Genomic DNA, 53,876 nt, shown 5'->3' on the forward strand with positions numbered 1-53,876 from the left:
TCTTCCGGCAGCACACCGGCCTGCGCCATGATCCGGTGCCCAGCGGCGATGGCCGGATCACTCTGCGCCTCACCCGACCGATCCGGCAATGGTTTGCCTTCACCCTCGAGCCCCTGCAACTGGCCCTCGGCCTGTGCCTTTTTGATCTGGCGTTCGATCAGTTTTCCAAGCGATCCGAGCATGGTCAAACTATATCCCAAGCCGAGTGAGCACCGCTAGCGAATTCGCTTCGTGACCAGATACGCAATGCCACCAGCCAGCAAACCCCAGACTGCCGCGCCCAGACCAAAGACCGAGATACCTGAAGCGGTGATGGCAAATGTCAAAATAGCGGCTTCCCTCTCCGCTGGAACATCAAGAGCTGCGTGGGTGGCGTTGGCAAGCACTCCGATCAACGCAATCCCTGTCAAGGTGCCCATCAGCAGCGGATCAGCATGTACGGCAAACCCGGTGATGGCCACCGCGAATACACCAAACAGGCAATAGAATACGCCTGCCATCACTGCCGACCAATACCGTTGGGTCGGGTCTGGGTGGCTGTCTTCGTTGGAACACATGGCGGCGGTGATCGCTGCAAGGCAGGTGGCCGGCGCCCCGAACGGGGCCGACAGGATGCTGGACGAACCGACCGAAGAGAACAACCTGCCGGGGGCGGGTGTGTAGCCAAAGCTGCGCATCACCGCGATACCGGGGATGTTCTGCGTGGCCATGGTGACAATGAACAGCGGCAGGCCAATACCGACGGCAGAGGCCAGCGAGAAGGTTGGCATTGTCCAGACCGGTGCGGCGACAAGATGGGTTGGCGTGACGGGCGTGTCGCCCGCATTCAGAACCACAACAATTGCTGCGGCTACAACCGCTGCCGGAACCGCAAACAAGCGGTTCACCCGCCCTGCAATGAACCAAGTCAGGATCACCGGCAAAGCCTGCCAGGGCAGTTCAACAGCGGCCTTGAAGGGCAAGATGCACAGGGGCAACAGAACACCACCCAGCATTGCCTGCGCCAATGTTGTCGGGATGGCCGCCGCCAGCCGTCCCAAAGGTCGCCACAGCCCGGCCAGCACGGTCAGCGCTCCCGCGCACAGGAACGCGCCGACCGCGTCAGAAAACCCTGCTGCAGGCATCGCGGACACGGCCAACAGCGCAACGCCCGGAGTGGACCACGCAACGCTGATGGGTTGCCGGTACCACAAGCTGAGACCGATGGCCGTCACTCCCATGGCAATGGCCGCCATCATCAGGCCCGACGCGGAGTCCTGCGCCGAGGCCCCCATGGCCGCCAGTCCCTGCAACACGATAGGGAAAGAGCTGAAGAACCCGACAATGGCGACCACCAGCCCGGTTGAGATGGTTTGGATCGGGGGGAATGTGCGTGCCATCTGAGACCTCGGGGTTATATCCGCCTTTGCTAGCAAGGGCTTGCGAGTGGGGGCAAGGGCTGTGTGTGCAAAAGTAAACCCCACCGTGGCATACGCGGCGGGGTTTGGGATTTGAGTATTTTTGAAAAGATGAATATTAGGCGATTTCGGCCAGGCGGGCCAGCGCCTCGTTCAGCTTTTCTTCTTCCTCTTCGCGGGCGGCGAGATTGGCCTTGGCTTCGGCAACAACTTCCTCCGGGGCCGAGGCCACGAATTTCGGGTTGTTCAGACGTCCACGCAGACCGCCCAGTTCTTTAGCCAACTTGCCCTTGGCTTTTTCCAGCCGTTCCTTTTCAGCACCGATGTCGATGATATCCGCCAGTGGCAGTCCGAAAGTGGCGCCCGGTGCGGCAATGGAAATCGTTCCTTTGGGTAGGTCGTCGACCTTGGTCAGGCTGTCGATCCGTGCGAGACGCTTGATCAGCGCCTCGTTGCGGTCCCACGCTGCCTGTCCGTGGGCGTCGATCTCGGTCACCAACATCGGCACATAGAGCCCTGCGGGAACCCGCATCTGCGCACGGGCCGAGCGAGTATTTTCAATCACCGAAATTACCCAGTTCATCTCACGATCCGCATCGGCGTCGATCAGGTCGGCGGCGGCGTAAGTCGGCCAGTCGGCGTGGACGACCATCTTGGCGCGGTTGCCGGTTAGACCCCACAGTTCTTCGGTGATGAAAGGCATAATCGGGTGCAGCAGGACCATGCACTGATCCAGAACCCAGCGCATTGTGGCGCGGGTTTCGGCTTGCGCCTCGGCGTCATCGCCTTGCAACAAAGGTTTAGAGAGTTCCACATACCAGTCGCAGACCTTGCCCCAGACAAAGGCATAGAGCCCATTGGCCGCGTCGTTGAAGCGGTAGCTTTCCAGCGCCGCGTCGACCTCGGCCCGCACACGGGCGGTTTCGCCGATGATCCAGCGGTTGACGGCGGCTTTGGGTTTCAAGTCGGCTACGTCCAGTTGCGGCACGGCGTCGGTGAAGACCTCGTTCATCTCGGCAAAGCGGACGGCGTTCCACAGTTTGGTGCCAAAGTTGCGATAGCCGGTGATGCGCTCGCGGGACAGTTTCAGCACGCCGCCAATCGCCGCCATCGAGGCGTTGGTGAAACGCAGCGCGTCAGCGCCGAATTCGTCGACGATCTCCAACGGGTCGATGACGTTGCCGGTGGTTTTGGACATCTTCTTGCCCTTCTCGTCACGGACGAGCTGGTGCAGGTAGACGGTGTGGAACGGGATCTGATCGACCACGGCCAGCTGCATCATCATCATCCGAGCGACCCAGAAGAACAAGATATCGAAGCCGGTGATCAGCACATCCGTGGGGAAGTAGCGCTCCAGTTCCTCGGTCTGCTCGGGCCAGCCCAGGGTGCCGATGGGCCATAGGCCGGAAGAGAACCAGGTGTCGAGGACGTCGGGGTCGCGCCACACCGGATAGACAAGCTTGGTCGGGTCTTGGTCGACAGCGTATTGAGCAAGGCTTTCAGCGAACTGATGGATCGCTTCCTGTTTGTCTGCGACTTCGATAACGGTCGCGTGGCTCAACGGGCTGGGGATGTTGGCATTGTCGTCGAGGAATTTTTCCGTGACGGCCTCAAGGCTCGCTGCGCATTCCATGACATTGCCACGGTGCAGCATGCCGCCTTCGTTCAGCAAGCGGCCCAACTCGACCAGATCAAGATCGCCGTCGTTCTCGTCGTCTTTGAACCCTTCTGCGGACAAGTCGATCCCATACCAAACCGGAATCTGGTGCCCCCACCATAGCTGACGCGAGATGCACCAAGGCTCGATGTTTTCCAACCAGTGGTAATAAGTCTTCTCGCCTGACTCGGGGATGATCTTGACCGTGCCGTCTTTGACCGCGTCCAGCGCGGGGCCGACAACCTTTTCGGCGTCGACGAACCACTGGTCGGTGAACATCGGCTCTATGACAACTTTCGAGCGGTCGCCGAAGGGCTGCATGATTGGTTTGCTCTCGACCAGCGGGACCAGCTTGTCGGCACCTTCATGCTCGGGCTTCAGCGCGGTCGAACCCAGACGTGCGTCATCGGCACGGCACATGACGGCCAGTCCATCGGCGGTGATTTCTTCGACCACTTTCGCGCGCGCCTCGAACCGGTCGAGGCCACGCAGGTGATCAGGGACAAGGTTGATTGCGTCAATTTCGTTCTCGGTAAATTTGCGCCCTCGCGCGTATTCCTGTGCTTTCCCTGCTTCGTCTGCGTAAGGGGCGCCATCGGCCCGCATCGCGCCTTTGGTGTCCATCAGACGGTACATCGGAATGCCGCCGCGCTTGGCAACCATGTTGTCGTTGAAGTCATGCGCACCGGTGATCTTCACCGCGCCCGAGCCGAAATCAGGATCAGGGTAGTCGTCGGTGATGATCGGGATCTGACGGCGATGTTCTTTCGGACCGACCGGGATTTCGCAGAGTTTCCCAACGATTGGCGCGTAACGCTCATCCGACGGGTGAACTGCAACCGCGCCGTCCCCCAGCATGGTCTCAGGGCGCGTTGTGGCGATTGAGATGTAGTCGCGCTTTTCCTCAAAGACGATATTCCCGTCCTCATCCTTCTCGACGTAGGTATAGGTCTCGCCACCAGCCAGCGGGTATTTGAAGTGCCACATATGACCCGCGACCTCGATATTCTCGACTTCAAGGTCCGAGATCGCGGTCTCGAAATGCGGGTCCCAGTTGACCAGTCGCTTGCCGCGATAGATCAGGCCCTTTTCGTACATGTCGACGAAGACCTTGATGACTGCATCATGGAAATTGGCGGAGTTCTCGTGCCCCGTGCGTGGATCGCCCGCCGCACCGGCCATAGTGAAGGCATTGCGCGACCAATCGCAGGATGAGCCGAGACGCTTCAACTGCTCGATGATCGTGCCGCCGTATTCGCCTTTCCACTCCCAGACTTTCTCAAGGAACTTCTCACGGCCCAACTCGCGCCTTCCGGGCTGTTGGGTCGCAGCCAGCATCTTTTCCACCTGCATCTGGGTGGCGATACCGGCGTGGTCCTGACCCGGTTGCCACAGTGTGTCGAAGCCACGCATACGGTGCCAGCGGATCAGAATGTCCTGCAGCGTGTTGTTGAAGGCGTGGCCCACGTGTAGCGCGCCCGTCACGTTGGGCGGCGGAATCATGATGGTAAAGCTTTCGTCGCGCGATTTGTTTGCGCCTGCCTTGAAGGCTCCGGCCTGTTCCCAGGTCTCGTAAATGCGGGCCTCAGCCTCGGCCGCGTTGAATGTCTTTTCCATCGCCATGGGGTGCGTCCTGCGTCATCAATCTTGGGTCAGCGCCTGCAATAACGAATGCGCAGGGGAAGGGGAAGGGTCTGCGGGTACTCTGGACAACGAACCGGTGCAGCCTAAAGTCGCCCCTACAGGCCGAGGCAGGAGCATCCAATGGACAAGTTCGGAAAAAGTCAGCCGGTCAAACGGACCGAGGATCAGCGGTTTCTAACCGGGAAGGGGCAGTACATCGACGATGCTGTGCCCGGCGACGCCCTGTTTGCGGCGTTTTTTCGCAGCCAGGTTGCGCATGGGCGGATCACCGCGCTGGATCTGGATGCCGCGCGTGAGGCGAATGGCGTGCGGCTGGTCATGGCGCTGGACGAACTGACTGAGGCCGGGATCGACACGGTTTTAAACGCGGCGCTTGTGTCGAACCGGGACGGCTCGAAAGCGGCGGCGCCGGATCGCCACATGCTGGCTAAGGACCGCGTGCGTTTTGTCGGTGAGCCGGTCGCGGTGGTCATCGCCGAAACGCAGATACAGGCCCGTGATGCGGCCGAGTTGATCTGGATGGAAACCGAGGATCTGCCCGCCAAGCTTGACCTGGAGATGGGAGGCGAACCGCTGCACATCGAAGCTCCTGACAACCGTGCCTTTGACTGGGGCATGGGGGATGAGGCAGCGACCGAGGCGGCCTTTCAGGACGCCGCGCACAGAGTGCAACTGAACGTTGCGGATAACCGGGTGATCGTTACATCGATTGAGCCGCGCGGCTGTCAGGCTGCTTGGTCCGACGGGCGGCTGCACTTTGCCTATAGCGGGCAGGGCGTCTGGGCGATGCGCGGGCAATTGGCGCAGAAGCTGAAGCTGGAACCTGAATTCATTAGGGTCACCACGCCCGACGTGGGCGGTGGGTTTGGCATGAAGGTGATGCCGTATCCCGAGTATTTCTGTGTCGCCGTCGCCGCGATGAAACTGGGCCAACCCGTTCACTGGATGTCGGACCGATCTGAGGCGATGCTGTCTGATCACCATGGGCGCGACCTGACTTCGCTGGCTGAGCTGGCTTTTGATGAAGACCACCGAATTACCGCGTACCGCGTGCATAGCAAGGTCAATCTTGGGGCCTATAACAGCCATTTCGGTCAGGCAATCCAGACAAATCTGTTCAGCAAAGTTCTGATGGGGGCCTATGATGTGCAGACCTCTTATCTGCGGGTCGAAGGGTTCTTTACCAACACAACGCAGGTGGACGCTTATCGCGGCGCTGGTCGGCCCGAGGCTATCTATGTGCTTGAACGGGCTATGGACCGCGCCGCGCGTGAATTGGGCGTCGATCCGTGGGAGTTGCGGCGCAAAAACTTCATCCGGCCTGAAGCTTTTCCTTACAAAACGACGACTGGTGAGGTCTATGACGTCGGCGATTTCGACATGGTCCTGAGCCGCGCGAGTGAACAGGCATTAGGTTTTGCTGCCCGTAAGGCGGCTGATGCCGAACGCGGCCTGATCCGGGGGCAGGGCATCTGTTACTATATCGAAAGTATCTTGGGCGACCCTTCCGAGAACGCAAAGATCGCATTCTTCGAGGATGGCACCGTGAACCTCTATGTGGGGACGCAATCAAACGGCCAGGGCCATGAGACGGCCTATACCCAGTTTTTGTCGGATCAGATCGGTGTTCCGTTGGATCAGATCAATGTCATCCAGGGGGACAGCGATCAGTTACCTGCCGGAGGAGGGACAGGAGGATCGCGGTCCGTTACAGTCCAAAACACGGCCACCCTGGCCACAATCGACGTCATGATCGCCGCATTCGCGCCTTATCTGGCCGATAAGATGGGCGTCGAGGAGGCTGACGTGAATTTTGATCACGAAACATTCCGCGCGCCAGGGTCTAACCTGACGCCTACATTGATCGAAGCGGCCGAGATGGCCCGCGCCGATGGCCGAACCGATCTTCTGCAACATGAGGCGCGCATTACGCTGGACGCACGCAGTTATCCGAATGGCGCACATGTTGCCGAAATCGTTATTGATTGTTTCACCGGCGAAACATGGGTCGACCGCTACACCGTAGTCGACGATTTCGGCAATCTTATCAACCCGATGTTGGCCGAGGGGCAGGTGCATGGCGGTGTGGCGCAGGGCATTGGTCAAGCCCTGTCCGAGCGTGTTGAGCATGATGCGCAGGGGCAACTGCTCACGGCTTCGTTGATGGACTACGCCTTGCCCCGTGCGTCTGAGATACCCATGATAAAGTTTACCTCGGCGCCGGTTCCGTCAACTTCGAACCCAATGGGTATGAAAGGATGCGGAGAGGCCGGTACCGTGGGCGCGCTGGCCGCTGTGGCGAACGCGGTGCAGGACGCGCTTTGGGAACATGGGGTACGGCAGGCGGATATGCCATTCACACCCCTAAGAGTTTGGGAATTGCTGACGCATGGTTCTGTCACGGCTAAGTAAAAAGATACTTGGATGGCTCGGACGGCCTTTGCGGTCCGAACATTCGGCCGAGGCGCTGCACCGTGAACCTATTAGTCATGTCATTATCCTTGATGGCACCATGTCGACGTTGGAGCCTGGGTTTGAAACTCATGCGGGTCAGACCTACCATCTGTGCCGCGAGATGGGCGGCAAGGTCTCAGTCTTTTACGAATCCGGTGTGCAGTGGGAAAGCTGGAAAACCTCTCTGGACGTGATGATGGGGCGCGGCATCAACCGGCAAATCCGGCGGGCCTATGGCTATCTGGCGTCACGCTACAAACCTGGTGATAAGATATTTTTCATCGGCTATTCGCGCGGCGCTTACGGCGTGCGCAGCCTTGCGGGCGTGATCGACATGATCGGTCTGCTCAAGGCCGAACACGCGACCGAGCGCAACATCAAGCAGGCCTATCGCCACTATGAATGTACGCCTAGCGGCGAGGCAGCCTGTGAGTTCCGCCAAAAATTCTGTCATGACGAGCTCGCAATTGAAATGATCGGTGTCTGGGACACCGTCAAGGCGTTGGGCCTGCGTCTTCCGCTGCTATGGCGCTGGGCCGAGGATAAGCACGCATTTCACAACCATGAACTTGGCCCCGCCACCCGGCATGGCTATCACGCAATGGCGCTGGACGAGACGCGCGAGGTGTACGAGCCGGTTCTGTGGAAATGTACGCCCGAATTCAAGGGGCATGTGGAACAGGTCTGGTTCCGTGGCACACATGGCGACGTGGGCGGGCAATTGAACGGGTTTGAAGAGGCGCGTCCCCTCAGCAATATTTCCCTGATCTGGATGCTGGACAAGGCCGAGCAGCATGGATTGCCGCTGCCCGAAGGCTGGCGCGACCGGTTCCCAACTTCAACTACTGCAACTTCGGTCGGGACCTGGCGGGGGTGGGGCAAGGTTTTCCTGCTGCGCAAGCATCGCAAAGTCGGGATGGACCAGTCCGAGCAACTGCATGTCTCGGTCGCCCCCGATGAACTGCCGGGTTGGGTGCCGATGCCGGATTCGTCCTCGCACCCGGCGCAATAGGTCAATCGAACAGAGTTTGGGATTGGTCTGTTGAATGGGCGCGGAACGCTGCTGTGACATCCGCGTGAATATTTCGTGCCAAAGATAGTGCAGGTATTTTGTCCGGGGGAAAGAAGGCCGCGTCGCTGGTCTCGGCACCCGGCTGCGGGGCGTCCGTGCCATCCTCATCGCACAGGAAGAAAAGTTTATAAAAATCTCGCGAATCCGGCGGGTAGGGATGCCGTGCCTTGTGGCGCAGAGCATAGAGGTGTCTGGCACGGACCTGCAGCCCAGCCTCTTCCCAGACTTCACGTTCCATATTTTCCGCTGGAGAGCTGCCAATGTCCGCAAAACCACCCGGCATGGCCCACAGCCCGTCCAGTCGTTCGCGGACCAGCAGAATGTGGCCATCACGGATTACAGCGCCGCGAATGTCGATGCTGGGCGTGGCATAACCACCAGCATGATCCGAGATCAGCCCCTCGATCCGCGATAGGGGCACCCGGCCCAAATCGGCCAGCATGGCGCGGGCCATGGCTGCGATCTCGTCATAGCGTTCGCGATCAAATGGGTCTTTGGTGAAATGCTGGCCGGTTTCGGCCAGCGCCAACAAGCGTTTTGCCCGTTTCAGCCAGGCATCCTCCAGTGCAGTCGGATCCTGGCGCATCTTCCTTACCGCCGACGGTCGCGGCGCGAGCTCATCGGCTGAAATGCCACGCCCACATGCGCCTCACAATAAGGTTTGCCGGCTTCCACAGGCAGGCCGCAGAACCAAAAATCCTCAGTCGCAGGGTCGCCGACAGGCCATTTGCAGGTCTTCTCGGTCAGTTCCATCAACGTCAATTTCTTAGCCTTCTTCTCGATCTCATTGACCTTGGCCAAAGCCTCGGGGCTGATTTCGTTGGCCGAAGGCTGCGGTGGCAGCGGCTGACCAGCCGGAATGATCTGGCGGCGGGCAGGCACAGCGGGCTTGGCCTCGGCCGCAGGTGCGGGGGCCGGGCGGGCCGGTTCGGTTTTCGGTGTCGGTTTCGGCTTGGCCTCGGCCTTGGGCGCGGGGGTCGGTTTTTCCTTGGGCTCGGCCTTGGCCGGGGATGCACCGGTGGCACGGTTCGACAGGCCCAGACGGTGCACCTTGCCGATTACGGCGTTGCGGGTCACCCCACCCAGTTCCTTGGCGATCTGGCTGGCCGACTGGCCTTCGCCCCACATTTTCTTCAGCAGCTCTACACGCTCGTCAGTCCAGGACATCATTTGCCTTTCAAAAGCGGAAAGCGGCCCCGGATTCGGGCCGCCTTGGGAAATCGTCTCAGCCCCCTATTCTAATCACTGCGCCCCGAGTTACAAGCAGTCTTCGAATCAGGTTGAGGTCAGATGATGCGGATACCCCTTGAGCAGAACGAACACCGTTTCGGAGCGGTTAACTGGATGGGTCTTTTTACGTTGGCTCAGCGCGAAACATTGCGTTTTCTGGCGGTCTGGACCCAGACCCTGTTGGCGCCGCTGGTGACCGCAGGTCTGTTTCTGCTGATCTTCAACATCGCTATTGGCCCCAGCCGACCCGACGTGATGGGGGTGCCGTTCCTGACATTTCTGGCGCCGGGTATCATGATGATGACCGTGATTCAGAATGCTTTTGCCAACACCTCGTCTTCGATGGTGATTGCCAAGGTACAGGGCAACATTGTTGATACGTTGATGCCACCACTGTCTCCGTTGGAAATTCTATTGGGCTATCTGGCGGGAGGCATCGTGCGTGGTGTTCTGATCGCCTGTGTGGTTGCCGTTGCGCTGGCGCTGGTGCTGGGGCTGGTGCCGCGGAACCCGTTGATTGCGCTGCTGTTTGTTGTTCTCGGCGGTGCTTTCATGGGGGCGTTGGGCCTGTTTGCGGGAATATTTGCCAACAAGTTCGATCAAATGGCGGCGATTACCAATTTCATCGTCACGCCGCTGGCCTTCCTGTCGGGTACATTCTATTCGGTCGAGGCATTGCCACCTGTTCTCAACCGCCTCAGCCACGTGAACCCGGTATTCTACCTGATTGATGGGTTGCGAAATGGCATGATCGGGGTGTCTGACAGCTCACCCGCACTGGGTTTCGCGGTTTGCAGTGGCGCAACGTTGATTGTCTGCGCCATTACCTGGCAGATGCTGCGAAAGGGATACAGGCTGAAAGCATGACGGTGCAGGTTTTGGATCCCGCAATCCCAAAAAAAACGCCGAGCTAGGCGGTTCTGACGCGTGCCTCGCGCCAGACAAGGATTAGTCCGCCCGTCAGAATGATTGCAGAACCGATTTGGCTAACCACATCCGGGATAACGCCAAACACCGCAAAGTCATAGAGGGCGGCAAAGATCAGTGTGGCATAGCTGATTGGCGCCACAAAGGATGCATCCGCGCGCGCCATCCCGTTGACGAAACAGGCTTGGGCACAGGCCATCAGCACCCCGATTGCCACCAGCGCGATCCATTGTTCGGGCGTTGGCATCTGGAACACAAAGCTGACGGCGAGCGAGGCGATGGTCAGCCCCATCGCGTTGTTAATCAACAGAATCTGGATGGGAATTTCACGGCCCGAAAGCTTTTTGATAAAGATCAGCTCCATCCCGATCACAGCCGCCGCCGTCAGGGCAAGCAACGCCGCAGGTTGGAAGCTGGCCGGTGTCGGACGCAGCAGGATCAATGCACCGGTCAGAGCAACAGCAGCGGCCAGCCAGCGCCACGGCCCAACGCCCTCTTTCAACAGCGGGATGGCCAGGACCATGCCGAAGACGGGGTTCAAAAAGGAAATCGCAGTGGCATCCGAGATCGGGATGAACGCGACCGAGGCGAACATCAGCGTAATCCCCACCCAGCCAAAGCTTGTCCGCCCAATATGCAACACCCAATGCGGGCGGCTTAACCGTGGGCGCAACACGCCCACCGCGCTGACGATCACCAGAAACGCGAACAGGAACCGCCCGTGGCTGATCTGCATCGGATGCAACGCCGGGCCTAAGGTATCCGTCCCCAACGCTTTGGCCAGAAGTGTAGTGGCGGCCAGAAAGGCGCTGGCGGTGACGATCAGCAAAGCCGCAAGGGCAGGGTTCTGGCGCGCGGGTGTCATGACCCAGCGGTGCGTCACTGCGCCCTAAATGGCAAGCGATAAAAGCTGATTTTCAAAGTGAAGTTTCTGATTTTGGAAATTCGGGGTTTTCAGAAGTCAAACACCCGGCTATACGGCCCCGCATGATCAAACACGCACATATCCTGCGACTCCGACGCCGAAGCATTACTGCGTAACCGGCCTGTTTGATCCATTGCGCGCTGTAAATCCGCGCAAATCCCACCAAATCTGTTGACGAATCCGGCCTTCGTGTATCACTCACGGGGCTTAACCTAACGAAAAGGATGATCCGATGATCCCGTCCGTTCTGCCGACCTATAATCGCGCGCCCCTGACTTTCGTGAAGGGCGAAGGCGCCTGGCTGACCGAGGCGGATGGCCGACGTTTCCTTGACCTAGGTGCCGGGATTGCGGTGAACGCGCTTGGCCACGCACATCCGGCGCTGGTCAACGCGCTGACTGAACAAGCGCACGCACTTTGGCATGTCTCGAACCTGTACAACATCCCGCAGCAGCAAGCGTTGGCGGATAAGTTGGTTGAACATACCTTCGCCGATACGGTTTTCTTCACAAACTCGGGCACGGAATCCTGTGAGCTGGCCGTGAAAATGGCCCGCAAGTATTTCTATGACAAGGGGCAACCCGAACGGGTCGAGATCATTACCTTTGACGGCTCGTTCCATGGCCGGTCGTCGGCTGGTATCGCGGCGGCTGGATCTGAAAAGATGACCAAGGGCTTTGGCCCGCTGTTGCCCGGGTTCGTGCATGTCACATTCGGCGATCTTGACGGCGTTACCAATGCGATCACGGACAAGACCGCCGCGATCCTGATCGAACCGATTCAAGGTGAGGGCGGCATTCGTCCGGTGCCCGACGCGGAACTCAAAGCCCTACGTCAGATATGCGACGACAATGGCCTGTTGTTGATTTTGGATGAGGTGCAATGCGGCGTTGGCCGCACCGGCAAGCTGTTTGCCCACGAATGGGCGGGTATTACCCCCGATATTATGATGGTTGCCAAAGGCATCGGCGGCGGCTTCCCCTTGGGCGCGGTGCTGGCCACCGAAAACGCGGCCAGCGGTATGACCGTGGGTACCCATGGCTCGACTTATGGGGGCAACCCGCTGGGTTGCGCCGTGGGTTGCGCGGTAATCGATCAGGTGGCAACGCCTGCTTTCCTTGAAGGCGTGAACCGCAAGGCGGGGATGCTGCGCCAGAAGCTCGAAGGCCTGATCGCCGATCACCCCGACGTGTTCGAAGAGGTGCGCGGTACGGGCCTGATGCTGGGCTTGAAATGCAAGGCGACCAATACCGATGTGGTTAACGCGGGCTATGACAATGAGGTCATCACCGTTCCCGCCGCCGACAATGTCATCCGCTTGTTGCCGCCCCTGACGCTGACCGAGGATGACATTGCTCAGGCCATGATCCGCCTCGACAAGGCTGCCGCACAAGTCGAAGCCAGCCTCGAATCCGCGTAATCCTCATCTTTTTCTAAATACTCCGGGGGGCCGGGGGCAGCGCCCCCGGCGACCGACAGCCAAAAGCGAAACGATATGAACCATTTCCTCGATATCCACAAAACCGATGCAGGCGATCTGCGGACGATGATCGATCAGGCCGGCGAAATGAAACAGGCCCGTCTGGGTCGCCCCAAAGCCGCGCAGGATGATGATCAGCCGCTCAAGGACCGCATGGTCGCACTGATCTTTGAAAAACCCTCGACCCGAACGCGCGTGTCCTTCGATGTGGGCGTACGGCAGATGGGCGGGCAGACCATGGTGTTGTCGGGTAAGGACATGCAACTGGGCCACGGCGAAACCATCGCCGACACGGCCCGTGTCCTTTCGCGTTATGTCGACATGATCATGATCCGGACGTTCGATGAAACCATCCTGACCGAGATGGCTGAATATTCCGACGTGCCGGTGATCAACGGCCTGACCGACCGTACGCATCCCTGCCAGATCATGGCTGACGTGCTGACTTTTGAAGAACATCGCGGGCCGATCAAAGGAAAAAAAGTGGTCTGGACCGGAGACGGCAACAACGTCTGCGCCTCGTTCCTGCATGCGGCGGGCCAGTTTGGATTCGATCTGACCTTCACCGGTCCCGCTCAGTTCGACCCTGAGGAAGAATTCATGGGGTTCGCCCGTCAGAAGGGTTCGAAAATCGTGGTCGAGCGTGACCCTTACAAAGCGGTGGAAGATGCCGATCTGATCGTGGCCGATACTTGGGTCTCGATGCACGATTCCCAATCGGCCAAAGAGCGTCGTCACAACCTGCTGCGCCCCTATCAGGTGAATACCGAGTTGATGTCTCATGCCAAGCCGGATGCGCTGTTCATGCATTGCCTGCCTGCGCACCGCGAGGAAGAGGCGACATCCGAGGTCATGGACGGACCGAACTCGGTAATCTTTGACGAAGCTGAAAACCGTCTGCATGCCCAAAAGGCGGTCATGCGCTGGTGTCTGGGCGTTTAACTGCGCCGCCGGATATCCCACACACGCAATCTGGCGAGCGTTCGGACGCTCGCCAACAGAACCAGAACGCAGAGGGCGGTTTTGGTCATGACCTCCATCGTCCCTTCAATCAGCATCGCATGCACGACACTGCCGACAATGGTTATGGCGGCTAACCCTGTGTGACCCAGCCTCCAGATACGGTACCGCGGGGCCAGACGCTGCCGAAAGATGCCCAGACAGGCGGCAGCGAAGGCGGCCCACATCGCAACGACGCCCCAGGCTGAAAACGGGGTGGGTGAGACGAGCAGCAACGCATCCACAACATCCGGGGGGCTGGTGATCCACAAGCCGCCCACATGCACCACAAGGGCGATGATCAGAGTGATGCCAACCCGTCGATGCCAGCGCCGGCTGGCCAAAGGCAGTAATCCAGCCAAGTCGCGCCCGGCCAGCAAGGGTTGCAGCAACAACAGCCCCATACTCAGCACTCCGGCAAACCCGGCCACGATGTAGACTGGATCGCGCCACGCCAATAAGGGGCTATGCGCCGCCGCAATCAGCGGCACAGCTATGGCGGCGATCACAGCCGCCCAGATCAAAAGGCTGCGGATCACGTAAATCAGGCGGGTTGCAGGACGAAATGCGCGGCAAGGGTCTGGTCTTTTGAACTTCCCATGATCGGGCGCAGGAATACCGTCTCAAACTCGCCGCTGTCATAGGCCAGATGCCCGTGCGGCTGGCCAAAGGCGGGCACGATCTGCGGCATCTCCAACCGGAACTCACCATTGGCGTCGGTCAGTGTAGCACCATGGCTTTGCGGATCCCGCTCATGCCCTTCGGTTGTGTGAGCCCAGATCTGGATACGTTGGCCGGGCAGAGGGGCACCGTCCCCAGCCCGCCGCACAGTGCCGGTCATCCAGAACCCACCGCCGCCGATCCGCTCGACGATGGGTGCGCCGGGGCGGTAGTTGTTCGACCCACCGCGCATGGACCGTGTCGGGGCCAGCCCGGCGGCGCGTGCGGGCATCAGTAAGCCCGAACCGCCAGTGACCAGAGCAGCCCCGCCCAGCGCCATTACGGATCTACGAGACAAGTGTGAATTCGTCATGTCGGGACCTCCTGCAAGGTAACATCCATAGCAACTTGAGCGCGCCACAGCGCAAAGATAGCACGGTTCAGATCAATTCCGAGGCGATCTTCACCACTCTGTGATCACCCCAAGCCCCGGCGAATTTCTTTGACCCTGTGCGGGTTGCGGTGCCATCGTCGGTATGACGATGCGAAAGGCTGAAAAATGGACATGACACAATCGGTTTCGCCCGACGAAATTGCGGCCTTCAAGCGGGACGGTGCCGTTGTGCTGCGCTCGAAGTTCTCGGAACATTGGTTGGACTTGTTGCGCGAAGGTATCAGTGCGGACCTTGCCAACCCGACCGACAATTTCACTCGTCACACCAAGGACCCAGACGCCCCTGCTTATTTCGAGGATTTCTGGGCGTGGAACAAGATTCCGCAATTTAGGGATTTCGTGCATCACTCGCCGTGCGCCCCGCTGGCTGCGGGTTTACTGGATGCCCCGTCGATCAACCTTGTGATGGATAACTGGTTCCTGCGTGAGGCCGGATCGACCTCGCGCCCACCCTTTCATCAGGACCTGTCCTATTTTGATTTCGAAGGCACCATGTGCGTCCTGTGGTTGCCACTTGAGCCGGTGAACAAAGAGAACGGGATCGCCTTTGTCAAAGGCTCTCACCTATGGGACAAGCTGTTCATGCGGGTTCGGTTTGCGGATGGTCATCCCAGTCTCGGGGCCACTGAGGTCGCAGGCCGGACGTATCACCAGCCCCCGGATATCAACGCCGATCCTGACGCTTACGATTTGTTGCAGTGGGATATGGAGCTGGGGGATTGCATCTATTTCGATATGCGAACCCTGCATGGGGGTCTGTCCTCGGTCACGCCGACGGAAACAGTGCGCCGGTTTAGCCTGCGGATGACAGCGCCGGACGGGATCATCCGATATCGCGGAGATTGGGCGAAGGACGAACGTGCGCAGTTCGAGGCCGCCGGTTACAGCGAAGGCGACCGCATCGACGGGCCGTTTTTCCCCCGGCTTTGGCCAAGAGAGGCACTTTGAGCAATGGATGATATAGCATAACATCGAAATTGCACTTAATCTGTGCGAAATGGCGAATACTCAAGCTGAAAATACCGTGTATTCTGCGATGGTGAACGCAACTACCTGATCGCAGGAGCGCAGCAATGAGTTGGAACCCGACCCAAAGTCCCGAATCTCTATCACACAACACGGCGCTGGACACATTGATCATTCCGCGCGCTCGTGACCTGGGCGGGTTCGAAGTACGTAGGGCGCTGCCCTCGAGTAAACGGCAGCTGGTAGGGCCATTCATCTTTTTTGACCAAGTAGGTCCAGCCGAATTCCTGACTGGTGACGGCATCGACGTCCGACCACACCCGCATATCGGTCTTGGGACGGTGACGTATCTCTATCAAGGAGAGTTCGAGCATCGCGACAGTCTTGGCACGCATCAAATGATTTACCCCGGCGAGGTCAACTGGATGGTTGCCGGGCGCGGGGTGACTCATTCCGAAAGGACCAGTCAGAAGACACGAGACAAGAAACACAGCCTGTTCGGCATCCAGACCTGGATAGCATTGCCCGAAGCGCATGAGGATATGGCCCCGGATTTCGAGCATCACAAGCAAGGTGCGCTGCCACATATTCAGGACCAAGGTGTCAGCGCCCGGTTAATCCTGGGGTCAGCTTATGGTGAAACCAGCCCGGTTACGTTGCTGTCCGAGACCTTCTATCTGGACGTGCGACTTGATCCCGGCGCGTCGTTTCCTTTGCCGGATGACCATGAAGACCGGGGTGTTTATGTCACCCAAGGTTCCGTCGAGATCGCAGGCGATACGTTCACACAGGGCCGTATGATGGTGTTCCGCCCCGGCGATCCCCTTTCAGTCAAGGCCGAACCGCAAGGCGCGCGGTTAATGCTGCTGGGCGGGGCGACATTGAACCAAGAGCGCTATATCTGGTGGAATTTTGTGTCATCTTCGAAGGAAAAGATCGAGGCCGCCACGCGTGAATGGAAAACCGCCGATTGGGCGAAAGGTGCGTTCCACCTGCCGCTGGGTGATGATCAAGAGTTCATACCGATCTCGGATGAACTGGAACGGACACGGCCAAGGCGCGCACGCTGACCAGACGTCAGGGGGTCTTGTCCGTGCCCTCGTTCCCGGCGATCCTTTGCGCCGGGAGGGATGCCATGAAAATCGTGATCGCGGGTGCAGGCAGTATCGGATGCTATTGCGGGGCATTGTTGGCGCATTCAGGGCATGACGTTGCCCTTTTGGGCCGTCCACGCATATTAGATCCGATCCAAGAACAAGGACTGACGATTTCGGATTTTTCGGGCCTGACCCGGCATGTGGCCGCGCAAGATTTGACCCTGACCGAAGATGCAACCTGCCTGGCCGGTGCCCAAGTCGTCATCGTGACCGTTAAATCAGGTGCCACAGCGGAAATGGCTGCGCAGATCGCGGAATACACGCCCATCTCAATTCCGGTGGTATCGTGGCAAAACGGTATGGAAAACGCCCGTACTTTGCGCATGGTTCTGTCAGAGCATGACGTGCGCGCCGGAATGGTGCCGTTCAATGTGGTGCCGACTGAACCGGCCAGCTTTCATCGCGCCACCTCTGGTGAGATCGTCATCCAAAGCGGTCCCGGTGCGCTGGGTCAGAGGCTGAGTAGTGCTGACATGCCGGTTGTGGAAAGCGATGACATCGAAGCGGTCCAATGGGGTAAGCTGGTAATCAACCTCAACAACGCGCTGAATGCGCTGTCGGGGATGACGTTGAAAGATCAACTGCTGGACCGGAACTGGCGACGCCTGATGGCCGATCAGATGGCCGAGGCTCTGATGGTGTTGAACGCCGCGAACCATCCGGTCGCTTCGACTACTCCGCTGCCTGCATGGATGACGCCGCATATCCTGCGCCTGCCAACGCCGATCTTTTCCAGGATCGCTGCGCGAATGCTGACCATTGACCCCAGCGCGCGCACCTCGATGGCCTATGATCTGATGGCAGGTCGCCCGACCGAAATCGACAGCCTTCAGGGTGAGATCATTCGCCTGGGCGCGCAAATTGGCGTCGAAACCCCGATCTGCGCCAAGATACGAGATTTGATCGAGGACGCGCCTGAAACCGCGATTTCTGTGGATCAAATTGCGTCTTAGGCCGGATTAGGCGAAGGCCGTCAGGATTAGAAATATTGTCGCTGACATCGCCGCGGCTGCGGGGACCGTGATCACCCAGGCCGCCACGATGGTCATGAAATGTGAACGCCGCACCAGCTTGCGGCGCTGATGCTCTTCCCGGGCCAGCCGCTGTTCGACCGGACGCTGGCGGTTGGAGTGTTTCCACCGGCGATCTGAATGCCATTCGCGATAGAAACCAACCCCAAAAACGCCGCCTACAGCAATATGAGTTGAGCTGACCGGCAGGCCAAGCCAGCTGGCCACGATAACGGTAATGGCTGCGGACAGCGCCACGCAGAAGGCCCGCATTGGGTTAAGTTTGGTGATCTGACTACCGACCATGCGGATCAATTTGGGCCCGAATAGAAACAGGCCGAACGAAATTCCAAAGGCTCCGATCACCATGACCCAGTTGGGGATCGCAACTTTTGCGGCAAAGTCGCCGAATTCCGCTGCGTGTACGATAGCGGCCAGGGGGCCGACCGCGTTGGCCACGTCATTGGCGCCATGCGCAAAGCTGAGGAATGTGGCCGAGATGACCAGCGGCAGGCCAAACAGAGTTTTCAGTGATTTGGTGCGGTTTTCCATCCCCTCGGATTTGTGCCGTACCCAAGGCACCGTGACCGACCAGACCAGGAACCCCGTTGCAAGGCCGATCAGCAGCGCCACCTCAAGCTCAATCTTCACGATCCGCTTAAGACCCTTAACGGCCAGATAGGTGGCAAACGCCGCGGCCATCACCGCCACAAGGATCGGAAGCCAGCGCCGTGCTGCCGCTATTTTATCGTCCTGATATTGAATCTTGGCTTTGATCAGCGCCAGAAACCCAGCCGCGATCAAGCCACCCAATACTGGCGAGATTACCCAGCTTGCGGCAATCGCGCTCATTGTGCTCCAGTTGACAGCGCTCAGGCCCGCTGCGGCGATGCCGGCCCCCATCACGCCGCCGACAACCGAGTGCGTCGTTGACACCGGTGCCCCGACCCATGTGGCCAGGTTAACCCATAAGGCCGACGAAATCAGCGCAGCCATCATTGCCCAGATGAATACATTGCTGGTTTGAACCGAGGCCGGATCGATGATCCCCTTAGAGATGGTCGAAACGACATCTCCGCCTGCCAACAGGGCACCGGCGCTTTCGGCGATGGCGGCGATAACGATGGCGCCGCCCATTGTCAGGGCGTTGGCACCAACCGCGGGTCCCATGTTGTTGGCCACGTCATTGGCACCGATATTGATCGCCATATAGGCCCCAAAGGCGGCTGCCGCAGCAACGATCAGGCCGCCATCCGCCAGCCCGAACACTATCGCCGCCGACAACCCGGCCAGCGCAATAAAGGCCAGCGAAATACCAGGGGCCAACAGCGGGCGCGCCACATGGGCGTTGGCATTCTCAACGCGCGAGATACGGTGAAGGTCGCTGTCCAGAGCCTGCCAGCGGGATTTCGAGGTCAAATTCGACATGATCTTTTTTCAAGCAGCCAGTGCATTTCGGCACGCGGCTAGACGGTTTCCCCCCTCGGGACAACAGTTATGTTATCAATTTTTTGCGAAATTATCACACTTGCAGCAGCAAATCGCGCAATTCCGGCTCGTTAACACGATCAGCCGCAGTTGAGGGCGAAACCCAGACCCGCTCGCGTTTGCCAGCTTCGGGAAAGTCATCTTCCAGATCCTGAACATCAACCCGATAGACACTGGTCAGAACGGGATAGGCCGTGCCATCGTTCAGGATTTTATCGTAAGTATAGTGCCCGATCGGTTCCTTGGAGGGGTTCGGCGCCCGCACGCCTGCTTCCTCCCACGCCTCCTGCAGTGCAGTTTCGGCACCGTCCATGCCATCAACCGGCCAACCTTTGGGAATGATCCAGCGCCCGGTGTCGCGACTTGTGATCAATAGAACCTCTGGTCCGCTTGGGGTTTCACGGGTGCAAAGGGCTGCAAACTGCACCCGTTGCGGGCGCAGGAAAATTGGTCGGGCGACCTCGTCCCAGATTTTTCGCAGCCATTTCGTCATTGGTCGATCGATCCTGTGCTTTTCTTGCCTGAAACGTCGGCACATAACAGTGAAATAGGGCTGGTACAAACAATTGCCTGAACCAACTCTATCACAAATGTCGGGGTCGTGGTTATTTCCGCCGTTTGGCGCGCAGGGTTGGGTCGGCCTGTGTCGGGTCTTCGGGCCAGGGATGCTTGGGGTATTGCGCGCGCATATCCTTGCGAACATCGGCGTAAGAGCCCGCCCAGAATCCCGGTAGATCACGGGTGATCTGGATCGGTCGTTGCGCAGGAGAAAGCAGGGTAATTTTCAACGCCTCGCCCCCCACAACCGGATGCTGCGTTACGCCAAACAACTCTTGCAGGCGCACGGAAATCTCAGGCACCGCGCCGCCATAATCAATCGGCACCTTTCGGCCCAGCGGTGTTTCGAACGATCCGGGCGCGCGGCGATCCAGTTCTTGCGTCTGGATCCAGTCTAGCCGGGCGCGCAGAGCGGGCAGCAGGTCAAACCGCTTCCACTCTTCGGCGTTGCGTACGCCCGAGAGCATGGGCAGCAGCCAGTCCTCAAGCGACTCTGTCAGCCCTTCGATGGTAAAGTTAGGCAGATCAGCCCCTTCGGCCCGCACCAATTCAACGCGCGCCGCCAACCGCGCCGCCGCTCCGTCCAGACGCAATCCAAGATCGCGCACGCCATCCAGCATGGCCTGCGCCACGGCATCGTCCGGCACGTCCTTCCACAGACAGTCGCTCAACGTTATCGCGCCGAACCTTTCCTGTTTGCGCGCCACCACCCGGCGGTCGCGTTTTGACCAGGCGCAGCTATCGACCCAGCTGATTTGCCCGGCAAACAGATCGCGGATTTCGCCTTCGCTGATCTGGGCGGCCATGCGCACCCTTGCTTCGCGCGGATTACCGTCGGTGTCCGTGACCACCAGATAAGGTGCCGCGGCCAGCGTATCGCCGCTGTCCAGCACCACCCCTTTGCCGCCTGACAGAACATAGCGGGGAACGTCACCCTTGCGGCGCTGTCCGATGCGGTCGGGATAGGCCGACGCGGCCATGGCGGCGGGGCTCAGATCACTGGCCTGGCCCTTGGTACGCAGACGTTTGGTTTCGGCTTTGATCCGATCCACTGCGCCCGAATTCACTTGCCAGACGCGGTTGCGTTGAAACGCGCGGATGTCGCGCAGCGCCTCTAGTCGCAGCAAAAGGTCTGACGGCGCGCCCCTTAGCGGATCGCGTTCGGCCATCAATGCGGCCAAAGTGGCGGCACCGGAACCGGCAGACACCAACATATGACCCAGACGCGGATGCAGGGGCAGGGCAGCCAGGGCGCGCCCGTGGTCCGTAATCCGCCCCTTGGCATCCAGCGCCCCCAGCATCGTCAGCAGAGCCTTTGACTCGGCCATCGTGCCTTCGGGCGGCGGTGTCAGAAAGGCCAGATCGCCCGGTTCCGCACCCCACAGCGCCAGTTCCAATGCCAAACCTGTCAGGTCCGCGGCCTCGATCTCGGCCGGAGGATAAGCAGACAACGCACCTTCTTCACCCTTGGACCACAACCGATAGCACTTGCCCTCGGCCACGCGGCCTGCGCGACCGGCGCGCTGGGTGGCTTCGGCGCGGGTTACACGCTCGGTTACCAAACGGGACATGCCCGAACCGGGATCGAACCGCGCCCGTCGCGCTTGCCCCATATCAACCACGACCCGAATGTCGGGAATGGTCAGTGAGGTTTCGGCAATCGACGTGGCCAACACCACTTTGCGCCCTTGATCCACCGGCGCAATCGCAGCGCGCTGGGCGGCAAAAGGCATGGCCCCGAATAGGGGGCGCAGCACGCAGTTCTCCGGCAGGCGCGCGGACAAGGCGGCCTCGGCCCGGCGAATTTCACCCTCACCTGGCAAGAACACCAACACCCCGCCGCCGGTTTTGCGCGTGTCCCTTTCAGCCTGAACAACCAGATCGACCAGAGCGTCCAGCCGCCGTGCCTGCGCCCCCAAAGGGCGGTCCAGCCAGTGTGTTTCGACCGGAAAACTGCGCCCTTCGGAGGTGACCATTGGCGCGCCCATCAACCGTCCAACCGGCTCGGCATCCAACGTTGCCGACATGGCCAGTAGCATCAGGTCATCCCGCAGAGCGCCGGTGACTTCCAAACAAAGGGCCAATCCCAGATCGGCGTTCAGGGATCGTTCGTGGAATTCGTCGAAAATCACGGCGTCCACACCCGGTAAGTCGGGATTGGATTGCAACATCCGGGTCAGAATGCCTTCGGTCACGACCTCGACCCGGGTTGATTTTGAAACCTTGGCTTCGCCCCGCACCCGATAACCTACGGTCTCACCCGCGCGTTGGCCCAAAGTGTTGGCCATCCTTTCGGCAGCAGCGCGCGCGGCCAATCTGCGCGGCTCCAACATCACGATCTTGCCTTCGCACAAGCCCGCCTCGAGTATCGCCAGGGGAACTCGTGTTGTTTTACCTGCCCCCGGAGGGGCCTGAAGAACAGCGCGGCCTGAATCCTGGAGGGCCGCAAGCAGGTCTGGGATGGCGTCTTCAATGGGCAGTCGTGTCATGCGGGCTTTATCCGCCAACGAAACGGCAAGGTCCAGTTCCGCCATGTGCGCGGCGCGAACAGGAGTAGCGCAACCGCTAACAGCGGAGGAACGGCAACACATGGGTGCGAATAATTGGTGTGCGGCGTATTTCCGCAGCGGTCCAGTCTGGACAAACAGTTTGTCGGGGCGGCAAGTAGTCGTGCCGCAACACATCGAGGATGAAATGGACATAGACAGCCTGAGCGACAGGATTTTGAACGGTGAGCGGCGCGCACTTGCCCGCGCCATCACTCTGGTCGAAAGCGGCCGTGAGGATCACCGGGCACAGGCGACCGAATTGCTGGCGCATCTGGCCAAATCCAAACGGCAATCGCTGCGCATAGGCTTGTCAGGAACGCCAGGGGTCGGCAAATCCACCTTTATCGAGAGTTTTGGCATGATGCTGATCGCCCAAGGGCTGCGGGTGGCGGTGCTGGCGGTGGACCCTAGCTCGTCCCGCTCCGGAGGCTCGATTCTGGGCGACAAGACCCGGATGGAGCGTCTGAGTCGCGAGAGAAACGCCTTTATTCGCCCATCCCCCAGCCAGTCGCATCTGGGTGGTGTGGCCCGACGTACGCGCGAGGCGATTGCGCTGTGCGAGGCCGCCGCTTTCGATGTGGTGCTGATCGAAACCGTGGGTGTGGGTCAGTCAGAAACCGTTGTGTCCGAAATGTCCGACCTGTTCCTGTTGCTGCTGGCCCCAGCGGGCGGAGACGAATTGCAAGGCGTCAAGCGCGGCATCATGGAAATGGCCGACATGATTCTGATTAACAAGGCAGACGGAGATCTGAAGCCTACAGCCATCCGCACCTGCGCCGACTATGCCGGAGCGCTGCGCCTGTTGCGAAAGCGCCCGCAGGACCCCGAGACCTTTCCCAAGGCTATGACAGTGTCGGCGGTGGAGAAACACGGCTTGGAAGACGCGTGGTCCGAAATGCAATCGCTGACTGATTGGCGGCGCGAAGCTGGCCATTGGGAGGCCAATCGAACCAATCAAGCGCGATATTGGTTCGATCAAGAGGTCCGGCATGCCCTGTTGGCCCGGCTCGAAACACCACAGGCGCGTGCGATGATGGATCGTTTCAGCACTCAGGTAGGTGAAGGTGTCCTTAGCCCATCGATCGCGGCCAAACAAATGCTGACTGAATTGGCGGCAGACTAACCGGCCGGGCAGAGTGGCGCGTTCATCATTTGTCGTGTAAGATCGACGCGAATGCAATTTTGAGTTGTGCGATTGGCTCAGGCGACAGGAACCGTCGAACATGCCCGATATCAACGGGACGAATAACGACGACGACATTGAAGTCACCGACAATACCGGTTCTTTAAACGGGACAACGGTTCCAGGACCGATTGACAATATACGTGCCCGACAGGGCGATGACGACGTCACCGTTACCAACAGTACGATTTCCGGCTCCGTGCGGGGCAATCGCGGAGACGACGATATCGTTATCACCGGCAGTACTGTGGTCGGGCAAGTGAATGCCGGAATTGATGATGATACGGTCAACCTTCAGGGATCTACCGTTGGTGATGTTCGGCTGGGGCAGGGCAACGACACCCTGAACATCAACAGCACAAACGTAACGGGCGACGTTCGCGGTGGCGGCGGAACGGACAGCTTGAACCTGCCCGTCGGTACGGTCGTCACCGACGATACGTTTGGAACTTTCACCATTGCCGAAGGTGTTTCCTACTCGGTCTCAAGCGGCACTTTTATCCTGCCGTCGAACCTACCGTCTGGGCCGTCCGTCTCTTATCAGGCATTCGAGAACGGAACAGGGGTTCCATGCTTCACACGCGACACTGAGATTTTGACACGATCCGGCCCGGTGCTTGTCCAAGATCTCTGCACCGGTGACATGATTGAGACACTGGGTAAGGGGTTGCAACAGATTCGCTGGATCGGGAGGCGGCGCTTTGATCTGGACGGATTGAAGAGGAATCCCAAACTTTATCCCATTCGAATTCTGGCAGGGGCGCTGGGCGGCGGTTTTCCAAGTCGGGACTTATTGGTTTCGCGACAGCATCGGATGCTGGTCCAGTCCCCCATTGCCCAACGCATGTTCGACGAACGCGAAGTGCTGATTCCCGCCATCAAGCTAACAGCCTTGCCCGGAATTTTCGTGGACGAAGACGTCACATCGGTTGAGTACTACCATCTGCTTTTCGATCAACATCAGATCATCTTTGCCGAAGGCGCGCCGACGGAAAGCCTGTTTACAGGGCCCGAAGCGCTCAAAACGCTGAGTTCTGAGGCCCGCCGCGAGATTTTTGAGATATTTCCTGAGCTGATCGAAAAGAAACTGACACTGCGGCCCGCCCGCTATATTCCGCGCGGACGGCAGCAGTCGCATCTGTTGGAACGCCATCGCAAGAACAAAAAACCGCTTTTGCAGGCGTGTATCCAACCGCCCGGTGATGCCTGAGCAAAGATTTCGCGCGATCTGTCTTGACCCTTCTGGCGATTCCCACTACACGCATCCAACCAGTTTTCGGGCGCGACTTCGGGTTGCGCCCCTTGTGATTTGGCCGCTGGCATCATGCCCGGCCTCCAGAAACAAAGGAAGAAACCATGTCGCGCCGTTGCGAACTGACCGGAAAAGGCCCGATGACTGGCAACAATGTCAGCCACGCCAAAAACAGAACTCGTCGTCGTTTTCTGCCGAACCTGAACGACGTTACCCTGCAGTCCGAAACCCTGGGCCGTGGCGTCAAGCTGCGCATCTCGGCGGCTGCACTGCGCTCGGTCGACCACCGTGGTGGTCTGGATGCGTTCCTGGCCAAAGCCAAAGATGACGAACTGTCGGCAAACGCGCTGAAGGTGAAAAAGGAAATTGCCAAGGCACAAGCCACGGCGTAAACCCTTTTCCCTTCAAAGAATTCAACCCTGTACCGCAAGGTGCAGGGTTTTTTCTTGCGCGGCCTGCTCCTGAACTGGAATTAAATTTTCAGCCACGGTGATATTGTTCACATACCCTGCGCCAGAACTGTTTTATGTTTAGTCATATTCATCTGGCGGAGTTTACCCCCATGTCTTTTAAATTGTCTGATTTCCTCTCCCTGTTGGCTGCCTTTTTTGGCAAGACGTTTGGGACATGCTTTCGGATGCAACGACAGGTGAACAGGTTGCATACGAGCCTGACCAAAGGGTCCGTCAAACGTCCTGGCGTGGACAGCTGACACGAACCCAGTGGTTGCGGGTTTCAGGCGTATTCGATTGCGCTTGAAGCCCGCCTAGAGTCCGGCCTATATCAGGCGCAGGATGAAACCCGTTCTGAACAGATTTCTGCCTTTGGCGCTTTCGCTGCTTGTCATTCTGACAGGGCAGGGGGTGGCTGCATCGCGCGGAATGGACAGGGCGGTGGGGCAGATGGTGCTTTGCACTGGTACAGGCCCGGTGGTGGTCTATATGGACGCCGAAGGTCAGCCGACTCAGCCCTCTCATTTCTGCCCTGAATACGCGCTGACCCTCTTGGGGGCGGTCGTTGTCCCGGCAGCCGCCATGCCCGTTGCGCCAGAACAGGTTCAGCCCGCGCCTTTGCGCAAGGCGGGTAATCTGGTTGCCCTGCCGGTTCCCTTCAGACCGGCGCGCGCGCCTCCGGTTGTGATCTGAAGACACATTTTCTTTCAGACACTTATACAAGGAGAGGTGCAATGTCCCTCAAATCCAAACTTCTGATCACTCTGGTCGCTGCAACGCTGGCAACATCTGCTTTTGCTCAGGATACGATTGCCGTTGATGACGCCTATGCGCGCTCCGCAGGCAAAGCAGCCAAGGCCGGTGCTGCCTTTATGTTGATCAAAAACACGGGTGAGGCTGACGACCGGTTGATTGGCGTGGAATCCGATGCGTCTGCACGTGTTGAGCTGCATACCCACAAGATTGATGACAACGGCGTAGCTAAGATGATGCACGTCGAAGAAGGTTTTGTCATTCCAGCCGGTGAAACCCACATGCTGAAGCGCGGTGGCGATCATGTGATGTTCATGGGGCTGACTGCCCCGTTCGAGCAAGGCGCGACAGTGCCGGTGACACTGATTTTTGAGAAGGCCGGAGAGATCGAGATCGAGGTGCCGGTTGATCTGGAACGTCAGGACGGCGGCGGCCACGGGACACATTCGAACTGAGGCTACGCTTGTCTTCAGGCCGCGCTGCGGCCCTCATCCAAGCGTCAGGTCGGGCTTTGCCCGGCCTGTTGCCGTTTCCGGAGGTGGTTAGCGATTGACCACGCGCATGGCGACCCGGTCATGGGCGCGTTTGAACCGGGCGGTCAGCCAGAACATCACCGCCGAGAAGGCCAGGGCCCCGAAGGCAATGGCCCAACCCAGCGCCACCATTCCGCTGCCGGGCCAGAAGATCAGCACCAACCCGATCAGCAGCGCTATGACCCCGGAATTGCGCACTGAGGGCGCATCGGGGTGTTGATCCGACATTTGCCGCCATGCCATCAGCGAGCCAACGCCGATGATCAGGGCCCACGCCCCCAACAAGAAGAAGGTCAGCCGCGCCACGCCTTCGGGCCACAGGAGAAGTACCAGACCGATCAACAGGGCGCCGACCCCTACGCCCCCTATCAATCCACGCCGACCAAAGCCCAGCAAGGTCAGGCCACCATCCACGATCAGAAGCAGACCGACCAGACGCAACAGCAGTGAAATGCTGCCTGTCGGCCAGAACAGCGCAGCGATGCCCAGTGCCCCAGCGAAGATGCCGCGCAACAGGAACGTCCACCACAGTCCCGCGAGTTGATCGCCCAAAGCGTCGCGGCCGTCCAAAGTGCCATCCTCGAGGATTTCCTCGTGCGGGGATTGAGGGTCTGACATGATGCTCTCCCAGCTGGTTAGGCCTTCACTATAAACGGAAAATTCTGCCGGTGTCTGCTGTCATCTCGGGCTGAGCAAGCCATCTACCCAAGATGGGACTGTTTCCGTAGCGGGGCCGAGAATGACCTCATCAAAACTGGAGGCTCCGGTTGAAGGTTCGAGGTTCAGTTCGACCGTGCGGGCGCCGGATTGCAAGGCTTCATGAACGAAGGCGGCGGCAGGATAGACCTGACCCGAGGTGCCGATGGCAGCAAACAGGGTCGCTTCGGCCAGATGGTCGTAGATTGCGTCCATGTGATAGGGCATCTCGCCAAACCAGACCACATCCGGTCGCGCGGTGGCGGCACCGCAGGCAGGGCAGGGTTCGCCCACGGCCATCTCGGGTGGTGATGCCCAGCGGTGGCTGCATGCCGGGCAAAACGCTCCGGCCAACGTGCCATGCATGTGGATCACATGCTCGGCGCCGCCAGATTCATGCAGGCTGTCGACGTTCTGAGTGACGATCACCACCTCGCCGGGAAAGTCCATTTGCAGCCGTGCCAGCGCGGCATGCGCAGCGTTAGACTTGGCCTTGGCAGCCTGCACGCGCCGGGCGTTGTAGAACCGGTGAACCAGAGCGGGATCGCGGGCGAAACCTTCGGGAGTGGCGACGTCCTCAATCCGGTGTTGTGCCCATAATCCGCCTTCATCGCGGAAGGTGCCCAACCCGCTTTCGGCAGAAATACCGGCCCCTGTCAGTATGACGATCTTTTCCATCTTTGCCCTTCGCGTTACACCTTGGCCCATGACCCACCGTATCCTCTTTGTCTGTCTCGGCAATATCTGCCGTTCTCCTGCTGCCGAAGGCGTGTTTCGCGCCCGCGCGCCGCATCACACTACCGATAGCGCCGGAACCTCGGGTTGGCATATTGGTAATCCGCCTTATGGGCCGATGCAGGCAGCGGCACAGGCCCGCGAAATTGACCTTAGCGACCTGCGAGCCCGGCTGTTTGTAGCCGAGGATTTCGAACGGTTCGATTTGATCATCGGTATGGACGCCGAGAACATTGCAAATATCGAGGCGTTGCGCCCCGCTGGGAGCACTACCCCTGTACAGTTGCTCACCGATTTTGCACCCGAAACGGGTGCCGATCATGTACCCGATCCGTATTACACCCGTGATTTCGACGGGGCGCTGGACCTAATCGAAGCTGCCGTTGAAGGGCTTCACGCGCATCTGCGGGCCTAGCCCATTACTTTGAGTTTATCCGTCAGCCATGGCAGTTGCACCAGCGCCGGGTCGACGATCTGATTGCGCATAAGGCGGCGCATCATGCCCGCGACCTCTTGTGGAACCTGATCGGACCAATCGGTGCGCGTGAACAGGGAAATTGTGCGCGAAAACTCTCCGAATGGAACGGGATGGACCGCCAGCGCGTCGTGGAAACGCGCTGCCCGCATATAGCCCAGCGGTGTTGTGATCGCCCAGCCCAACCCGCGTGCGACCATGGCCATTAAGGCAAGATGCGAACCGATCTCGAACCGTTCCTCATATTTCTGTTGCTGCCGCGCCAGATGCGACTCGATCTGGCGGCTGATCAGCTGTTCACGGGCATAGCGCAGAAAGGGCAGGTCCTGCGTGGCATTGTCGACCCCTTTGGGGGTCACCAGAATAAATGGGTCGCGGACCAAGGGATATTCGACCACACCTTCAAGCACTTCGCCGGAATGGGCCGAGACCATCAGGTGCAGGCGTTGCGCTTCCAACTCGGCGAACAGATCCAGGCTGGGCAGGGTAATGAGCTTAAAATTCGACCGTGTCAGGCTGTCGGCCAATAGGGTCGCCAATCGAGGCGTCAGGTCATTGTCAAAGTCGTCGATCAGCCCGATGGACAAAGTGGTGAGGTGCCCCAGGTCCATCACGGTCAACTCGCTTTGTGCTATTTGCAGCTCGGCCAGAACTGACTCGGTTCGTGCCAGAAAGCTGTGCCCGGCCTGGGTAAGCCGCATCGGGCGTCGCCCGTGATCCACCAATTCGGTGCCAAGAGCGTTTTCCAGATTGCGCAATTGCTGTGACACTGAAGGCTGGCTGAGCCCCGTGATCTCGGCCGCCTGCGCCACCGATCCCGTCCGCGCCAAGGCTTCGAACACTTCGAGCCCACGCAGGGTCAGCCCTTTCATTACCATTGGATACACCTTTCGCTGCGCCTTTTCTGGGGCGCAGGACGGATCAGGTCAAGGATTCAGAATGCCTTAGCTGCAGATCGCCTGTGCCATCTGGCCAAAGTTCTGATACCGATCCCACAGCGCATCATCGCGCGCAGTTTGCGACATCTTCAACTCTTGCGCCTGGTGGGGGTCGGTGAACCACTTCGCGACGGTTTTCTGATCGCTGCGGGTCAATGCCTGATTGGCCACGCGTTGAATGCAGTTGCATCGATCCCGTGTCGCGGCTGTACGATCAGACGCCAGACACGCCCGTTTGATCTGCGCAGCTTCGACCGGTGCTATCGCCGTCAGAGATGTGGCACATAGTGCGATTAGGAGGAACTTTTTCATGCTCTTGCCTCGTTTTTGCCTGCCCGGAGTGATCTGATGCCCCTCTCGGTCTGCGGCGGAGTATGAATCAATCGGGTTTGCGGATCAATGGACAACAGCGATTGGAGCAAAAATGCGGCCTCACGGCGTTTTAAGGCCAGTCTTGCCGTGTCTGTTGTTTCCATAACACGCCCCGTGAGTTCGGGAAAAAATAGCCTGTCTGGGTTTGGCTGATCCGCCAAACATGCGGCCAGCAGACTTTCGGAGGCTGCGCCGTTCGCCCGGACGACGTTATGCCGTTCCAGTAAAAAGTGATGAAAGCGGGCCGTTCGATCTGTAGCCAGATATGCGATACCGGCATCCACAAGGCTTATGGCGGGGACAAAAACTTCATTCTCTGCGAACAACAACTCGGCCAATGGATGTGAAATCAATATCCTATGTTGCTGGGAGACTTTGAGCGGGGCAAAGTTGGATAGAATGCCAACGGGAATTTTCACTAGTTTGAAGCGGCCTGCAGCAATGACATCTTGGACACCCGTCCATTGCACCGAAACAAACCCATCATCCTGTGTCCAAACCCTGTCACCCGGCTTCAATGCTTCGATTGGCAGGTGACCCTGTTCCGTTTCAATTAAAGTTCCAGCATCATAGCAGATCGGTGTAACATATTCGCTTTCATCAAAGCTCGGGCCTTCCTGCGTGCTGACAACGGTCAAGGGCACGCCAGCGGGGGGAAACTGACCGGGCCCTCCGATAAAGGCAATCCCCTCAACGGTTGCGTATGCCGGAGAAGAGTTGGTTACGTTGAACGCAACCGCCTGCCAAGTGTTCACTCCATCTGTTAAGGTGATGCCGTACTCAGCCTCAACTCGCGTGCCGTCGGTGAATAGCGTGCCGTCTATCGTCTGGTCGCCATCCAAACGCTGATTTCCATCGTTGTCGGCAAAATTGGTGTCGCTTCCCGCGTCGGTGATGAAGACCTCGGTCGCCGCGCGAGAGTCAATCGTGATCGTCTGCCCGATCAAATGTATGCCCGTGCCCTGAGTGATGCCGTCCAACCCCTGAGGCACCGTGATCGACAGTTGGCTTTCACCAAGAACGAAAATCGAATAGTCGGCCAACGTTTAAGCTGCTTTCTCGTTAGTGTTTGGGCCAATCAACGGCATAATCCTATCCGTTCGCAAATACTGGGTAAATGCATTTAGGTAGAAAGACCCACTGCGCGCCTATGCTGCAACGCTTCACGGCTTGACGAGACCCAAATCTCCGGACATATCCCAACCCATGACAGACCTCGCTCATATCCGCAATTTCTCCATCGTCGCGCATATCGACCATGGCAAATCCACTCTTGCTGACCGGCTCATCCAAGAGACCGGAACGGTCAAGGATCGCGACATGAAGGAACAGCTGCTCGACAGCATGGATATCGAACGCGAGCGTGGTATCACCATCAAGGCCAACACGGTCCGCATCGACTATACCGCCGACAATGGCGAGCAATACGTGTTGAACCTGATCGACACCCCCGGCCACGTGGACTTCGCCTATGAGGTCAGCCGGTCCATGCGCGCGGTCGAGGGCTCGCTACTGGTTGTGGACTCGACCCAAGGGGTTGAGGCGCAGACGCTGGCGAACGTCTATCAGGCCATCGACGCCGATCATGAGATCGTGCCGGTGCTGAACAAGATCGATCTGCCCGCGTCCGATTGTGACCGCGTGGCCGAACAGATCGAAGACGTCATCGGCATCGACGCGACCGACGCCATTCAGGTCTCGGCCAAGACGGGGCAGGGCATCCATGAGACGCTTGAAGCCATCGTGCAGCAACTGCCCGCACCGCAGGGCAATCTGGATGCACCGCTCAAGGCGATGCTGGTGGATTCGTGGTACGACGCCTATCTCGGCGTCATCGTTCTGGTCCGCATCATGGACGGCACGCTGAAAAAGGGGATGCGGGTCAAGTTCATGTCGAACGGCACCCTGCACCATGTGGACCGCGTCGGTGTTTTCCGCCCCGAGATGGAGATGGTGGACTCGCTCGGCCCCGGCGAGATCGGCTTTCTCACCGCTTCGATCAAACAGGTTCGCGACACCCGCGTCGGCGACACCATCACCAATGACCGCAACGGTACTGAAATCGCGCTGGACGGCTTCAAACCCGCGCAGCCGGTGGTGTTCTGTGGCCTCTTCCCCGTGGACAGTTCCGAATTCGAAGACCTGCGGGATGCGATCGACAAACTGGCGCTGAACGACGCCAGCTTCAGCTTTGAAATGGAAACCTCGGCCGCGCTGGGTTTTGGCTTCCGCTGCGGCTTCCTGGGCCTTTTGCACCTTGAGGTTATCCGCGACCGGATCGAACGCGAATATGATATCGAGCTCATCACCACCGCGCCCTCGGTGATCTACCACGTCTACATGAAAGACGGCGAGATGATTGAGCTGCACAACCCCGCCGACATGCCCGACCCGTCCAAGGTCGACCATATCGAGGAGCCGCGCATCAAGGCGACCATTCTGGTGCCCGACGAATACCTCGGCGACGTGCTGAAACTCTGCCAGGATCGCCGCGGCATCCAGCTGGACCTGACCTATGCGGGCACCCGCGCCATGGTCGTCTATGACCTGCCGCTGAACGAGGTCGTCTTTGACTTCTACGACCGCCTGAAATCGGTGACCAAGGGCTATGCCTCGTTCGACTACCAGATGACCGGCTATACCGAGGATAATCTGGTCAAAATGTCGGTGCTGGTGAATGACGAACCGGTTGATGCGCTGTCGACCATGGTTCACCGCGATCGGGCCGAGATGCGGGGCCGGGCGATGTGCGAAAAGCTAAAAGACCTGATCCCGCGCCACATGTTCAAAATCCCGATCCAGGCGGCCATCGGCGGCAAGGTCATCGCGCGCGAGACCCTCTCGGCGCTGCGCAAGGACGTGACCGCGAAATGCTACGGAGGCGACGCCACGCGGAAACGCAAACTGCTGGACAAGCAGAAGGCGGGTAAGAAGAAGATGCGCCAGTTTGGGAAAGTCGATATCCCGCAAGAGGCGTTTATTAGCGCCTTAAAAATGGACAGCTAAGGCTGTCCATTTTTAAGGCGGGTAGGCGAAAGCGGTTGGCGCAGCCAACTGCGTGCGCACACGATTAGATTGATGAAGAAGTTTGATTTTCTTAGATTGGGTGCTCTACTATCGGCACAACTCTTTGATGTATTCTGGATGGAAGGTCTTTGTGAATAAGGGCAATCATGCTCAAAACAGTGAGATAGATCCTGTCAGCATCCTTTAGTACGACGTCAACTTGCTCCCGCGTCACAGCGGTATTTTCGCGTTGAAACTTGGGTTCATTTTTTGTGCCGGTTTTGGTTACATAGTCGACACGCATGAAACCTTGGTGACTGTCAAAGAATGCGCCGTGTGCGGCCATATGCCGATTCTGTACAAATCGTTTAATCCAGTCAGAAAGCTTGGATAACTCATCCGAGAACCCAAATTTTTTTGCCGCCTCACTGCATTTACCGAGCTGTTTGAGGAATTGATCAGTGCGGAGCTTCCTAACTTTACAGTACTCATGAAACCAATCCTCGCATTCTGGTTCCAGTCCTCTCAAGCAAACAATTAAGGCGCTGGCCATCATTTCAATGTGCGCGCACGTTTGAAGGTAGAGCCCCAATTCGTATGCAAACTCTCGTCGAATGAGTTGTTCTACTGCTGTACTTTTATTAGGAAATGAGTTCTTCATAAATTGGCTCGTGTTTTGACGATTGAGGGCTCTTGCTCACCAAGACAGCAGTAGTATTAAGTTTAATCTTTCGACCTTCACAAGTGTCTGGAATTCACAAGGGTTTGTCTCGCCCGGCGGCACCGCCGGGCCGCGCCGACCCGCCCCCATGGGGCGGCGCGTTTGCGCCCCGGGGCTCCGCCCGTTCGATAGCCCCTTTATCAGCCATCCCCTGCCGATCCGCCGGGTCGGACGCTAACGCCCTCCGGGCCTGACCCGTTTCATGGTATTCTCATCACACCCAAAAAACGGGAGGATGAACCTATGAAACATCTGTCTCTGGTCGCTGCATTCTGCCTGCTCGCGGCGCCCGCCTTTGCCGGGCAATGCCCCGCCGATATTGCCGCCATTGATGCCGCTCTGGCCGCGGGTCCCGACCTGTCCGCCGAACAGATCACGCAGGTCGAAACATGGCGCGACGAAGGTGCCGCGCTGCATGATGCAGGCGACCATGACGCGTCGGTCGCGACACTGGCTCAGGCCAAGGACATGCTCGGACTGAACTAGCGCCACGTCACCGATCTGGTTTGACAAAGCGGGCGGTGCAATTGGGCATCGCCCGTGAAGTGGGTGTTCACCCCATGATCCCACTGTGACCCACCTCACAGCCCCAACCGCACCCTCCTGCTACACTTGACCCAACGGAACCCTCGGCAGGAGGCGCAGATGTCCACATCCATGATCCCCATCATCGCCCTCGGGTCGGCGGGCCTCTATTCCGTGGCCATGATCGCGATGAAGTTCTGGTGGAAACTCCCCGGCGTGGGCCTCGGCCTGCTGATCGTTGCAACCCTGCTGGCCGGGGCGACACTGGAGCTTGCCGCGCTGCGCGAGGAACGGTTGGGCATCATCTATACCGGCATTCTGGGGGCCGAGGTCATCCTGATCGCCATCGCCTCTTACTTCCTGTTCGGCGAAAACTTCTCTGGTCGCGAAGTCGCCGGGATTGGCCTAGTCCTGGTCGGCACGGCCTTGGCATGGGCCTGATCGCGCCTCGAACTTCCACTTATTCTGACCCAGATCAAGGACCACCCTCAAGCTTGGTTTTAGTGTGCGCGAAAACAGACTGGAAAAACGAGGCACCCTATGCTGACCCTGATGCTGATCCTTCACATCTTTCTTGGTTCCACCCTTGCCGGGTCCGCTGTAATTGCGGTTTTGGCAATGGGTTACACGTCGGCGACGCATATTCTGGTCGCAGCTGTCGTGGGGTTTGTGGTGGCGTTCCCGGTTTCGTATCTGGTGGCCCGCAAGCTCGAAAGCTGATCCATGGTGCATAGTTCCCCACTTTAGACGCACACATCTCAATCTGTTATTGTGTCCGCGGGGGACCGCGTTTGGGCGGCTTTATTCTTCGGGTGCCTGCAACGCCTGACCCTCAGAAATGAGAGGTTATTATGCACAAATTCTTAACGACGACCGCAGCCACAGTTCTGACCCTAGGCTTGTCCGCAGGTTTGGCCCAGGCCGAGACCTATGACGCCGCAGCCAAGGGCATGGGGACGAACACGAACCAGGTCTATGGCATCTCGGACGGGAACGCCGTGGTCAAAACGCAGACCGACTATGACAGTTTCGAAGTTACCGCCGGGCACCCGCTGGAGGGGGCAACGGGTTCGTGCTTCGGTGCGCTGCTGGTCAACGGGGCTGCGGTCTCGGGCACCGGGAATTGTGTGTTCGATACCACCTCGGGCGATAAGGCGGTGATGACCTGGACGGCCACGGGCCTTGGTGCGGATGGGGCTTTGACGGGCGACTGGACCGTCTCGGGCGGTTCGGGCAGTTGGGCCAGCGCAACCGGGGGCGGGAGTTTTTCGTCGCTGACCGATCCTGACACCAAGAAGTTTGTGAATACGATCACAGGTAGTATCGCAATCGAATAGATCAATCTTCACAAAGGCTTGCGACAGGGGTGCGGGGTTTGACGTGCCCCCGTTCGCTGTGGATGTCTAAGGGGTCCATGAACCAATCATGAAGTTTCCCTAAGGTAAGTTGTAACTGGATCGCGCCCTTCCAATCTGTTGAGCAGGCCAGCATCGGCCCGACAGAAGGAGAGAGCCAATGACCAGATACATGACTGCCGGAGCAGCCGCTCTGGCCACGACCCTCACCCTTGGTACGGCCGCGCTGGCCGATACCGCGCCTGATCTGCGCGGTACTTGGTTGGGCTCGTACACAACCGTTTCACCAAGCCATTATCAACGCGGCGATGAGCCCAGGTTCAATCAGGCTGAATGGATGCTGGATGTCCAGATTCAGGAAGACAACGTGTTCTGGGGACCCAGCAAATGGCGTCGTGAAGGCGATGCCGAGTGGAACGAAAATGAGGCCACTGGCACCATCAGCCTGGACGGTTCGGGAAGTATCGGGATCATCGAAACCTCGCCCATGATCATCGGCGCAAACGCGTTGATCGACGCCCGGTACGAAGATGGAAAGATCTATGCGGATTTCCGTAGCCTGCGTAACGGAACGACTTACAGCACCGTTCTGGAACGTCAGGTGAACTGAAGCGTTTCCGGCCCGATCGGTCTGTAGGGGGTACTGGCTGCGGTTTGTTGCAGCACGTAATAGGTAATCCTGATCGGGTCGGAGCGCTTCTCAAAAAGCGGAACTATGATCCCCTCGGTGAGGGGGCGGGTCGGGCGGTGATGGTGCCACCTGCAACAGGGCTCGGATTGGTCTATGCCCAAAAGCGGCGTTCCTCGGTACAGGCCAGCCGGGTTTCGCGATCCTTCAGCGCGGTATTGCAGAAAGTGGGCAATGGCGCTCGACCCAAAACTCACATCATGTCCGCTGCGAAAAGTGGGATCGATTCTTGGAAACTTGCCTCTGGAGATTGGAGAATCTCACGGTTTTTACCAATTTGACCGATTAATAGCCTTTGCACTCGCAGAAAGACTGCAAAATTGCGTTATTGTCGGATGATTTTATTTTTCCACCGCCAAGCCAGTGGCACTTCGAAGTTTCCAGAGTTATCCACATAAGCTTCCCGACACATATCAACATCTTATCCCCGTCTAATTTTCATGCTGCAGTGCTATTTTCTTGTTCGAGACAGGTCCGAATGTAACAGTCTGATTACTGCAACGGTTCTTCGGAACCTGAGCGGGGCGCAAAGGCCAGGGGGTCAGAGCGATGAGAGCGGATTTTAGGATTTGTTTTTCGTTGCAATGATTTACCGGTGGGCAAATGGCTGATCTAGGTTTCGAATTTGGATCAGGCGATTACCCTCTCAGAAGGTCGGCGCGTGCTGTGTGGTGCCAGCAGGTACGACGCAGCGGCTTTGGTCCTTTAGGGGGCCGGAGCAACTGGCTCGGGACGTTCCTCGGACGTGTCGACCCGGCAAGGCGTCAGGAGTATCCGCAAGGATGCATGCATGGACCGCGTCTGCGCACCTGACGCCTTTTCCTTTTGCCGGACATTGGCTTGAAACAGACTGCCACTCTATCCCCTTTAAAAAAGGGAACGGGGTTCTTGTGTGTACACAAGAACCCCGTCGTGTTGTCAGAAATGCAATACCGCGTCTATGCACCTGTGATCCGCAGTTTACTGTGGATCGTGGCCGGTATCAACTATATGTTGCGGTTCCTGCCTCGACCCAGCAATAAATGGAGTGGTTTACAGGTTTTCCTGCACGTCCGTGGCCGCGCCTTGAATCGCGTCGCCTGCTTTCTCGATGTCTTTGCCAGCGCCCTTTGCGGTTTCACAAGCGGTGAGGGTGAACAGGGCCAGGCCAATCAGAATTGCACGGGTCATCGGTGTCTCCATTTGTGTCAGTTATGTGTTGCGTAGCAGTTTTTCCCGAACGAAACCAGAGCTTTGGGTCCCGTATTATTCCTTGCGGATCAACGGACCAAACAGCGCGGTTGCAACAAAGATCAAAGCCGCCGCACAAACGATGCTGGGCCCGGCTGGCGTGTCGGCCAGATACGCGCCCCACAGCCCGCCCAATGCGGCCACAGAGCCTATGATCGCGGCGTAGAACGCCATGGCTTCGGGTGTTCTGACCAAAGACCGCGCACCCGCTGCAGGGATTACCAGCAAGGCTGCGATCAAAAGAACGCCAACCACCTTGATTGCAACGGCCACGACCAGAGCCATGGCAACGGTCAGCCACATTTCTTCGCGCTTTGGGTCGATATCTGAGGCGTAGGCCAGGTCCGGGTTGAGCGTGGCAACCAACAAGGCCGACCACCTCCAGATCATTAGGGTAAGGATCAATGTGCCGCCAACCCAGATTGTCGTCAAATCGGTTTTGGTAACGGCTAGGATGTCGCCGAACAAAAAGGCGTTCAGATCCAGTCGGACATCCGCCAACAAGGCTACGGTGACCAATCCGGCTGCCAGTGCAGTATGGGCGATGACGCCCAGCAACGTGTCCATGGCAAAACCCTTACCACGCAGCAGCGTCACGGTCAGACCCATGGCCAAAGCGGCAGCGACAATAGCTGGCAGGAAGGGCAGCGAAAACGCAAGCGCCAGCGCAACCCCCAAAACCGAGGCATGCGCGGTCGCCTCGCCCAGATAAGCCATGCGACGCCAAACCACGAAACAACCCAGAGGGGCCGCCGCAATTGCAACGCCAACCCCTGCAAGGGCGGCGCGTACCATAAAATCGTCCAGCATCAGTTGGTATTGTCCTGTGCGTGATGGTGATCGTGATGGTGGGAATGGCTGTGCTTATGTTGATACAAAGCCATGGTGCCCTTGGTGCCGCTGCCGAACAATGCCCGGTATTCAGGTGCGTCAGCGACAGTGTTGGGCGAACCTTCACAGCAAATATGTCCGTTCAGACACAGCACTCGGTCCGAGGCCGCCATGACCACATGCAGGTCGTGGCTGACCATCACGACCGCGCAGCCCAATTCGCGGCGAACCTGCTCAATCCGTTGGTAGAACGCAGCCGCACCGGGTTGATCAAGCCCTTGTGTCGCCTCGTCCAATAGCAGCAGTTGCGGACTTTCCAGCAAAGCACGCGCCAGAAGAACGCGTTGAAACTGGCCGCCGGACAGTTTCGTCATCTGCCTGCTGCGAAGGTCGGGGACCCCGGCAATGTCTAATGCATTGACGGCGTCGCGGGCCGAGATGCGCTTGGGAAGACCTAGAAACCGCTGGACTGTCATCGGCAGGGCCGCATCAAGCGCCAGTTTCTGGGGCACATAACCGATACGCAGGCCTGACGCGCGTTGCACGGTGCCTTGGGCAGGAGAGACCGCACCAATCATCGCGCGCAGAAGGGTCGATTTGCCCGATCCGTTTGGTCCGACAATCGTGACAATCTCGCCTTCGGAAACCGAGGCGTTCACATGTTCAAGAATGGTTCGGCCATCCACGCGAATGGACATGTCCTTCAGAGAGATCAGCGTTTTTGTCACGGTTGATCCCCAATGCATTCTGGGCACAGACCTTCGGCTTCGACCACAACCCGCTCGATGCGAAACCCCGAGGTGCTGGCCGCAGCGCCCAAACGCCCCTGCGTCAGCTCGGTTTCAGTTTCGGCTACAGCTTTGCAGGATCGGCAGATCAGGAAGGCCGGAATATGGTCATGGGTCGGGTGGGCGCAGGCGGTATAGGCGTTCAGTTGTTCGATCCGGTGGACAAACCCGTTCTGCACCAGAAAATCCAGTGCGCGATAAGCCACGGGCGGTTGCGAACCCATCCCCTCGGCGGACAGGACGCTGAGGATGTCGTAGGCACCCATTGCCCGATGTTTTTCCAGCAGAATCTCAAGTACGCGGCGCCTGACCGGTGTGAATTGCAGGCGCTGCGCTTTGCACTTTGCGTCGGCCTGAGCCAGGGCTGTGTGAACGCAATGCGTGTGGTCGTGTTGTCTGAAGCCAACTGTACTCATGGTGATGCGCTCCGGGTATTTTCTGCTTGATATGTTATAACACCAGGCTTATCAAGCGCCCAAAGAATGTGATAACATATCATCTTGGAGTGCGCATGATCCGTTTTTCCCTTTATGTAATTGGTGCCGGATTGGCAGGTCAAGCTGCAGCCGAAGCCCCAAAGGTCGCCACTGATATTGCTCCGGTTCATTCCTTGGTGGCACGCGTCATGGATGGGGTAGGATCGCCAGATCTGATCATCCCGCCGGGTGCTTCGCCGCACAGTAACGCGATGCGGCCTTCTCAGGCGCGTGCATTGCAATCGGCGGATGTGGTGTTCTGGGTCGGCGAAGAGCTGACTCCCTGGATGGCCAAGCCGCTGAGTGCATTGTCCGAGGATGCGCAGCTTGTGACTTTGCTGGATACAGATGGAACAGTTCTGTACGGTTTTCGCGATGTTACCGAAGAGGTTCATGAAGAGGATCATCATGATGATCACGATGACCACGCCAAGCATGACGACCATTCTGATCATGACGACCACGACGATCATGATGGTCATGACGATCATGCCGAAGACAAACATGAAGGCCACGACGACCACGAAGAAGGGCACTCAGGCCACGACGATCACGGTCATGACCATGACGGAATTGATCCGCATGCCTGGTTGGACCCCGAAAATGCGCGGGTTTGGATTCAGGTAATCGCGGAATCTCTGGCGACCGCTGATCCGGAAAACGCGCAACAGTATCGAGACAATGCACAGGCCGCCGATGCCGAACTGGCTGGCTTGCAGGATGATATAGCTGCTGACTTAAGCGGCATGCAGGCACGCAGCTTCATCACATTCCATGATGCCTTTCAGTATTTCGAAAAGCGCTTTGGCTTGGAAACCTCTGGATCCGTCAGCTTGGGCGACGCCTCGGCGCCGGGACCCGCGCGTCTGGCCGCCCTGCAGGAAAAAGTCACCGAAGATCAGATCGTCTGCGCCTTTGCGGAACCGCAATACGACACTCGTTTGGTGAAAACTGCGATTGAGGGAACGGGCGCCGCAATCTATCATCTGGATCCGATCGGCGTGGCCCTTAACCCTGGCGCAGATCAATATACGGATTTGCTGCGCGCATTGGTCGACGGCTATCAGGCCTGTGCCAACGGATCGTAAAAGGCTGAAGGTTCAGCCTTTTTCCTCGCCACAGAACATGTCGTAGACAAGTTCCAGCATGCGGCGCGGGCGGTCATCCGCCAGACGGTAATAGATCGCCTTGCCCTCGCGGCGGGGCGTCACCAGCCCCTCAAGGCGCAGGCGCGACAATTGCTGGGACACGGCAGCCTGACGCGCCGATAACAATTCTTCCAATTCGGTCACGGATTTTTCGCCAGACACCAGGTGACACAGGATCATCAGGCGACCCTCATGGCTGATGGCTTTCAGGAAATTCGACGCGCGCGTCGCGTTGGCAACCATCTTGTCGAACGACTCGGGAGGCATATTTTGCGAAAGCTGGGGAAGGGCCATCGTTTGTTTCCTTTTCTACGCGTAAGCGGGGTGGGTGTTGTTTTGAGCGGATCCGATACGCGTTATGTTTGGTTACATATTATGATCATGTATTTCCATATGCACGGATCAAAATGATGTGATGTGACAGCGATGAGATTTGATGGACATCACCGCGATAACTTTGGCGACAGCGGGATTGGGCCTTAAAACACGGCGATAGGGGGTGAAGTATCCGGTCCCCCTTGCAGCCCCCCGATGGCGACACTAAGACTCGGGTAACGTTTCTTCGGGTAATGTCCCGATCCATAGCAAAGCAGGCAGGTTCAGAATGTTCGATCCAATTGATACCTATATGAATACGCTCGTCCCAATGGTGGTCGAACAGACCAGCCGGGGCGAACGGGCCTACGATATTTTCTCGCGCCTTTTGAAAGAGCGGATCATTTTCATCAACGGCCCGATCCATGACGGGATGAGCCATCTTGTCGTGGCTCAGCTGCTGCATCTAGAGGCGGAAAACCCCAGCAAAGAGATCTCGATCTACATCAACTCGCCAGGTGGAGTGGTGACCTCGGGTTTGTCGATTTACGACACAATGCAGTATATCAAGCCGAAATGTTCGACATTGGTAATCGGTCAGGCGGCCTCGATGGGGTCGGTTTTGCTGGCTGGGGGCGAAAAAGGCATGCGGTTTTCGCTGCCCAACAGCCGCATCATGGTCCACCAGCCCAGCGGCGGGTATCAGGGTCAGGCCAGCGACATCATGATTCACGCAGCCGAGACACAGAAACTGAAGGATCGCCTTTATGACATATACGTGCGTCATACGGGCCAGACCAAAAAGGCAGTTGAAAAAGCACTTGATCGTGACAATTTCATGAGCCCGGAAGAAGCGAAAGATTGGGGTCACATCGACGAAATCGTTGAAAACCGCGCCAAAATGGACGGCGACGAGACCTGAGTTTAAGCCCCCGGGCCGGTGGTGCGGGGGCGCATTTTGAGATTGTAGCCGTCTCGGTGCTGGCCTAAGCTGCAGCAACAGGTGGCAAGCGCGGTTCAGGATGGGCCGCAGGGACGAAGCCCGAAAGGTAGAACATGGCGACGAATTCAGGCGGTGACGGCAAGAACACGCTCTACTGTAGCTTCTGCGGCAAGAGCCAGCATGAGGTGCGCAAGCTGATTGCCGGACCGACCGTGTTTATCTGCGATGAATGCGTCGAACTGTGCATGGACATCATCCGCGAGGAAACCAAGGCCAGCGGTCTGAAGTCCTCGGACGGGGTTCCGACACCGAAAGATATCTGCGAGGTTCTGGACGACTATGTGATCGGTCAGGCGACGGCCAAACGGGTTCTGTCGGTTGCGGTTCACAACCACTACAAGCGTCTGAACCACGCCCAAAAGGCGGGTGGCGATATTGAGTTGGCGAAATCCAACATCCTTCTGATCGGCCCAACCGGTTGCGGTAAGACCTTGCTGGCGCAGACATTGGCTCGGATTCTGGACGTGCCGTTCACCATGGCAGATGCCACCACGCTGACCGAAGCCGGTTACGTGGGTGAGGATGTCGAGAATATCATTCTCAAACTGCTGCAAGCCAGCGAATACAATGTCGAACGCGCGCAGCGCGGCATCGTATATATCGATGAAGTCGACAAGATCACACGCAAGTCCGAAAACCCCTCGATCACGCGCGATGTGTCTGGCGAAGGCGTTCAGCAGGCGCTGCTGAAACTGATGGAAGGCACCGTGGCCAGTGTTCCGCCGCAAGGTGGTCGTAAGCATCCGCAGCAGGAATTCCTGCAGGTGGATACGACGAATATCCTGTTCATTTGCGGCGGTGCGTTTGCGGGCCTGGACAAGATCATCGCGCAACGTGGCAAGGGCTCGGCCATGGGCTTTGGTGCTGACGTACGTGACAATGATGAACGCGGTGTGGGCGAGATTTTCAAAGATCTGGAGCCCGAAGATCTGCTGAAATTCGGTCTGATCCCGGAATTTGTCGGTCGTCTGCCGGTTTTGGCAACGCTGGAAGATCTGGATGAGGACGCGCTGGTTACCATTCTGACCAAGCCCAAGAACGCTCTGGTGAAGCAATATCAGCGCCTGTTCGAACTGGAAGATGCCGAACTGGCGTTTACCGACGATGCGCTGAAATCGATTGCCAAGAAGGCCATCGAACGGAAAACTGGTGCGCGGGGTCTGCGCTCGATCCTCGAAGATATCCTACTGGACACGATGTTCGAACTGCCCGGCATGAAAAACGTGACTGAGGTTGTGGTCAACGAAGAGGCTGTGTCGTCCGACAAGCAGCCGCTGATTATCTACGCGGACGCGGCGGAATCTGCCTCGGCCGGTTAAGTTCAAAACGAATTAGCAAACACGGCGCGGCATGGACCGCGCCGTTTTCTTTTGGAGGCATCATGACGATCAAACGTATCTCCTCGGGCGGAGAATTCGAAGTCAAAATAGGCTACTGCCGTGCGGTGGTAGCCGGTGGCTGGGTTCATGTGGCTGGGACGGTCGGGCAGGGCGATGATGTGACCCAACAATGTCGTGCAGCACTGGTGACAATCGAAAAAGCCCTGAGCGAGGCTGGGGCCAGCTTTGCTGATGTTGTTCGCGTAACATACATGCTGCCGGACCGTGCCGAATTTGAACCCTGCTGGCCGATTTTGCGAGAGTATTTCGGAGAAAACCCTCCGGCCACATCCATGATCGAATGCGGTTTGATTGATCCGAAATTCCGGATCGAAATCGAAGTAACGGCTTATTTGCCGGAATAGTGAGTGCAGCCTTTGTGACACTGGACCTTGGCGTGCCTTTGGTCCATATCTGCGGGGACAGAAATGCCGGAGGCAGCCGATGGGAATCCTGAACACGCTATTGCGGGCCGTAACCTGGTGGAACGGGGCCACTCTGAACACGCAGATTTATACCGCGCGCAAGGGCGTCAAGGTCGGTGAGGACAACGAAGGCAACGTGTTCTACCAAAACGCCGATGACAGTAAGCGCTGGGTGATTTTCAACGGCGAAGCCGAGGCGAGCCGGATCGATCCGGATTGGCACGGTTGGCTGCACCGTACCTGGGACGAGCCGCCAACCGACAAACCGTTACAGCACAAATCCTGGGAAAAGCCCCATCAAGAAAACCTGACGGGTACCGCACTGGCTTATGCGCCCGCGGGATCTCTGCGTCGGCAAGATCCGATCGAGCGCAAAGATTACGAGGCCTGGAGCCCGGAATAAACGAGGCGAGCAATGTCTACTTATAATGTGACCGAAGTTCTTGTCGGCGGGGCCGTATTGGCCTGTGCCGTTGCCTTTGGGGTCTATGCAAGCCAATCCACCGGTCTGTCGCAAGGCGGTGAAGGGTATCACCTGGGGGCCTCCTTCCGGTCGCTGGAAGGTGTCGGTGTCGGCACGGATGTACGTCTGGCCGGGGTCAAGATCGGCACGGTAACCGGTGTTACCCTAAACGCAGACACCTATCGTGCGGACACGACATTCACTATCCGGGACGGTATTCTGGTGCCTGATGACAGCGCCATCGTGATCTCTTCCGAAGGGCTGCTGGGCGGCAATTTCGTTGAGGTGATGCCCGGTGGTTCGCCTTTCTATTTCGAGCCGGGCGATCAGGTCGAAGATACCCAAGGCGCGGTGAGCCTGATCTCACTACTGGTCAAATTCGTGGCCGGGGATAGCAGCGAATGAGGCGTTTCGCCCTGATCGCTGCGCTGCTTGTCGCCTCTGGCGCATCAGCTCAAGAAAAGGTTCAATCCGCCCCCGGAGCAATCCTGCGGGGCCTCGACAAAGTCAGCGGCCAAACCGTCGATGTCGAAATGCAAAACGGTCAGACCGGAGAGGTATTCGGTCTGGATGTTGCATTGGGGGATTGCCGCTATCCTGTCGAAAACCCGACAGGTGATGCGTTTGCCTATCTGACGATCTGGGAAAAAGGTAAGTCGGATCAATTGTTTGACGGCTGGATGATTGCAACGTCTCCAGCCCTGAACGCGCTGGATCATGCACGCTATGACGTCTGGGTGATACGCTGTATTACACCCTCGGGCGACTGAACCAAAGGCGTGATAAAATCTGCGTTGGTGTTCAATGCCTCTTCCAATTCCTGACGGTATTGCGAGCGCGGAATTTCGATTGCACCCAAGGACGCCAGATGAGTTGTCAGAAACTGCGTATCAAACAGCCGAAACCCGGTTTGGCGCAGTCGGTCCACCAGATAGGCCAGCGCGATTTTTGACGCATCTGTTCGGCGTGAGAACATGCTTTCCCCAAAGAATGCAGCCCCCAATGTAACGCCGTAAACACCGCCAACCAATTGATCCTTTTCCCAAACTTCCAGAGAATGCGCATAGCCTGACTGATGAACTTGTATGTACAGCTCGCGAAGTTCGGCATTGATCCAGGTGTCGGCGCGATCTGCGCAGCCGTCGACCACCCCGGTAAAATCCTGATCTATGGTGACAGAGAACCCGCAATTTCGGATGCGGCGTGTCAGACTGCGCGAGACGTGGAATCCATCCAAGGGAAAGACTCCGCGGAACTTGGGATCAACCCAGAACAATTCTGGTGCGTCGCGGTTTTCAGCCATCGGAAAAATACCGATGGAATAGCCGTGTAGTAAGAGTTCCGGGGAAAGGCTCATGCGGAGTGCTCGAAGGGCGAAGGATTGCAGCCCTTCGCCCCCAGTAGGTTAGTCAGGCATATTCTCGGCAAGCCAGCGTTCCAACCAGTGGATGTTGTAGGTGCCGCTGTGAATATCGGGTTCCTGTAGGAGGTCGTGAAACAGCGGCACAGTGGTATCAATGCCGTCCACGATCAGTTCGCCCAATGCGCGTTCCAGACGCGCCAGCGCCTCGGCCCGGTCGCGGCCCTGTACGATCAGTTTGGCAATCAGCGAGTCGTAATAGGGCGGGATTGAGTAACCATCATAAAGCGCTGAATCCATCCGCACGCCCAATCCGCCGGGCGCATGATAGGCCGTGATCTTGCCCGGGCAGGGTGAGAATTTGGGCAGTTTTTCAGCATTGATCCGAACTTCGATGGCGTGGCCATTGATTTTCAGATCGTCCTGACCGAACGACATGTCTTCACCGGCAGCCACGAGAATCTGTTCCCGCACCAGGTCGACGCCAAAGATCCCTTCGGTTACCGGGTGTTCAACCTGAAGACGGGTGTTCATCTCGATGAAATAGAACTCACCGTTTTCGTACAGGAACTCGATGGTACCCGCGCCGATATAGTTGATTTTGGCCACGGCGTCGGCACAGACCTTGCCGATCTTGGCGCGTTCCTCTGGCGTGATGCAGGGGCCAGGGGCCTCTTCAAACACCTTCTGGTGGCGACGCTGCAGCGAACAGTCGCGTTCGCCCAGATGAACCGCTTTGCCTTTGCCATCGCCAAACACCTGAATTTCGATGTGGCGCGGCGTGGTCAGGTATTTCTCAATATAGACCTCGTCATTGCCAAAGGCGGCTTTGCCCTCGGCCCGTGCGGTCATGAATGCGCTTTCCATCTCATCGGCGTTCATCGCGACCTTCATGCCGCGCCCACCGCCACCTGCGGTGGCTTTGATGATAACGGGATAGCCGAAATCTTCGCCGATCTTTTTAGCTGTTGCCAGGTCAGGCACACCACCATCCGAACCGGGGACGCAGGGCACACCCAGCTGTTTCATCGTGTCTTTGGCGGTGATCTTGTCGCCCATGATGCGGATATGTTCCGCGGTGGGGCCAATAAAGGTGATGCCGTGATCTTCGACGATCTGCACGAACTCAGCATTCTCGGACAGGAAGCCGTAACCGGGGTGGATCGCCTGAGCGCCGGTGATTTCACAGGCCGAGATGATCGCGGGCATCGAAAGATAGCTCTGCGGACTGGGCGGAGGACCGATACATACCGATTCGTCCGCCATGCGTACATGCATCGCGTCGCTGTCGGCGGTTGAATGCACGGCAACCGTTTTAATCCCCATCTCGCGCGCGGCGCGGATGACGCGCAGGGCGATCTCGCCTCGGTTGGCAATCAGGATTTTATCGAACATGGGCCCGCCTTACTCAACGATGACCAGAGGGGTGCCGAATTCTACAGCGTCACCATCACCAACCAGAATACGCTTGATGGTGCCTGCTTTGGGCGCGTGGATATGGTTCATGGTTTTCATCGCTTCGACGATCAGCAGCGTGTCGCCTTCGGACACCGACGCGCCGACCGAAATGAACGCAGGTGCGCCCGGTTCAGCTTGCATATACACGGTGCCGACCATGGGCGAGGTTACGGCGCCGGGGTGGCTGGCCGGATCTTCCTGTGCGGCGGGGGCTTCGGCTGCTGCAGGCGCGGCGGCAGGGGCGGCAACGGGCGCGGCCGGGGCTGCGGCAGGAACGGCAACCTGAACCGGAGCAGCGGCGACCTGGTTCATGCGGCTGACGCGCACGTTCAGGCTGTCTTCTTCGCCATATTCGCGTTTGACCTGCAATTCGGTCAGATCGTTTTCGCGCAGCAATTCAGCCAGTGCCTTGATGAATGCCACATCCGCTTCGTGTTTGGTGTCTGTCATGAGTGTCCTCGACGGTTCCCCTTTGGCCCGTCTGTTCCTGCGGGCTTTGGTCTAATTACGCAGCGTTATAAGCCAAGCGCCCGGCCATGAAAAGCGCAGTCTCGGCCTGACAGATAAGGGTTTTACCCAAGTTTTCCCGAGGGGGAAGGGGCTACAGTGGCATTCCTGAAAGTTTCGCCACCAATTCGGGTAGTTTGCGTGCCCCGAATTTCTCAAGCAGGCGTGCGCGATAGGCTTCGATCGTCCGATAACTAAGGCCCAATTCAACCCCGATTTCCTTTGCGGACAGGCCACGGCAAGACATGATGGCAACCTCACGCTCGCGAACAGTCAGTTCGACCAGGGGACGTTCTTCCGAGATGTCGGAAAAGCTCCAGATGCCATGTCGGAACGGATCGTCCGGTGTTAACGAGCGCCCGCGGGCACGGCACCAGAACAGATCGCTGTTGCGCCTCCGCATGACCCGCTCATCCGTGTAATACCCGGTGTCGCGCATCACCTGCAGGCTGCGTGCGCCTATGCGCTCCCAATCGGCGACCGAGGGGTACAGATGCAACAGAGGCATGTTCCGATAATCCGCAACCTCGCCGCCAAAGGTGCGGGCGAACTGCAGGTTGCAGCGCCGGATAATCCGGTTTTCCAATTCGACTAACCCGATTGGCGCATATTCAAAGGCGGGATCGCTCATCCAGCTATCGTGCCGGGAATTGGGTGAAATGAGAAGGGGCAGTACGCAGATTCTGATCACGGCTGGCGGACGATGCGGCGTGCAAATGTGTTAAATTTGTAAAGTGGCTATGAAAATTTGTGCATAACTAATAGAAAAGAAAAACAAGTTTTGAAAACATCGTTAGGAAATGGCTAATTAAGTTCGTGTAAGATAGGGGTAAGGGTATGCGCGATACGCTGACAGGCAGTCGCATTCGGGAAAGGCGTCAGATCGCCGGGATGCGCCAGGCTGAGCTGGCGCGGCGGGTCGGGATATCGGCATCTTACCTTAATCTTATCGAACACAACCGCCGCCGGATCGGTGGCAAGTTGCTGGTCAATATAGCGACGGTGCTGGCAGTGGAACCTTCGGTGCTGACACAGGGGATCGAAGCCACATTGATTGCCGCGCTACGCGAGGCGGCGGCTGATGCCGTTGGTCAACAGGCTGAACTGGACGGGTTAGAAGAATTCGCGGGCCGGTTCCCTGGATGGGCGGGTGTACTGGCTCAGATGCATCGGCGTGTGGTGTCGTTGGAGCGCACTGTCGAAACGTTATCCGACAGGTTGACCCATGATCCCCATGTGGCGGCGTCCATGCACGAGGTCTTGTCAACCGCTGCTGCGATTCGTTCAACCGCGGCTATTCTGGCGGACACGCAAGAAATCGAACCCGAATGGCGGGACCGGTTCCACAGCAACCTGCATCAGGATGCGGAACGCTTGGCGGATAGCTCGAAATCGCTTGTGGCTTACCTTGATGAAAGCGATTCCACCGGGGATCATCGGGGCGTTCCGCTGGAGGATGTCGAGGCGTTTTTCGACGCCAACGGGCATCATTTCCCGCAGATCGAACAGGGTGGGCCCGGCGCTGAAATTGATCTGAGCGATCTGGATTCGGCGACCGCCAAATCCCTGACACGAGACTTTCTTGACATCTATGCTGCAGATGCCCGGGCCATGCCGCTAGAGGATGTGCAAGCGGCTTTGGCAGAATCTGCGTTGAACCCGCTGCAATTGGCGTCCCGGTTTTCGGTGGATCTTGCGACGGTGCTGCGTCGGTTGGCGGCCCTGCCGGACGGGTATCTGGGCCGCCCGACGGGTCTGGTGGTGTGTGACGCATCCGGCAGCATTCTGTTCAACAAATCCGTCCCCGGCTTTGCTATGCCGCGTTTTGGCGAAGCCTGCCCCCTGTGGCCTCTGTTTCAGGCCCTGAACAGGCCCTTGGTGCCCATTCGGCAACGCATTGTACAGCTTGGCCGGACGGCCGCTGTCTTCGACTGTTATGCCTATGCCTGGCCGCAATCCGTTTCCGGGTACGACGAGGGGCCAGTTTATCGCTCGGTGATGCTGGTACGCTCGGTCGAAGACGTGGCGCATGACGAACAGGCCGTGGCCCGGGTTGGGCCCAGTTGCAGGGTCTGCCCGCACAGTGACTGCAAGTCGCGGCGCGAACCGTCAATTCTGAGCGAAGGTTTTTGACAGTTTCCTGACACTGCGCGTAAGCTGTTGGAGACGGGTCTGCCAGTTTGTAGCCCGTCACGGGGAGGACAGATAATGAGCCGTAAGGTTCTGTTAATTGAGGATGAGCCCAACATCGCCGAGGCCATTCGGTTTCTACTGACGCGTGAGGGTTGGCAGGTGGAAACCCATGCCGAAGGCGCGGACGCGTTGCAGGTCATTCAGGGGGCAAGCCCGGATTTGGTCATTCTGGACGTGATGTTGCCGGGCAAAAGTGGGATGGAGATTCTACGCGACTTGCGTGAGCTTGAGGATATGCAGGGCCTTCCGGTTTTGATGCTGACAGCCCGCGGCCAGTCCCGAGATCGCGAAATGGCCGAAAACGCCGGTGTAAGCCGCTTCATGACCAAGCCGTTTTCCAATACCGAGATGCTGACGGCAGTGCGCGACCTGCATGCGCAGGCGACACAGTCATGAGCACCGGCGAAGACCGGCCGCCCTCGGGGGTTCGGCCTTCGCTGTTTCTTGAGCGACAGAGTTATCGCCGACGCAGGCTGTCAGACGCCGCGCGCCTGTTGCCGTTTTTGGGGGCGGCGCTGCTGGCAATTCCGTTGCTGTGGCCAGATGAGCCGGGTGCGCCGGAAGGGGTGCCTCTGTCCTCAGCGATCTTTTACATCTTTGCCTGCTGGGCGGGCCTGATTGTTGCCAGCCTAGTGTTTGGCTTTGCTGCCCGGCGTATGGCCATTCCGGACGATTCCGAGCCCGAGACGGATTGATGGCCACGCTGAACGTCCTTATTCTGGTCTGCCTTGCCTATGTTGTTCTGCTGTTCGGGGTCGCTTTTGCCGCGGATCGGATGGCGGCGGCCGGGCGGGGGGCTTGGCTGCGATCTCCGCTGATCTACACACTGTCGCTGTCGATCTATTGTACGGCTTGGACGTTTTATGGCGCCGTGGGCAACGCCGCGCGTTCGGGGTTAGAGTTTGTGACCATTTACCTGGGGCCAACGCTGGTGATGGTCGGTTGGTGGTGGGGACTGCGCAAACTGGTGCGGGTCGGGCGCAGTCAGCGGGTGACCTCGATCGCTGACCTGATTTCTTCACGCTATGGCAAATCCAATACGCTGGCGATCTGTGTGACCATTCTGGCTGTGCTAGGCGGAACCCCCTACATCGCGTTGCAACTGCAATCCATTACCCTGTCATTTTCTATCTTTGCCGAGGCTGACCCCTCGGGGCTTTATCGCGAAGGTGCCAGTGTTTTCTGGGTTGCTGCAGGGTTGGCCATCTTTGCGATCCTGTTTGGGACCCGGAACCTGGATGCCAATGAAAGGCACCACGGAGTAGTGACGGCCATCGCATTGGAATCCGTGGTCAAGCTGTTCGCGCTTTTGGCGGTTGGTGCCTTTGTGGTCTGGGGCGTTGCGGGGGGCGTGGGGCCGATGATGGACCGGATCGACGCCTCTGAGATCGGTCAGTGGAATGTGGATGCGGGGCGCTGGACAACGTTTATTTTCCTCTCTGCCGCGGCTTTTATCTGCCTGCCGCGTATGTTTCAGGTGATGGTGGTTGAAAACGCGGATGAAGGGCACCTGAGGACCGCTGCCTGGGCCTTTCCGCTGTATCTGCTGTTGATGAGCCTTTTTGTGGTGCCGATCGCGGTCGTTGGTCTGGACCTGATGCCCGAAGGGTCAAATCCCGATCTGTTTGTCCTGACTGTACCCTTGTCTCAGGGCAATGATTGGTTGGCGATGTTGTCCTTTATCGGCGGCTTCTCTTCGGCCACATCGATGGTCATCGTTACCGCAATGGCGTTGTCGACCATGGTGTCAAACCATTTGGTCATGCCAATCTGGCTGAGCACGCAGGAAGGGTCCGGCTCAGTTTCGGGGGACGTTCGGAATGTCGTTCTGATGGCGCGTCGGGTGTCGATCGCTGTCATCATGGCGCTGGGTTTCTTTTACTACCGCCTGTCCGGTGGCGGCGCGGCTTTGGCGTCAATCGGATTGGTGGCCTTTGCCGGGATTTCTCAAATCCTGCCCGCACTAGTCGGCGGTCTGTTCTGGCGCGGTGCTACGCGGACCGGCGCGCTGGTGGGCCTGACGGTAGGTTTCCTGCTTTGGATATACACACTGCTGTTGCCGGGGATGAGTGGGGCGTTGATACCCGAAACGGTCGTTCTAAACGGGCCCTTCGGGTGGGGTTGGCTGCGCCCGCAGGCCCTGTTTGGGATCGAAGGTATGGACCCGATGGTACACACCGTTATGTGGTCACTGTCCCTGAATACGGTGGCGTTCTGTGTTGCATCGTTGCTAAGCGTTCCCAGCCCGTTGGAACGCCTGCAAGGGGCGCAATTCGTTAACGTTTTCGACCATTCGGTCGCGCCGCGCGGCTGGACGGGATCGGTGGCTCAGAGCGAAGACTTGATGATCATGACCCAGCGGATATTGGGGGCGGGCCCGGCGCAAGACTTCTTTCATGCCGAGGCAGAACAGCAGGGTGGTCGCTCTAGCCTGCCGGAACCCACGCCCGCCTTTCTGGAACGTCTGGAACGGGAACTCAGCGGCTCTGTCGGTGCGGCCACAGCGCATGCGATGATTGGCCAGATCGTCGGGGGATCATCCGTTTCGGTCGAAGACCTGTTGGCGGTGGCCGACGAATCCGCTCAGTTGCTGGAATATTCCAGCCAACTGGAGGTCAAATCCGCCGAGCTGTCCCGCACCGCGCGGCAATTGCGCGAGGCAAACACCAAGCTCACGCAAATCTCGGAACAGAAGGATAGTTTCCTTAGCCAGGTCAGCCATGAGTTGCGCACACCCATGACCTCGATCCGCGCGTTTTCCGAGATCATGCGTGACACCGACGGGCTGAGCCCCGAAGAACAGACGCGCTATGCCGCGATCATTCATGACGAAGCTTTGCGCCTGACGCGATTGTTGGATGACCTACTTGATCTTAGCGTACTGGAAAGCGGACAGGTCAGCCTGAACGTGGGCGGGGATACGCTTCGCTCGGTTCTGGATCGGGCGGTGTCCAGTGCATTGGCCGGAACCGGGCAAACACTGACCGTCAAACGCGCGAAAGCGTCCGAGCGTATCCCGCTGTTAACCGATCTGGATCGGCTGGGGCAGGTGTTCATCAATTTGATTTCCAATGCTCAGAAATATTGCGATGCCGACGAGCCCGAACTGACAATCTCGGCCCATGATGTTGGTGGGCAAGTTGTGATTGATTTTGCCGATAACGGCAGTGGCATCCCGCCCGAGGCGCGCTCGATGGTGTTCGAAAAATTCGCCCGTGTTGGCGTCGACAAGGCCGGGGGTGCCGGGTTGGGTTTGGCGATCTGCCGCGAGATTATGCAGCGCCTGGGCGGTGAAATCACCTATCTGCCCGGTCAGGGCGGGGCGGCCTTCCGTGTTCGGTTGCCACTGGCTTATCGGCAGGCCGCGCAGTGATGTGCTTGTAAAGACATTCGTAACCAGCACCGGTTTAGACAGGGTGTCAGACGCGGAAAAACACAGCGGATTCTGGTATGTCGCAAACGGTCAGCGCAGCATTGGCGCGCAAGCTTTCAGCGGGACGGGAAGAGCAGGGCGATAAGCCACGCTCGATCTTGCGGGCGCTGCGGCTGGCTTTTGCCCGCGCGGCCGGGGACAATTTGCAACTCCCGCTTGTTGTCATAGGGGCCAAACAATCCAACCGTACGCCCGACATGCTGGCGGGGCCGGTTGGGGAAGATTGGTTGATGCTGCAGTTTATGAACAGCGATGGAATCTCTGCCGCTGTCTGCATGGATCTGGGCGCTGTTTCAGCCATCGTTCAAGTGCAAACGATTGGTGAGGTAAAGGCAGGTGATCCTGCTCCACGTGCCTTCACGCACACGGATGGTGCGATGGTTGCCCCGTTGGTCGAGCAGGTCTTGGCACGGTCTGTGGAACTGGTGGATGCGCCCTTGGATCGATCCAGTTTGTTGGGGTATGAATTTTCGACGCGTTTGGCAGATTTGCGCACATTGTCGCTGGCGATGATTGAAGATACGTATCGGGTGTTTGACCTTACCGTGGAACTGGG

58 protein-coding genes (2 of these 58 cut by a window edge) are annotated in these 53,876 nt (G+C 58.3%); 32 read left to right on the forward strand and 26 right to left on the reverse strand.

Annotated elements, in window-relative coordinates; all coding sequences use genetic code 11:
• The 3 genes from ACR0B8_RS18625 to ACR0B8_RS18635 all read right to left on the reverse strand — a co-directional run.
• On the reverse strand, positions 1-182 hold the 5' portion of the coding sequence (locus ACR0B8_RS18625) for a DnaJ family domain-containing protein (protein ID WP_170398883.1). 151 nt of this gene lie to the left of the window's left edge; 182 of the gene's 333 nt are visible here — the first part of the coding sequence; its start codon is at positions 180-182; its stop codon lies beyond the left edge, outside the window.
• A gap of 33 nt (positions 183-215) precedes the next feature.
• Complete coding sequence (locus ACR0B8_RS18630; protein WP_226689799.1) at positions 216-1,379, reverse strand: benzoate/H(+) symporter BenE family transporter; 1,164 nt, start codon at positions 1,377-1,379, stop codon at positions 216-218.
• Between the two features lie 136 nt (positions 1,380-1,515).
• The gene (locus tag ACR0B8_RS18635; RefSeq protein ID WP_170362534.1) at positions 1,516-4,677 is read right to left on the reverse strand and encodes a valine--tRNA ligase; all 3,162 of its coding nucleotides are present in this window, start codon (positions 4,675-4,677) and stop codon (positions 1,516-1,518) included.
• Between the two features lie 141 nt (positions 4,678-4,818).
• Here ACR0B8_RS18635 and ACR0B8_RS18640 point away from each other — a divergent pair, with 141 nt between their 5' ends.
• Positions 4,819-7,110, forward strand: coding sequence for a xanthine dehydrogenase family protein molybdopterin-binding subunit (locus ACR0B8_RS18640; protein ID WP_480659303.1), 2,292 nt, complete (start codon positions 4,819-4,821; stop codon positions 7,108-7,110).
• A complete protein-coding gene (locus ACR0B8_RS18645; protein ID WP_170362536.1) occupies positions 7,088-8,164 on the forward strand; it encodes a DUF2235 domain-containing protein in 1,077 nt (358 codons plus the stop codon). The genes ACR0B8_RS18640 and ACR0B8_RS18645 overlap by 23 nt, the downstream gene beginning before the upstream one ends.
• Position 8,165: 1 nt before the next feature.
• Here ACR0B8_RS18645 and ACR0B8_RS18650 read toward each other — a convergent pair whose 3' ends face one another.
• Both ACR0B8_RS18650 and ACR0B8_RS18655 read right to left on the reverse strand, forming a co-directional pair.
• Complete coding sequence (locus ACR0B8_RS18650) at positions 8,166-8,810, reverse strand: NUDIX hydrolase (RefSeq protein ID WP_217354400.1); 645 nt, start codon at positions 8,808-8,810, stop codon at positions 8,166-8,168.
• Positions 8,811-8,815: 5 nt separating this feature from the next.
• Positions 8,816-9,391: a GcrA family cell cycle regulator gene (locus ACR0B8_RS18655; protein WP_170414445.1), complete on the reverse strand. Its 576-nt coding sequence runs from the start codon at positions 9,389-9,391 to the stop codon at positions 8,816-8,818.
• Between the two features lie 126 nt (positions 9,392-9,517).
• Here ACR0B8_RS18655 and ACR0B8_RS18660 point away from each other — a divergent pair, with 126 nt between their 5' ends.
• Positions 9,518-10,321 (forward strand): ABC transporter permease, encoded by an 804-nt coding sequence (locus ACR0B8_RS18660; protein WP_170362588.1) that lies wholly within the window; start codon positions 9,518-9,520, stop codon positions 10,319-10,321.
• A 43-nt stretch (positions 10,322-10,364) separates the two neighbouring features.
• Here the strand turns inward: ACR0B8_RS18660 and ACR0B8_RS18665 are convergent, their stop codons facing one another.
• A complete protein-coding gene (locus ACR0B8_RS18665; RefSeq protein ID WP_170362537.1) occupies positions 10,365-11,246 on the reverse strand; it encodes a DMT family transporter in 882 nt (293 codons plus the stop codon).
• 292 nt (positions 11,247-11,538) lie between these two features.
• Here ACR0B8_RS18665 and ACR0B8_RS18670 point away from each other — a divergent pair, with 292 nt between their 5' ends.
• Together ACR0B8_RS18670 and argF are read left to right on the forward strand one after the other, a co-directional pair.
• The gene (locus tag ACR0B8_RS18670; protein ID WP_480659301.1) at positions 11,539-12,726 is read left to right on the forward strand and encodes an acetylornithine transaminase; all 1,188 of its coding nucleotides are present in this window, start codon (positions 11,539-11,541) and stop codon (positions 12,724-12,726) included.
• Between the two features lie 75 nt (positions 12,727-12,801).
• The gene (gene argF / locus ACR0B8_RS18675) at positions 12,802-13,728 is read left to right on the forward strand and encodes an ornithine carbamoyltransferase (RefSeq protein WP_480659299.1); all 927 of its coding nucleotides are present in this window, start codon (positions 12,802-12,804) and stop codon (positions 13,726-13,728) included.
• Here the strand turns inward: argF and ACR0B8_RS18680 are convergent.
• Together ACR0B8_RS18680 and ACR0B8_RS18685 are read right to left on the reverse strand one after the other, a co-directional pair.
• Entirely contained in the window at positions 13,725-14,321 is a 597-nt protein-coding gene (locus ACR0B8_RS18680) for a ferric reductase-like transmembrane domain-containing protein (protein WP_480659328.1), read from the reverse strand. The genes argF and ACR0B8_RS18680 overlap by 4 nt on opposite strands.
• Positions 14,322-14,329: 8 nt before the next feature.
• Complete coding sequence (locus tag ACR0B8_RS18685) at positions 14,330-14,818, reverse strand: peptidase associated/transthyretin-like domain-containing protein (protein WP_226689792.1); 489 nt, start codon at positions 14,816-14,818, stop codon at positions 14,330-14,332.
• Between the two features lie 192 nt (positions 14,819-15,010).
• On the opposite strand from ACR0B8_RS18685, the gene ACR0B8_RS18690 reads away from it, so the two are divergent.
• The 3 genes from ACR0B8_RS18690 (at position 15,011) to ACR0B8_RS18700 (ending at position 17,975) form a co-directional block, all read left to right on the forward strand.
• On the forward strand, positions 15,011-15,847 hold the full coding sequence (locus ACR0B8_RS18690; RefSeq protein ID WP_226689791.1) for a phytanoyl-CoA dioxygenase family protein: 837 nt from the start codon (positions 15,011-15,013) through the stop codon (positions 15,845-15,847).
• Between the two features lie 125 nt (positions 15,848-15,972).
• The gene (locus ACR0B8_RS18695) at positions 15,973-16,935 is read left to right on the forward strand and encodes a pirin family protein (RefSeq protein WP_226689790.1); all 963 of its coding nucleotides are present in this window, start codon (positions 15,973-15,975) and stop codon (positions 16,933-16,935) included.
• A 65-nt stretch (positions 16,936-17,000) separates the two neighbouring features.
• On the forward strand, positions 17,001-17,975 hold the full coding sequence (locus tag ACR0B8_RS18700) for a 2-dehydropantoate 2-reductase (protein ID WP_170398852.1): 975 nt from the start codon (positions 17,001-17,003) through the stop codon (positions 17,973-17,975).
• A gap of 6 nt (positions 17,976-17,981) precedes the next feature.
• Here ACR0B8_RS18700 and ACR0B8_RS18705 read toward each other — a convergent pair whose 3' ends face one another.
• The 3 genes from ACR0B8_RS18705 to hrpB form a co-directional block, all read right to left on the reverse strand.
• Positions 17,982-19,460: an inorganic phosphate transporter gene (locus ACR0B8_RS18705; protein ID WP_170351365.1), complete on the reverse strand. Its 1,479-nt coding sequence runs from the start codon at positions 19,458-19,460 to the stop codon at positions 17,982-17,984.
• A gap of 94 nt (positions 19,461-19,554) precedes the next feature.
• The gene (locus ACR0B8_RS18710) at positions 19,555-20,013 is read right to left on the reverse strand and encodes an NUDIX hydrolase (RefSeq protein ID WP_170351364.1); all 459 of its coding nucleotides are present in this window, start codon (positions 20,011-20,013) and stop codon (positions 19,555-19,557) included.
• 112 nt (positions 20,014-20,125) lie between these two features.
• Entirely contained in the window at positions 20,126-22,567 is a 2,442-nt protein-coding gene (hrpB, locus tag ACR0B8_RS18715) for an ATP-dependent helicase HrpB (RefSeq protein WP_480659294.1), read from the reverse strand.
• 205 nt (positions 22,568-22,772) lie between these two features.
• Here hrpB and meaB point away from each other — a divergent pair, with 205 nt between their 5' ends.
• The 5 genes from meaB (at position 22,773) to ACR0B8_RS18740 (ending at position 26,722) form a co-directional block, all read left to right on the forward strand.
• Positions 22,773-23,750 carry a methylmalonyl Co-A mutase-associated GTPase MeaB gene (gene meaB, locus ACR0B8_RS18720; RefSeq protein WP_170362590.1) on the forward strand — a complete coding sequence of 326 codons (978 nt, stop codon included), beginning with the start codon at positions 22,773-22,775 and terminating at the stop codon, positions 23,748-23,750.
• Between the two features lie 100 nt (positions 23,751-23,850).
• Positions 23,851-25,020, forward strand: a complete 1,170-nt coding sequence (locus ACR0B8_RS18725; RefSeq protein WP_480659292.1) for a Hint domain-containing protein — start codon at positions 23,851-23,853, stop codon at positions 25,018-25,020.
• A 146-nt stretch (positions 25,021-25,166) separates the two neighbouring features.
• Positions 25,167-25,454, forward strand: coding sequence for a 50S ribosomal protein L28 (gene rpmB / locus ACR0B8_RS18730; RefSeq protein WP_170362546.1), 288 nt, complete (start codon positions 25,167-25,169; stop codon positions 25,452-25,454).
• 402 nt (positions 25,455-25,856) lie between these two features.
• A complete protein-coding gene (locus ACR0B8_RS18735; RefSeq protein ID WP_226689789.1) occupies positions 25,857-26,207 on the forward strand; it encodes a hypothetical protein in 351 nt (116 codons plus the stop codon).
• Between the two features lie 41 nt (positions 26,208-26,248).
• Positions 26,249-26,722, forward strand: a complete 474-nt coding sequence (locus ACR0B8_RS18740) for a copper chaperone PCu(A)C (RefSeq protein WP_170414378.1) — start codon at positions 26,249-26,251, stop codon at positions 26,720-26,722.
• Positions 26,723-26,809: 87 nt separating this feature from the next.
• Here ACR0B8_RS18740 and ACR0B8_RS18745 read toward each other — a convergent pair whose 3' ends face one another.
• Together ACR0B8_RS18745 and ACR0B8_RS18750 are read right to left on the reverse strand one after the other, a co-directional pair.
• Positions 26,810-27,418 (reverse strand): HdeD family acid-resistance protein, encoded by a 609-nt coding sequence (locus ACR0B8_RS18745; protein ID WP_170351359.1) that lies wholly within the window; start codon positions 27,416-27,418, stop codon positions 26,810-26,812.
• Positions 27,419-27,478: 60 nt separating this feature from the next.
• Complete coding sequence (locus ACR0B8_RS18750) at positions 27,479-28,174, reverse strand: NAD-dependent deacylase (RefSeq protein ID WP_480637346.1); 696 nt, start codon at positions 28,172-28,174, stop codon at positions 27,479-27,481.
• A gap of 28 nt (positions 28,175-28,202) precedes the next feature.
• Here ACR0B8_RS18750 and ACR0B8_RS18755 point away from each other — a divergent pair, with 28 nt between their 5' ends.
• Positions 28,203-28,646, forward strand: coding sequence for a low molecular weight protein-tyrosine-phosphatase (locus ACR0B8_RS18755; RefSeq protein WP_170351480.1), 444 nt, complete (start codon positions 28,203-28,205; stop codon positions 28,644-28,646).
• On the opposite strand, the gene ACR0B8_RS18760 is transcribed toward ACR0B8_RS18755, so the two are convergent.
• The 3 genes from ACR0B8_RS18760 to ACR0B8_RS18770 all read right to left on the reverse strand — a co-directional run bounded on the left by ACR0B8_RS18760 (position 28,643) and on the right by ACR0B8_RS18770 (position 31,059).
• On the reverse strand, positions 28,643-29,584 hold the full coding sequence (locus ACR0B8_RS18760; RefSeq protein ID WP_170414383.1) for a LysR family transcriptional regulator: 942 nt from the start codon (positions 29,582-29,584) through the stop codon (positions 28,643-28,645). The genes ACR0B8_RS18755 and ACR0B8_RS18760 overlap by 4 nt on opposite strands.
• A 66-nt stretch (positions 29,585-29,650) precedes the next feature.
• Entirely contained in the window at positions 29,651-29,956 is a 306-nt protein-coding gene (locus ACR0B8_RS18765) for a hypothetical protein (RefSeq protein ID WP_170351356.1), read from the reverse strand.
• The gene (locus ACR0B8_RS18770) at positions 29,953-31,059 is read right to left on the reverse strand and encodes a Hint domain-containing protein (RefSeq protein ID WP_226689787.1); all 1,107 of its coding nucleotides are present in this window, start codon (positions 31,057-31,059) and stop codon (positions 29,953-29,955) included. The genes ACR0B8_RS18765 and ACR0B8_RS18770 overlap by 4 nt, the downstream gene beginning before the upstream one ends.
• 163 nt (positions 31,060-31,222) lie before the next feature.
• On the opposite strand from ACR0B8_RS18770, the gene lepA reads away from it, so the two are divergent.
• Positions 31,223-33,022: a translation elongation factor 4 gene (lepA, locus tag ACR0B8_RS18775; RefSeq protein ID WP_480659289.1), complete on the forward strand. Its 1,800-nt coding sequence runs from the start codon at positions 31,223-31,225 to the stop codon at positions 33,020-33,022.
• A gap of 91 nt (positions 33,023-33,113) precedes the next feature.
• Here the strand turns inward: lepA and ACR0B8_RS18780 are convergent, their stop codons facing one another.
• A complete protein-coding gene (locus tag ACR0B8_RS18780) occupies positions 33,114-33,683 on the reverse strand; it encodes a hypothetical protein (RefSeq protein ID WP_170362552.1) in 570 nt (189 codons plus the stop codon).
• A 303-nt stretch (positions 33,684-33,986) separates the two neighbouring features.
• Here ACR0B8_RS18780 and ACR0B8_RS18785 point away from each other — a divergent pair, with 303 nt between their 5' ends.
• From ACR0B8_RS18785 to ACR0B8_RS18805, 5 genes are all read left to right on the forward strand, one after another.
• Entirely contained in the window at positions 33,987-34,229 is a 243-nt protein-coding gene (locus ACR0B8_RS18785) for a hypothetical protein (protein ID WP_170362553.1), read from the forward strand.
• A 159-nt stretch (positions 34,230-34,388) separates the two neighbouring features.
• Positions 34,389-34,709: a hypothetical protein gene (locus ACR0B8_RS18790; protein WP_170362554.1), complete on the forward strand. Its 321-nt coding sequence runs from the start codon at positions 34,389-34,391 to the stop codon at positions 34,707-34,709.
• A 99-nt stretch (positions 34,710-34,808) separates the two neighbouring features.
• Positions 34,809-34,988, forward strand: coding sequence for a CTP synthetase (locus ACR0B8_RS18795; RefSeq protein ID WP_480659287.1), 180 nt, complete (start codon positions 34,809-34,811; stop codon positions 34,986-34,988).
• Between the two features lie 131 nt (positions 34,989-35,119).
• Positions 35,120-35,605: a hypothetical protein gene (locus ACR0B8_RS18800; RefSeq protein WP_480659285.1), complete on the forward strand. Its 486-nt coding sequence runs from the start codon at positions 35,120-35,122 to the stop codon at positions 35,603-35,605.
• A gap of 178 nt (positions 35,606-35,783) precedes the next feature.
• Positions 35,784-36,233, forward strand: a complete 450-nt coding sequence (locus ACR0B8_RS18805; RefSeq protein WP_170351349.1) for a hypothetical protein — start codon at positions 35,784-35,786, stop codon at positions 36,231-36,233.
• Positions 36,234-37,343: 1,110 nt separating this feature from the next.
• On the opposite strand, the gene ACR0B8_RS18810 is transcribed toward ACR0B8_RS18805, so the two are convergent.
• From ACR0B8_RS18810 to ACR0B8_RS18825, 4 genes are all read right to left on the reverse strand, one after another.
• Positions 37,344-37,481 carry an entericidin A/B family lipoprotein gene (locus ACR0B8_RS18810; protein ID WP_082643663.1) on the reverse strand — a complete coding sequence of 46 codons (138 nt, stop codon included), beginning with the start codon at positions 37,479-37,481 and terminating at the stop codon, positions 37,344-37,346.
• 75 nt (positions 37,482-37,556) lie between these two features.
• Positions 37,557-38,351: a metal ABC transporter permease gene (locus ACR0B8_RS18815; protein ID WP_170362558.1), complete on the reverse strand. Its 795-nt coding sequence runs from the start codon at positions 38,349-38,351 to the stop codon at positions 37,557-37,559.
• Complete coding sequence (locus ACR0B8_RS18820; protein WP_480659326.1) at positions 38,351-39,070, reverse strand: ATP-binding cassette domain-containing protein; 720 nt, start codon at positions 39,068-39,070, stop codon at positions 38,351-38,353. Before ACR0B8_RS18820 ends, ACR0B8_RS18815 begins: the two co-directional genes overlap by 1 nt.
• 26 nt (positions 39,071-39,096) lie before the next feature.
• Positions 39,097-39,576, reverse strand: coding sequence for a Fur family transcriptional regulator (locus ACR0B8_RS18825; protein WP_170362560.1), 480 nt, complete (start codon positions 39,574-39,576; stop codon positions 39,097-39,099).
• 95 nt (positions 39,577-39,671) lie between these two features.
• On the opposite strand from ACR0B8_RS18825, the gene ACR0B8_RS18830 reads away from it, so the two are divergent.
• Positions 39,672-40,724: a zinc ABC transporter substrate-binding protein gene (locus tag ACR0B8_RS18830; protein ID WP_226689781.1), complete on the forward strand. Its 1,053-nt coding sequence runs from the start codon at positions 39,672-39,674 to the stop codon at positions 40,722-40,724.
• Between the two features lie 12 nt (positions 40,725-40,736).
• On the opposite strand, the gene ACR0B8_RS18835 is transcribed toward ACR0B8_RS18830, so the two are convergent.
• A complete protein-coding gene (locus tag ACR0B8_RS18835; RefSeq protein ID WP_170362562.1) occupies positions 40,737-41,078 on the reverse strand; it encodes an ArsR/SmtB family transcription factor in 342 nt (113 codons plus the stop codon).
• Between the two features lie 310 nt (positions 41,079-41,388).
• On the opposite strand from ACR0B8_RS18835, the gene ACR0B8_RS18840 reads away from it, so the two are divergent.
• The 6 genes from ACR0B8_RS18840 (at position 41,389) to ACR0B8_RS18865 (ending at position 45,139) form a co-directional block, all read left to right on the forward strand.
• Positions 41,389-42,021, forward strand: coding sequence for an ATP-dependent Clp protease proteolytic subunit (locus ACR0B8_RS18840; protein ID WP_170362563.1), 633 nt, complete (start codon positions 41,389-41,391; stop codon positions 42,019-42,021).
• A gap of 134 nt (positions 42,022-42,155) precedes the next feature.
• Complete coding sequence (gene clpX / locus ACR0B8_RS18845; RefSeq protein ID WP_170507477.1) at positions 42,156-43,421, forward strand: ATP-dependent Clp protease ATP-binding subunit ClpX; 1,266 nt, start codon at positions 42,156-42,158, stop codon at positions 43,419-43,421.
• Positions 43,422-43,483: 62 nt separating this feature from the next.
• Positions 43,484-43,846: a RidA family protein gene (locus ACR0B8_RS18850; RefSeq protein WP_226689780.1), complete on the forward strand. Its 363-nt coding sequence runs from the start codon at positions 43,484-43,486 to the stop codon at positions 43,844-43,846.
• A 79-nt stretch (positions 43,847-43,925) separates the two neighbouring features.
• Positions 43,926-44,309 (forward strand): NADH:ubiquinone oxidoreductase subunit NDUFA12, encoded by a 384-nt coding sequence (locus ACR0B8_RS18855; protein ID WP_170362565.1) that lies wholly within the window; start codon positions 43,926-43,928, stop codon positions 44,307-44,309.
• Between the two features lie 12 nt (positions 44,310-44,321).
• The gene (gene mlaD / locus ACR0B8_RS18860) at positions 44,322-44,774 is read left to right on the forward strand and encodes an outer membrane lipid asymmetry maintenance protein MlaD (RefSeq protein ID WP_170362566.1); all 453 of its coding nucleotides are present in this window, start codon (positions 44,322-44,324) and stop codon (positions 44,772-44,774) included.
• On the forward strand, positions 44,771-45,139 hold the full coding sequence (locus ACR0B8_RS18865; RefSeq protein ID WP_170351339.1) for a DUF2155 domain-containing protein: 369 nt from the start codon (positions 44,771-44,773) through the stop codon (positions 45,137-45,139). The genes mlaD and ACR0B8_RS18865 overlap by 4 nt, the downstream gene beginning before the upstream one ends.
• On the opposite strand, the gene aat is transcribed toward ACR0B8_RS18865, so the two are convergent.
• From aat to ACR0B8_RS18885, 4 genes are all read right to left on the reverse strand, one after another.
• Positions 45,094-45,726 (reverse strand): leucyl/phenylalanyl-tRNA--protein transferase, encoded by a 633-nt coding sequence (gene aat, locus ACR0B8_RS18870; RefSeq protein ID WP_170362567.1) that lies wholly within the window; start codon positions 45,724-45,726, stop codon positions 45,094-45,096. The genes ACR0B8_RS18865 and aat overlap by 46 nt on opposite strands.
• A gap of 48 nt (positions 45,727-45,774) precedes the next feature.
• Positions 45,775-47,124: an acetyl-CoA carboxylase biotin carboxylase subunit gene (gene accC, locus ACR0B8_RS18875; protein ID WP_226689779.1), complete on the reverse strand. Its 1,350-nt coding sequence runs from the start codon at positions 47,122-47,124 to the stop codon at positions 45,775-45,777.
• 9 nt (positions 47,125-47,133) lie between these two features.
• A complete protein-coding gene (gene accB, locus ACR0B8_RS18880) occupies positions 47,134-47,637 on the reverse strand; it encodes an acetyl-CoA carboxylase biotin carboxyl carrier protein (RefSeq protein ID WP_170351336.1) in 504 nt (167 codons plus the stop codon).
• A 151-nt stretch (positions 47,638-47,788) separates the two neighbouring features.
• Positions 47,789-48,325: a LuxR C-terminal-related transcriptional regulator gene (locus tag ACR0B8_RS18885; RefSeq protein WP_170351335.1), complete on the reverse strand. Its 537-nt coding sequence runs from the start codon at positions 48,323-48,325 to the stop codon at positions 47,789-47,791.
• Between the two features lie 206 nt (positions 48,326-48,531).
• Between ACR0B8_RS18885 and ACR0B8_RS18890 the strand changes: the two genes are divergently transcribed.
• The 5 genes from ACR0B8_RS18890 to ACR0B8_RS18910 all read left to right on the forward strand — a co-directional run.
• Positions 48,532-49,827 carry a helix-turn-helix transcriptional regulator gene (locus ACR0B8_RS18890; protein ID WP_226689778.1) on the forward strand — a complete coding sequence of 432 codons (1,296 nt, stop codon included), beginning with the start codon at positions 48,532-48,534 and terminating at the stop codon, positions 49,825-49,827.
• A 75-nt stretch (positions 49,828-49,902) separates the two neighbouring features.
• A complete protein-coding gene (locus ACR0B8_RS18895; RefSeq protein WP_170379195.1) occupies positions 49,903-50,283 on the forward strand; it encodes a response regulator transcription factor in 381 nt (126 codons plus the stop codon).
• On the forward strand, positions 50,280-50,582 hold the full coding sequence (locus ACR0B8_RS18900; RefSeq protein WP_170351332.1) for a hypothetical protein: 303 nt from the start codon (positions 50,280-50,282) through the stop codon (positions 50,580-50,582). Before ACR0B8_RS18895 ends, ACR0B8_RS18900 begins: the two co-directional genes overlap by 4 nt.
• Positions 50,582-53,260, forward strand: a complete 2,679-nt coding sequence (locus tag ACR0B8_RS18905) for a sensor histidine kinase (protein WP_170379196.1) — start codon at positions 50,582-50,584, stop codon at positions 53,258-53,260. Before ACR0B8_RS18900 ends, ACR0B8_RS18905 begins: the two co-directional genes overlap by 1 nt.
• A 77-nt stretch (positions 53,261-53,337) precedes the next feature.
• A protein-coding gene (locus tag ACR0B8_RS18910) for a FliM/FliN family flagellar motor C-terminal domain-containing protein (protein ID WP_226689777.1) crosses the window boundary here: on the forward strand, positions 53,338-53,876 show its start. Its footprint extends 568 nt past the window's final position; 539 of the gene's 1,107 nt are visible here — the first part of the coding sequence; it begins with the start codon at positions 53,338-53,340; its stop codon lies off the right edge, out of view.

This window comes from Ruegeria sp. BH6 (genome assembly GCF_056538105.1).

What these genes read in the sequence shown, in the direction of transcription:
- ACR0B8_RS18630 (WP_226689799.1), bottom strand. Translation starts at nt 1,379, where the DNA reads ATGGCACGCACATTCCCCCCGATCCAAACCATCTCAACCGGGCTGGTG.
- ACR0B8_RS18635 (WP_170362534.1), bottom strand. Translation starts at nt 4,677, where the DNA reads ATGGCGATGGAAAAGACATTCAACGCGGCCGAGGCTGAGGCCCGCATT.
- ACR0B8_RS18640 (WP_480659303.1), top strand. Translation starts at nt 4,819, where the DNA reads ATGGACAAGTTCGGAAAAAGTCAGCCGGTCAAACGGACCGAGGATCAG.
- ACR0B8_RS18645 (WP_170362536.1), top strand. Translation starts at nt 7,088, where the DNA reads ATGGTTCTGTCACGGCTAAGTAAAAAGATACTTGGATGGCTCGGACGG.
- ACR0B8_RS18650 (WP_217354400.1), bottom strand. Translation starts at nt 8,810, where the DNA reads ATGCGCCAGGATCCGACTGCACTGGAGGATGCCTGGCTGAAACGGGCA.
- ACR0B8_RS18655 (WP_170414445.1), bottom strand. Translation starts at nt 9,391, where the DNA reads ATGTCCTGGACTGACGAGCGTGTAGAGCTGCTGAAGAAAATGTGGGGC.
- ACR0B8_RS18660 (WP_170362588.1), top strand. Translation starts at nt 9,518, where the DNA reads ATGCGGATACCCCTTGAGCAGAACGAACACCGTTTCGGAGCGGTTAAC.
- ACR0B8_RS18665 (WP_170362537.1), bottom strand. Translation starts at nt 11,246, where the DNA reads ATGACACCCGCGCGCCAGAACCCTGCCCTTGCGGCTTTGCTGATCGTC.
- ACR0B8_RS18670 (WP_480659301.1), top strand. Translation starts at nt 11,539, where the DNA reads ATGATCCCGTCCGTTCTGCCGACCTATAATCGCGCGCCCCTGACTTTC.
- argF (WP_480659299.1), top strand. Translation starts at nt 12,802, where the DNA reads ATGAACCATTTCCTCGATATCCACAAAACCGATGCAGGCGATCTGCGG.
- ACR0B8_RS18685 (WP_226689792.1), bottom strand. Translation starts at nt 14,818, where the DNA reads ATGACGAATTCACACTTGTCTCGTAGATCCGTAATGGCGCTGGGCGGG.
- ACR0B8_RS18690 (WP_226689791.1), top strand. Translation starts at nt 15,011, where the DNA reads ATGACACAATCGGTTTCGCCCGACGAAATTGCGGCCTTCAAGCGGGAC.
- ACR0B8_RS18695 (WP_226689790.1), top strand. Translation starts at nt 15,973, where the DNA reads ATGAGTTGGAACCCGACCCAAAGTCCCGAATCTCTATCACACAACACG.
- ACR0B8_RS18700 (WP_170398852.1), top strand. Translation starts at nt 17,001, where the DNA reads ATGAAAATCGTGATCGCGGGTGCAGGCAGTATCGGATGCTATTGCGGG.
- ACR0B8_RS18705 (WP_170351365.1), bottom strand. Translation starts at nt 19,460, where the DNA reads ATGTCGAATTTGACCTCGAAATCCCGCTGGCAGGCTCTGGACAGCGAC.
- ACR0B8_RS18710 (WP_170351364.1), bottom strand. Translation starts at nt 20,013, where the DNA reads ATGACGAAATGGCTGCGAAAAATCTGGGACGAGGTCGCCCGACCAATT.
- hrpB (WP_480659294.1), bottom strand. Translation starts at nt 22,567, where the DNA reads ATGACACGACTGCCCATTGAAGACGCCATCCCAGACCTGCTTGCGGCC.
- meaB (WP_170362590.1), top strand. Translation starts at nt 22,773, where the DNA reads ATGGACATAGACAGCCTGAGCGACAGGATTTTGAACGGTGAGCGGCGC.
- ACR0B8_RS18725 (WP_480659292.1), top strand. Translation starts at nt 23,851, where the DNA reads ATGCCCGATATCAACGGGACGAATAACGACGACGACATTGAAGTCACC.
- rpmB (WP_170362546.1), top strand. Translation starts at nt 25,167, where the DNA reads ATGTCGCGCCGTTGCGAACTGACCGGAAAAGGCCCGATGACTGGCAAC.
- ACR0B8_RS18735 (WP_226689789.1), top strand. Translation starts at nt 25,857, where the DNA reads ATGAAACCCGTTCTGAACAGATTTCTGCCTTTGGCGCTTTCGCTGCTT.
- ACR0B8_RS18740 (WP_170414378.1), top strand. Translation starts at nt 26,249, where the DNA reads ATGTCCCTCAAATCCAAACTTCTGATCACTCTGGTCGCTGCAACGCTG.
- ACR0B8_RS18745 (WP_170351359.1), bottom strand. Translation starts at nt 27,418, where the DNA reads ATGTCAGACCCTCAATCCCCGCACGAGGAAATCCTCGAGGATGGCACT.
- ACR0B8_RS18750 (WP_480637346.1), bottom strand. Translation starts at nt 28,174, where the DNA reads ATGGAAAAGATCGTCATACTGACAGGGGCCGGTATTTCTGCCGAAAGC.
- ACR0B8_RS18755 (WP_170351480.1), top strand. Translation starts at nt 28,203, where the DNA reads ATGACCCACCGTATCCTCTTTGTCTGTCTCGGCAATATCTGCCGTTCT.
- ACR0B8_RS18760 (WP_170414383.1), bottom strand. Translation starts at nt 29,584, where the DNA reads ATGGTAATGAAAGGGCTGACCCTGCGTGGGCTCGAAGTGTTCGAAGCC.
- ACR0B8_RS18765 (WP_170351356.1), bottom strand. Translation starts at nt 29,956, where the DNA reads ATGAAAAAGTTCCTCCTAATCGCACTATGTGCCACATCTCTGACGGCG.
- lepA (WP_480659289.1), top strand. Translation starts at nt 31,223, where the DNA reads ATGACAGACCTCGCTCATATCCGCAATTTCTCCATCGTCGCGCATATC.
- ACR0B8_RS18780 (WP_170362552.1), bottom strand. Translation starts at nt 33,683, where the DNA reads ATGAAGAACTCATTTCCTAATAAAAGTACAGCAGTAGAACAACTCATT.
- ACR0B8_RS18785 (WP_170362553.1), top strand. Translation starts at nt 33,987, where the DNA reads ATGAAACATCTGTCTCTGGTCGCTGCATTCTGCCTGCTCGCGGCGCCC.
- ACR0B8_RS18790 (WP_170362554.1), top strand. Translation starts at nt 34,389, where the DNA reads ATGTCCACATCCATGATCCCCATCATCGCCCTCGGGTCGGCGGGCCTC.
- ACR0B8_RS18795 (WP_480659287.1), top strand. Translation starts at nt 34,809, where the DNA reads ATGCTGACCCTGATGCTGATCCTTCACATCTTTCTTGGTTCCACCCTT.
- ACR0B8_RS18800 (WP_480659285.1), top strand. Translation starts at nt 35,120, where the DNA reads ATGCACAAATTCTTAACGACGACCGCAGCCACAGTTCTGACCCTAGGC.
- ACR0B8_RS18805 (WP_170351349.1), top strand. Translation starts at nt 35,784, where the DNA reads ATGACCAGATACATGACTGCCGGAGCAGCCGCTCTGGCCACGACCCTC.
- ACR0B8_RS18810 (WP_082643663.1), bottom strand. Translation starts at nt 37,481, where the DNA reads ATGACCCGTGCAATTCTGATTGGCCTGGCCCTGTTCACCCTCACCGCT.
- ACR0B8_RS18815 (WP_170362558.1), bottom strand. Translation starts at nt 38,351, where the DNA reads ATGCTGGACGATTTTATGGTACGCGCCGCCCTTGCAGGGGTTGGCGTT.
- ACR0B8_RS18820 (WP_480659326.1), bottom strand. Translation starts at nt 39,070, where the DNA reads ATGTCCATTCGCGTGGATGGCCGAACCATTCTTGAACATGTGAACGCC.
- ACR0B8_RS18825 (WP_170362560.1), bottom strand. Translation starts at nt 39,576, where the DNA reads ATGAGTACAGTTGGCTTCAGACAACACGACCACACGCATTGCGTTCAC.
- ACR0B8_RS18830 (WP_226689781.1), top strand. Translation starts at nt 39,672, where the DNA reads ATGATCCGTTTTTCCCTTTATGTAATTGGTGCCGGATTGGCAGGTCAA.
- ACR0B8_RS18835 (WP_170362562.1), bottom strand. Translation starts at nt 41,078, where the DNA reads ATGGCCCTTCCCCAGCTTTCGCAAAATATGCCTCCCGAGTCGTTCGAC.
- ACR0B8_RS18840 (WP_170362563.1), top strand. Translation starts at nt 41,389, where the DNA reads ATGTTCGATCCAATTGATACCTATATGAATACGCTCGTCCCAATGGTG.
- clpX (WP_170507477.1), top strand. Translation starts at nt 42,156, where the DNA reads ATGGCGACGAATTCAGGCGGTGACGGCAAGAACACGCTCTACTGTAGC.
- ACR0B8_RS18850 (WP_226689780.1), top strand. Translation starts at nt 43,484, where the DNA reads ATGACGATCAAACGTATCTCCTCGGGCGGAGAATTCGAAGTCAAAATA.
- ACR0B8_RS18855 (WP_170362565.1), top strand. Translation starts at nt 43,926, where the DNA reads ATGGGAATCCTGAACACGCTATTGCGGGCCGTAACCTGGTGGAACGGG.
- mlaD (WP_170362566.1), top strand. Translation starts at nt 44,322, where the DNA reads ATGTCTACTTATAATGTGACCGAAGTTCTTGTCGGCGGGGCCGTATTG.
- ACR0B8_RS18865 (WP_170351339.1), top strand. Translation starts at nt 44,771, where the DNA reads ATGAGGCGTTTCGCCCTGATCGCTGCGCTGCTTGTCGCCTCTGGCGCA.
- aat (WP_170362567.1), bottom strand. Translation starts at nt 45,726, where the DNA reads ATGAGCCTTTCCCCGGAACTCTTACTACACGGCTATTCCATCGGTATT.
- accC (WP_226689779.1), bottom strand. Translation starts at nt 47,124, where the DNA reads ATGTTCGATAAAATCCTGATTGCCAACCGAGGCGAGATCGCCCTGCGC.
- accB (WP_170351336.1), bottom strand. Translation starts at nt 47,637, where the DNA reads ATGACAGACACCAAACACGAAGCGGATGTGGCATTCATCAAGGCACTG.
- ACR0B8_RS18885 (WP_170351335.1), bottom strand. Translation starts at nt 48,325, where the DNA reads ATGAGCGATCCCGCCTTTGAATATGCGCCAATCGGGTTAGTCGAATTG.
- ACR0B8_RS18890 (WP_226689778.1), top strand. Translation starts at nt 48,532, where the DNA reads ATGCGCGATACGCTGACAGGCAGTCGCATTCGGGAAAGGCGTCAGATC.
- ACR0B8_RS18895 (WP_170379195.1), top strand. Translation starts at nt 49,903, where the DNA reads ATGAGCCGTAAGGTTCTGTTAATTGAGGATGAGCCCAACATCGCCGAG.
- ACR0B8_RS18900 (WP_170351332.1), top strand. Translation starts at nt 50,280, where the DNA reads ATGAGCACCGGCGAAGACCGGCCGCCCTCGGGGGTTCGGCCTTCGCTG.
- ACR0B8_RS18905 (WP_170379196.1), top strand. Translation starts at nt 50,582, where the DNA reads ATGGCCACGCTGAACGTCCTTATTCTGGTCTGCCTTGCCTATGTTGTT.